The sequence below is a fragment of the Pseudomonas sp. CH235 genome (assembly GCF_004368175.1).
GTDB classification, from domain to species: domain Bacteria; phylum Pseudomonadota; class Gammaproteobacteria; order Pseudomonadales; family Pseudomonadaceae; genus Aquipseudomonas; species Aquipseudomonas paraglycinae.
This window is the reverse complement of record NZ_RRZJ01000036.1, coordinates 1-56,352: the sequence shown is the minus strand read 5'-3', so window position 1 is coordinate 56,352 and position 56,352 is coordinate 1. Positions and strand designations below refer to the sequence as shown.

Annotated in this window: 52 protein-coding genes and 2 pseudogenes (1 of these 54 only partly in view); 29 read left to right on the top strand and 25 right to left on the bottom strand. The window is 60.6% G+C overall.

Annotated features, from left to right (window positions below):
* Both EIY71_RS25610 and EIY71_RS25605 read left to right on the top strand, forming a co-directional pair.
* Positions 1–28, top strand: partial view of a glutathione peroxidase gene (locus EIY71_RS25610; protein WP_007959082.1) — the end only. 455 nt of this gene lie to the left of the window's left edge; 28 of the gene's 483 nt are visible here — the last part of the coding sequence; its start codon lies beyond the left edge, outside the window; it ends in the stop codon at positions 26–28.
* 157 nt (positions 29–185) lie between these two features.
* Positions 186–1,289: an NADH:flavin oxidoreductase gene (locus EIY71_RS25605; protein ID WP_064600676.1), complete on the top strand. Its 1,104-nt coding sequence runs from the start codon at positions 186–188 to the stop codon at positions 1,287–1,289.
* On the opposite strand, the gene EIY71_RS25600 is transcribed toward EIY71_RS25605, so the two are convergent.
* Entirely contained in the window at positions 1,258–2,478 is a 1,221-nt protein-coding gene (locus tag EIY71_RS25600; RefSeq protein ID WP_134023601.1) for a glycosyltransferase family 1 protein, read from the bottom strand. The genes EIY71_RS25605 and EIY71_RS25600 overlap by 32 nt on opposite strands.
* A 36-nt stretch (positions 2,479–2,514) precedes the next feature.
* Positions 2,515–3,267, bottom strand: coding sequence for a sulfate transporter CysZ (cysZ, locus tag EIY71_RS25595; RefSeq protein ID WP_011332493.1), 753 nt, complete (start codon positions 3,265–3,267; stop codon positions 2,515–2,517).
* Between the two features lie 310 nt (positions 3,268–3,577).
* Here cysZ and trxB point away from each other — a divergent pair, with 310 nt between their 5' ends.
* Positions 3,578–4,540, top strand: a complete 963-nt coding sequence (trxB, locus tag EIY71_RS25585) for a thioredoxin-disulfide reductase (protein WP_007957204.1) — start codon at positions 3,578–3,580, stop codon at positions 4,538–4,540.
* A 202-nt stretch (positions 4,541–4,742) separates the two neighbouring features.
* Here the strand turns inward: trxB and EIY71_RS25580 are convergent, their stop codons facing one another.
* The 6 genes from EIY71_RS25580 to EIY71_RS25555 all read right to left on the bottom strand — a co-directional run bounded on the left by EIY71_RS25580 (position 4,743) and on the right by EIY71_RS25555 (position 7,730).
* Positions 4,743–5,081: a HopJ type III effector protein gene (locus EIY71_RS25580; RefSeq protein WP_011332495.1), complete on the bottom strand. Its 339-nt coding sequence runs from the start codon at positions 5,079–5,081 to the stop codon at positions 4,743–4,745.
* Entirely contained in the window at positions 5,074–5,370 is a 297-nt protein-coding gene (locus EIY71_RS25575; RefSeq protein WP_085608092.1) for a DUF1244 domain-containing protein, read from the bottom strand. Before EIY71_RS25575 ends, EIY71_RS25580 begins: the two co-directional genes overlap by 8 nt.
* 68 nt (positions 5,371–5,438) lie before the next feature.
* Complete coding sequence (gene folX / locus EIY71_RS25570) at positions 5,439–5,810, bottom strand: dihydroneopterin triphosphate 2'-epimerase (RefSeq protein WP_007957207.1); 372 nt, start codon at positions 5,808–5,810, stop codon at positions 5,439–5,441.
* The gene (folE, locus tag EIY71_RS25565) at positions 5,811–6,371 is read right to left on the bottom strand and encodes a GTP cyclohydrolase I FolE (RefSeq protein WP_085746944.1); all 561 of its coding nucleotides are present in this window, start codon (positions 6,369–6,371) and stop codon (positions 5,811–5,813) included.
* Between the two features lie 22 nt (positions 6,372–6,393).
* Positions 6,394–7,104 (bottom strand): dihydromonapterin reductase, encoded by a 711-nt coding sequence (folM, locus tag EIY71_RS25560; RefSeq protein WP_134023599.1) that lies wholly within the window; start codon positions 7,102–7,104, stop codon positions 6,394–6,396.
* A 56-nt stretch (positions 7,105–7,160) separates the two neighbouring features.
* Complete coding sequence (locus tag EIY71_RS25555) at positions 7,161–7,730, bottom strand: antibiotic biosynthesis monooxygenase (protein ID WP_085746946.1); 570 nt, start codon at positions 7,728–7,730, stop codon at positions 7,161–7,163.
* A gap of 213 nt (positions 7,731–7,943) precedes the next feature.
* On the opposite strand from EIY71_RS25555, the gene EIY71_RS25550 reads away from it, so the two are divergent.
* Complete coding sequence (locus EIY71_RS25550; protein ID WP_134023597.1) at positions 7,944–8,903, top strand: MerR family transcriptional regulator; 960 nt, start codon at positions 7,944–7,946, stop codon at positions 8,901–8,903.
* Positions 8,904–8,906: 3 nt separating this feature from the next.
* Here the strand turns inward: EIY71_RS25550 and EIY71_RS25545 are convergent, their stop codons facing one another.
* Together EIY71_RS25545 and EIY71_RS25540 are read right to left on the bottom strand one after the other, a co-directional pair.
* Entirely contained in the window at positions 8,907–9,512 is a 606-nt protein-coding gene (locus EIY71_RS25545; protein ID WP_085608095.1) for a hypothetical protein, read from the bottom strand.
* Between the two features lie 54 nt (positions 9,513–9,566).
* Positions 9,567–10,043: a PAS domain-containing protein gene (locus EIY71_RS25540; protein ID WP_134023595.1), complete on the bottom strand. Its 477-nt coding sequence runs from the start codon at positions 10,041–10,043 to the stop codon at positions 9,567–9,569.
* Between the two features lie 153 nt (positions 10,044–10,196).
* Between EIY71_RS25540 and EIY71_RS25535 the strand changes: the two genes are divergently transcribed.
* Positions 10,197–10,652, top strand: a complete 456-nt coding sequence (locus EIY71_RS25535) for a flavodoxin (RefSeq protein WP_085608096.1) — start codon at positions 10,197–10,199, stop codon at positions 10,650–10,652.
* Here the strand turns inward: EIY71_RS25535 and EIY71_RS25530 are convergent.
* Positions 10,642–11,529, bottom strand: a complete 888-nt coding sequence (locus EIY71_RS25530; protein ID WP_085746949.1) for a LysR family transcriptional regulator — start codon at positions 11,527–11,529, stop codon at positions 10,642–10,644. The two genes, EIY71_RS25535 and EIY71_RS25530, sit on opposite strands and share 11 nt — an antisense overlap.
* Before the next feature lie 95 nt (positions 11,530–11,624).
* On the opposite strand from EIY71_RS25530, the gene EIY71_RS25525 reads away from it, so the two are divergent.
* From EIY71_RS25525 to EIY71_RS25505, 5 genes are all read left to right on the top strand, one after another.
* Entirely contained in the window at positions 11,625–12,011 is a 387-nt protein-coding gene (locus EIY71_RS25525) for a CidA/LrgA family protein (RefSeq protein WP_085746950.1), read from the top strand.
* Positions 12,001–12,687, top strand: a complete 687-nt coding sequence (locus EIY71_RS25520; protein ID WP_085746951.1) for an LrgB family protein — start codon at positions 12,001–12,003, stop codon at positions 12,685–12,687. Before EIY71_RS25525 ends, EIY71_RS25520 begins: the two co-directional genes overlap by 11 nt.
* A 132-nt stretch (positions 12,688–12,819) precedes the next feature.
* Positions 12,820–13,602 carry a class II aldolase/adducin family protein gene (locus EIY71_RS25515; protein ID WP_085746952.1) on the top strand — a complete coding sequence of 261 codons (783 nt, stop codon included), beginning with the start codon at positions 12,820–12,822 and terminating at the stop codon, positions 13,600–13,602.
* On the top strand, positions 13,602–14,504 hold the full coding sequence (locus EIY71_RS25510; protein ID WP_134023593.1) for an alpha/beta fold hydrolase: 903 nt from the start codon (positions 13,602–13,604) through the stop codon (positions 14,502–14,504). Before EIY71_RS25515 ends, EIY71_RS25510 begins: the two co-directional genes overlap by 1 nt.
* Positions 14,505–14,655: 151 nt before the next feature.
* Positions 14,656–15,567 carry an SDR family oxidoreductase gene (locus EIY71_RS25505; RefSeq protein ID WP_134023591.1) on the top strand — a complete coding sequence of 304 codons (912 nt, stop codon included), beginning with the start codon at positions 14,656–14,658 and terminating at the stop codon, positions 15,565–15,567.
* Between the two features lie 44 nt (positions 15,568–15,611).
* Here the strand turns inward: EIY71_RS25505 and EIY71_RS25500 are convergent, their stop codons facing one another.
* Together EIY71_RS25500 and EIY71_RS25495 are read right to left on the bottom strand one after the other, a co-directional pair.
* On the bottom strand, positions 15,612–15,872 hold the full coding sequence (locus tag EIY71_RS25500) for a hypothetical protein (RefSeq protein WP_007957240.1): 261 nt from the start codon (positions 15,870–15,872) through the stop codon (positions 15,612–15,614).
* Positions 15,869–18,040: an S-type pyocin domain-containing protein gene (locus EIY71_RS25495; RefSeq protein ID WP_256584329.1), complete on the bottom strand. Its 2,172-nt coding sequence runs from the start codon at positions 18,038–18,040 to the stop codon at positions 15,869–15,871. The genes EIY71_RS25500 and EIY71_RS25495 overlap by 4 nt, the downstream gene beginning before the upstream one ends.
* Positions 18,041–18,749: 709 nt before the next feature.
* Between EIY71_RS25495 and EIY71_RS25490 the strand changes: the two genes are divergently transcribed.
* The 4 genes and pseudogenes from EIY71_RS25490 (at position 18,750) to EIY71_RS25475 (ending at position 28,230) form a co-directional block, all read left to right on the top strand.
* Positions 18,750–20,543, top strand: coding sequence for a DUF1302 domain-containing protein (locus tag EIY71_RS25490; RefSeq protein ID WP_085746956.1), 1,794 nt, complete (start codon positions 18,750–18,752; stop codon positions 20,541–20,543).
* 23 nt (positions 20,544–20,566) lie between these two features.
* Positions 20,567–21,934, top strand: a complete 1,368-nt coding sequence (locus tag EIY71_RS25485) for a DUF1329 domain-containing protein (RefSeq protein WP_085746957.1) — start codon at positions 20,567–20,569, stop codon at positions 21,932–21,934.
* Between the two features lie 139 nt (positions 21,935–22,073).
* A pseudogene (locus EIY71_RS25480) lies at positions 22,074–24,619 on the top strand (LuxR C-terminal-related transcriptional regulator).
* A gap of 161 nt (positions 24,620–24,780) precedes the next feature.
* Complete coding sequence (locus EIY71_RS25475) at positions 24,781–28,230, top strand: dermonecrotic toxin domain-containing protein (RefSeq protein WP_134023589.1); 3,450 nt, start codon at positions 24,781–24,783, stop codon at positions 28,228–28,230.
* A 12-nt stretch (positions 28,231–28,242) separates the two neighbouring features.
* Here the strand turns inward: EIY71_RS25475 and EIY71_RS25470 are convergent, their stop codons facing one another.
* The gene (locus tag EIY71_RS25470) at positions 28,243–29,025 is read right to left on the bottom strand and encodes an IclR family transcriptional regulator (RefSeq protein ID WP_085746960.1); all 783 of its coding nucleotides are present in this window, start codon (positions 29,023–29,025) and stop codon (positions 28,243–28,245) included.
* Between the two features lie 163 nt (positions 29,026–29,188).
* On the opposite strand from EIY71_RS25470, the gene hmgA reads away from it, so the two are divergent.
* The 4 genes from hmgA to EIY71_RS25450 all read left to right on the top strand — a co-directional run bounded on the left by hmgA (position 29,189) and on the right by EIY71_RS25450 (position 33,922).
* On the top strand, positions 29,189–30,484 hold the full coding sequence (gene hmgA, locus EIY71_RS25465) for a homogentisate 1,2-dioxygenase (RefSeq protein ID WP_134023587.1): 1,296 nt from the start codon (positions 29,189–29,191) through the stop codon (positions 30,482–30,484).
* Between the two features lie 3 nt (positions 30,485–30,487).
* Positions 30,488–31,792, top strand: a complete 1,305-nt coding sequence (gene fahA / locus EIY71_RS25460) for a fumarylacetoacetase (RefSeq protein ID WP_102686888.1) — start codon at positions 30,488–30,490, stop codon at positions 31,790–31,792.
* A gap of 12 nt (positions 31,793–31,804) precedes the next feature.
* Positions 31,805–32,443, top strand: a complete 639-nt coding sequence (gene maiA / locus EIY71_RS25455; protein ID WP_102686889.1) for a maleylacetoacetate isomerase — start codon at positions 31,805–31,807, stop codon at positions 32,441–32,443.
* A gap of 81 nt (positions 32,444–32,524) precedes the next feature.
* The gene (locus EIY71_RS25450; RefSeq protein WP_134023585.1) at positions 32,525–33,922 is read left to right on the top strand and encodes an aromatic acid/H+ symport family MFS transporter; all 1,398 of its coding nucleotides are present in this window, start codon (positions 32,525–32,527) and stop codon (positions 33,920–33,922) included.
* On the opposite strand, the gene EIY71_RS25445 is transcribed toward EIY71_RS25450, so the two are convergent.
* Complete coding sequence (locus tag EIY71_RS25445; RefSeq protein ID WP_134023583.1) at positions 33,846–34,649, bottom strand: SirB1 family protein; 804 nt, start codon at positions 34,647–34,649, stop codon at positions 33,846–33,848. The genes EIY71_RS25450 and EIY71_RS25445 overlap by 77 nt on opposite strands.
* Positions 34,650–34,833: 184 nt before the next feature.
* On the opposite strand from EIY71_RS25445, the gene EIY71_RS25440 reads away from it, so the two are divergent.
* Complete coding sequence (locus tag EIY71_RS25440) at positions 34,834–35,853, top strand: Glu/Leu/Phe/Val dehydrogenase dimerization domain-containing protein (RefSeq protein WP_011332519.1); 1,020 nt, start codon at positions 34,834–34,836, stop codon at positions 35,851–35,853.
* Between the two features lie 155 nt (positions 35,854–36,008).
* Here the strand turns inward: EIY71_RS25440 and EIY71_RS25435 are convergent.
* Positions 36,009–36,266, bottom strand: a pseudogene (locus EIY71_RS25435) (YebG family protein); the annotation flags it as partial.
* A gap of 293 nt (positions 36,267–36,559) precedes the next feature.
* Here EIY71_RS25435 and EIY71_RS25430 point away from each other — a divergent pair.
* Positions 36,560–37,060 carry a phosphate-starvation-inducible protein PsiE gene (locus EIY71_RS25430; protein ID WP_007957255.1) on the top strand — a complete coding sequence of 167 codons (501 nt, stop codon included), beginning with the start codon at positions 36,560–36,562 and terminating at the stop codon, positions 37,058–37,060.
* On the opposite strand, the gene EIY71_RS25425 is transcribed toward EIY71_RS25430, so the two are convergent.
* The 3 genes from EIY71_RS25425 to EIY71_RS25415 all read right to left on the bottom strand — a co-directional run bounded on the left by EIY71_RS25425 (position 37,057) and on the right by EIY71_RS25415 (position 40,315).
* On the bottom strand, positions 37,057–37,374 hold the full coding sequence (locus EIY71_RS25425; protein ID WP_134023582.1) for a DUF3509 domain-containing protein: 318 nt from the start codon (positions 37,372–37,374) through the stop codon (positions 37,057–37,059). The two genes, EIY71_RS25430 and EIY71_RS25425, sit on opposite strands and share 4 nt — an antisense overlap.
* Before the next feature lie 199 nt (positions 37,375–37,573).
* Complete coding sequence (locus EIY71_RS25420) at positions 37,574–38,875, bottom strand: HAAAP family serine/threonine permease (protein WP_134023580.1); 1,302 nt, start codon at positions 38,873–38,875, stop codon at positions 37,574–37,576.
* 63 nt (positions 38,876–38,938) lie between these two features.
* Positions 38,939–40,315 (bottom strand): L-serine ammonia-lyase, encoded by a 1,377-nt coding sequence (locus EIY71_RS25415; RefSeq protein ID WP_134023578.1) that lies wholly within the window; start codon positions 40,313–40,315, stop codon positions 38,939–38,941.
* A gap of 135 nt (positions 40,316–40,450) precedes the next feature.
* On the opposite strand from EIY71_RS25415, the gene EIY71_RS25410 reads away from it, so the two are divergent.
* Positions 40,451–41,398, top strand: coding sequence for a LysR substrate-binding domain-containing protein (locus EIY71_RS25410; protein WP_011332523.1), 948 nt, complete (start codon positions 40,451–40,453; stop codon positions 41,396–41,398).
* Positions 41,399–41,598: 200 nt separating this feature from the next.
* A complete protein-coding gene (locus tag EIY71_RS25405) occupies positions 41,599–42,006 on the top strand; it encodes an HPF/RaiA family ribosome-associated protein (RefSeq protein WP_011332524.1) in 408 nt (135 codons plus the stop codon).
* A gap of 71 nt (positions 42,007–42,077) precedes the next feature.
* Here EIY71_RS25405 and fecA read toward each other — a convergent pair whose 3' ends face one another.
* The 3 genes from fecA to EIY71_RS25390 all read right to left on the bottom strand — a co-directional run bounded on the left by fecA (position 42,078) and on the right by EIY71_RS25390 (position 45,916).
* The gene (gene fecA / locus EIY71_RS25400; RefSeq protein WP_134023576.1) at positions 42,078–44,411 is read right to left on the bottom strand and encodes a TonB-dependent Fe(3+) dicitrate receptor FecA; all 2,334 of its coding nucleotides are present in this window, start codon (positions 44,409–44,411) and stop codon (positions 42,078–42,080) included.
* Positions 44,412–44,501: 90 nt separating this feature from the next.
* Positions 44,502–45,419 (bottom strand): DUF4880 domain-containing protein, encoded by a 918-nt coding sequence (locus EIY71_RS25395; protein WP_372239303.1) that lies wholly within the window; start codon positions 45,417–45,419, stop codon positions 44,502–44,504.
* Positions 45,420–45,427: 8 nt separating this feature from the next.
* Entirely contained in the window at positions 45,428–45,916 is a 489-nt protein-coding gene (locus EIY71_RS25390) for a sigma-70 family RNA polymerase sigma factor (RefSeq protein WP_064600677.1), read from the bottom strand.
* A gap of 175 nt (positions 45,917–46,091) precedes the next feature.
* Here EIY71_RS25390 and EIY71_RS25385 point away from each other — a divergent pair, with 175 nt between their 5' ends.
* From EIY71_RS25385 to EIY71_RS25360, 6 genes are all read left to right on the top strand, one after another.
* Positions 46,092–46,397, top strand: a complete 306-nt coding sequence (locus EIY71_RS25385) for a DUF3649 domain-containing protein (RefSeq protein WP_039769401.1) — start codon at positions 46,092–46,094, stop codon at positions 46,395–46,397.
* The gene (locus EIY71_RS25380) at positions 46,394–47,983 is read left to right on the top strand and encodes a PepSY domain-containing protein (protein ID WP_134023569.1); all 1,590 of its coding nucleotides are present in this window, start codon (positions 46,394–46,396) and stop codon (positions 47,981–47,983) included. Before EIY71_RS25385 ends, EIY71_RS25380 begins: the two co-directional genes overlap by 4 nt.
* Positions 47,984–48,310: a DUF3325 domain-containing protein gene (locus tag EIY71_RS25375; RefSeq protein WP_074691728.1), complete on the top strand. Its 327-nt coding sequence runs from the start codon at positions 47,984–47,986 to the stop codon at positions 48,308–48,310. It abuts the gene before it with no gap.
* A gap of 1 nt (position 48,311) precedes the next feature.
* The gene (locus tag EIY71_RS25370) at positions 48,312–48,878 is read left to right on the top strand and encodes an RNA polymerase sigma factor (RefSeq protein WP_074691725.1); all 567 of its coding nucleotides are present in this window, start codon (positions 48,312–48,314) and stop codon (positions 48,876–48,878) included.
* On the top strand, positions 48,875–49,864 hold the full coding sequence (locus EIY71_RS25365) for a FecR family protein (RefSeq protein WP_134023567.1): 990 nt from the start codon (positions 48,875–48,877) through the stop codon (positions 49,862–49,864). The genes EIY71_RS25370 and EIY71_RS25365 overlap by 4 nt, the downstream gene beginning before the upstream one ends.
* 104 nt (positions 49,865–49,968) lie before the next feature.
* Complete coding sequence (locus EIY71_RS25360; protein WP_039769406.1) at positions 49,969–52,398, top strand: TonB-dependent receptor; 2,430 nt, start codon at positions 49,969–49,971, stop codon at positions 52,396–52,398.
* Here EIY71_RS25360 and EIY71_RS25355 read toward each other — a convergent pair whose 3' ends face one another.
* Positions 52,399–53,274: a helix-turn-helix domain-containing protein gene (locus EIY71_RS25355; RefSeq protein WP_134023565.1), complete on the bottom strand. Its 876-nt coding sequence runs from the start codon at positions 53,272–53,274 to the stop codon at positions 52,399–52,401.
* Between the two features lie 139 nt (positions 53,275–53,413).
* Here EIY71_RS25355 and EIY71_RS25350 point away from each other — a divergent pair, with 139 nt between their 5' ends.
* A complete protein-coding gene (locus tag EIY71_RS25350) occupies positions 53,414–54,316 on the top strand; it encodes a DMT family transporter (RefSeq protein ID WP_039769409.1) in 903 nt (300 codons plus the stop codon).
* Positions 54,317–54,344: 28 nt separating this feature from the next.
* Here the strand turns inward: EIY71_RS25350 and EIY71_RS25345 are convergent, their stop codons facing one another.
* Complete coding sequence (locus tag EIY71_RS25345) at positions 54,345–54,854, bottom strand: DUF2165 family protein (protein ID WP_039769411.1); 510 nt, start codon at positions 54,852–54,854, stop codon at positions 54,345–54,347.
* A 151-nt stretch (positions 54,855–55,005) separates the two neighbouring features.
* Complete coding sequence (locus EIY71_RS25340) at positions 55,006–55,980, bottom strand: D-glycerate dehydrogenase (RefSeq protein ID WP_134023563.1); 975 nt, start codon at positions 55,978–55,980, stop codon at positions 55,006–55,008.
* Positions 55,981–56,352 lie beyond the last annotated feature (372 nt).

The window sequence follows — 56,352 nt, the reverse complement described above, 5'->3', positions numbered from 1 at the left end:
TACGGCGATTGAAAAAGCCCTGAGCTGAAACACAAAAATCGCAGCCCTCGCGCTGCGATTTTTTTCGCCTGCCTTTTGACCCTTAATCATTCAGATCAATAGTGCTATCGGTTGATTGGAGCTCCGCATATTATCGCCGTCATATGAATCGCATGCCCGTCGATCAATTTTTCGTGGAGCCTCCCATGCCCGTGCAAGCCCTGTTCAAACCGTTCCAGCTCGGTGCCCTCGAACTGCCGACCCGCGTGGTCATGGCGCCGATGACCCGTTCGTTTTCTCCAGGCGGTGTGCCCAATTCCAAAGTGATCGAGTACTACCGTCGTCGCGCGGCGGCCGGTGTCGGCCTGATCATCACCGAAGGCACCACCGTCGGCCACCAGGCTTCCAACGGTTACCCGAACGTGCCGCACTTCTACGGTGAAGCGGCGTTGGCCGGCTGGAAGAAAGTCGTGGATGCGGTGCACGCCGAAGGCGGCAAGATTGTTCCGCAACTGTGGCACGTCGGCAATGTGCGCCGTCTGGGCACCGAGCCGGATGCGAGCGTGCCGGGTTACGGCCCGTCGGAAAAACTCAAGGACGGTCAGGTCGTGGTGCACGGCATGACCAAACAGGACATCCAGGATGTAATCGCCGCGTTCGCTCAAGCCGCCAAAGATGCCCAAAGCATCGGCATGGACGGCGTGGAAATCCACGGCGCCCACGGTTACCTGATCGACCAGTTCTTCTGGGAAGGCAGCAACCAGCGCACCGACGAATACGGTGGCAGCCTGGCCAACCGTTCGCGTTTCGCCATCGAGCTGATTCAGGCTGTGCGTGCGGCGGTGGGCGAAGGTTTCCCGATCATCTTCCGCTTCTCGCAGTGGAAACAGCAGGACTACACCGCGCGTCTGGTGCAAACCGCCGAAGCGCTGGGTGAATTCCTCAAGCCGTTGTCCGACGCTGGCGTGGACATTTTCCATTGCTCGACGCGCCGTTTCTGGGAGCCGGAATTCGACGGTTCCGACCTGAACCTGGCCGGCTGGACACGCAAGCTGACCGGCAAACCGACCATCACCGTCGGCAGCGTCGGCCTCGATGGCGAGTTCCTGCAGTTCATGGTCAACACCGACAAGGTCGCGCAACCGGCCAGTCTGGAAAAACTGCTGGAGCGTCTGAACAACGACGAGTTCGATCTGGTGGCGGTGGGGCGTGCGCTGCTGGTTGATCCGGACTGGGCGCAGAAAGTGCGCGAAGGCCGCGAGCAGGACATTCTGCCGTTCAGCCGTGAGGCGTTGATGACGCTGGTTTGATCGCCGTGGGCGGCTTGTCGCGCAGGTCGCGGCAAGCCCCCAGCAAATGGTTTTCAAACTGTTCGACGATAGCCGCCCAACCCTGGCGGCTGGCGTGTTGGCGTGCGTTCAGGCGTACGCAGCGCAACCTTTCGTCTTCTTCCAGCAGCCACGCCGCTGCCTCGCAGAACGCCTCCTCATCCCCGGGCATCGCCAGCACGCCGTTGTAGCCATGGCGAATATGCTGGGCCGCCGCGGCCTGATCGTAAGCCACCACCCCAAGGCCTGAGGCCAGCGCTTCCAGCACGACGTTGCCGAAGGTTTCGGTCAGGCTCGGAAACAGAAACACATCCCCCGACGCATAGTGCGCTGCCAGTGCTTCGCCCCGTTGCGAGCCGCAGAAAATCGCCTCGGGCAGTTCCTTCTCCAGTGCCATTCGTTGCGGTCCGTCGCCGACCACGATCAGCTTCAGGTTGCGTTGTGGATACGTGCCGGCGAGCTTTTCGAAACTGCGCTTGAGCAGGCCGAGGTTTTTCTCCGGTGCCAGGCGTCCTACGTGAATGACAGCAATGTCCTGCTCGCCAAGACCCCATTGCTCACGCAAGGCATTCAGGCGTTTGGCCGGGTGAAACAACTGACTGTCGACACCCCGCGACAGCAGCGCCAGGCGTTCGAAGTGCCGACGCTCCAGCTCCAGGCGCTGGCTGACGCTCGGCACCAGAGTCATGGCCGAACGATTGTGAAACCAGCGCAGGTAGTGGGTGAGCAAGCGCGTCAGCAAACCGAGCCCGTACTGTTGGGTGTATTGCTGAAAGTTGGTATGAAAGCCGCTGACCACGGCAATCCCCAGACGCTGTGCCGCGCGCAAAGCCGACAGCCCGAGCGGACCTTCGGTGGCGATATAGAGCACGTCCGGGCGCTGGCGCGTCCAGCGTCGCAGCAACTTGTGCATCGACGACTGACCCCATTGCAACCCCGGATAACCCGGCAACGGCCAGCCCCGGCACAGCAGCAGCGAGTCGTCTTCACTGCGCTGCGGATCGTCCGCCTGACGCGGTCGCACCAGTTCCACCCGATGCCCGCGTGCGCGCAAACCGTCGCACAAGCGGCCAAGGGTATTGGCCACGCCGTTGATTTCCGGTGGGAAAGTTTCGCTGATGAGGGTGATATGTAGAGCTGTCGTCATGGCCTCAGTGTCGGCTGAGGCCATGTCGTGGTTGTGACGTTCGGATGATGGATTTGTGACTCAGCGTTGCGTCACCAGATTCTCGGCTCCGCGCTCGCGCACCCAGAACAACGTCGCGCCAGCCACAGCGGCCGGCATCATCAGGATGTTGACCACCGGAATCAGCAACACCAGATAAACGATCCCGCCAAAGCTCATGCTCTGCCAGCGCTTCTGCCGCAGCCAGGCGAGCATCTCGTTCCAGCCCAGCTTGTGGTTGTCCGCCGGGTAATCGATGTACTGGATCGCCATCATCCACACCCCGAACAGCAACCACAGCGGCGCGGCGACGATGTTCACCACCGGGATGAACGAGAGGATGAACAGGCCGATCGCCCGGGGCAGGAAGTAACCGAGCTTGCGCATTTCCCGGGCCAGGGTGCGCGGGATCATGGCGATCAGTTCGCCCCAGCTGAAGGCGGGGAAGTCGTCGGTGCCGCGCACTACCACTTCGACTTTTTCCGCGAGGAAACCGTTGAACGGTGCGGCGATCACGTTGGCCAGCATGGTGAAGGTGAAGAACACCATCAACGCCACCAGCACCACGAACAGCGGCCACAGGATGTAACTGAGGAAACTCAGCCACTCGGGCAGCGACGGCATCAGTGTGTCGACCCAAAGGCTGAACTGGTGGCCGGCCAGATAAATCAATCCGACGAACAGCACCAGGTTGATGGCCAGCGGCAGCAGCACGAACAGGCGCAGGCCAGGGCTCAAGACCAGTTTGAGGCCTTCGCGCAGGTATTGCGGGCCGGACAGAACAGGGGCGGGCATAAGGTGCTCCGAACAAGGGAAAACGCGCCGACCTTACCGACTTTGCAGAACCTGTGAAAGCGCGGCAGCGGGATCGACATTCACTGTAACAAAGACGTCCATCTCGTCAGTGTGTCGGCATAGAGACCACCTATGAGCTGGATTGTTAAACCGTATTTCCTTAATCTTGCCCCCCTCGATACGCTGCACCCAACTTTTTACAGGACTGTCGAGCTCACGCCTTCCCCAAGGTTATCCACAGTCCTTTTTTATTCCCGCCGGCAGTCCGGCGTCCGGCCAGGTGTCTTGGCCGGTCAACAGGAGCAGGTTCATGTCTGAAGTCCGTCATTCGCGAGTGATCATCCTCGGTTCCGGCCCTGCCGGTTACAGCGCTGCCGTCTACGCTGCCCGTGCCAACCTCAAGCCGCTGCTGATCACCGGCATGCAGGCCGGCGGTCAACTGACCACCACCACCGAAGTCGACAACTGGCCGGGCGACGTCCACGGCCTGACCGGCCCGGTGCTGATGGAGCGCATGCGCGAGCACGCCGAGCGTTTTGAAACCGAGATCGTCTTCGATCACATCAACGCCGTGGACTTCGCTTCCAAGCCATACAGCCTGACCGGCGACAGCGGCACCTACACCTGCGACGCGCTGATTATCGCCACTGGCGCCAGCGCTCGTTACCTGGGCCTGCCGTCGGAAGAAGCGTTCATGGGCAAAGGCGTTTCGGCCTGCGCGACCTGCGACGGTTTCTTCTATCGCAACAAGCCGGTAGCTGTAGTCGGTGGCGGTAACACCGCTGTCGAAGAAGCCCTGTACCTGGCCAACATCGCCAGCAAGGTCACCCTGATCCACCGTCGCGAAACCTTCCGCGCCGAGAAGATCCTGATCGACAAGCTCAACGCCCGCGTGGCCGAAGGCAAGATCGAGCTGAAACTGAACGCGACCCTGGACGAAGTGCTGGGCGACAACATGGGCGTGACCGGCGCGCGTCTGAAGAACAACGACGGCAGCTTCGACGAAATCAAGGTCGACGGCGTGTTCATCGCGATCGGCCACACCCCGAACACCTCGCTGTTCGAAGGTCAGCTGGAGCTGAAGGACGGCTACCTCGTGGTTCAGGGCGGCCGTGAAGGCAACGCCACCGCGACCAGCGTCGAAGGCATCTTCGCTGCCGGCGACGTGGCCGACCACGTTTACCGTCAGGCCATCACCTCGGCCGGTGCCGGCTGCATGGCGGCACTGGACACCGAGCGTTACCTGGACGATCTGCAGAACGTTTCGTTCTAAGAACGCAGACACAAAAAAACCGGCCAATTGGCCGGTTTTTTCATGCCCATTATTCACAGGCACCACGACAATGATCGTTCCCACGCTCTGCGTGGGAATGCCTCATCTGGACGCTCTGCGTCCTTGGGACGCGGAGCGTCCCCGGCTGCATTCCCACGCGGAGCGTGGGAACGATCTGACAGGGATAGTGTTGTGTCGGGATTCAGCGGCGGGTCAGCGGTTGCGCTTCGAACTTCACGCCCGCCAGACCGTGCTGGATCAGCGCACGGATATTGCCGTGATCGCTGCCTTCAGGGGTTGCCACGACCGAGCGGTAGTGTTCGCCGAATGCCAGCAGCGCTTCTTCATCGCTCAAGCCTTCCAGCAGCGCCAGACCCAAAGTCTTGCACGAACCTTCGTTCTGCCCGGCCGCGTTTTCCACGCCGCCGTTGTTGAACGCCTGAGGCTGGTAGTCGTAACCGGCGGCGATGAAGGACAGGGTGTCGGCAAAAACGTGTTCGCCGCTCTTGAGGCTGGCGCGCAGGGTGTTCAGATCACTCATTGGGTTTTCCTTTGGCGAACGCCGCTTGTTGTTCGGCGCTGGCTTCTTGCTGATATTGGGCTTTCCAGTCGGCGTACGGCATGCCGTAAACCACTTCACGGGCATCGTCGAGGCTGACCTCGATCTGGCGCTCGTCGGCCTCGGCCTTGTACCACTTGGACAGGCAGTTGCGGCAGAACCCGGCGAGGTTCATCAGGTCGATGTTCTGCACGTCCTTGCGGCTGTCCAGGTGGGCGACCAGCCGGCGGAAGGCGGCGGCTTCGAGTTCGAGGCGTTGTTGCTCGGTCATGATGGGCTCTGTGCAGTCGAATCGTGGCGCGGATGATAAAAGTCTGACGCCCGGAGCGCCAGACACGTTCAGCGGCTGGCGGCGAGAGTGATCGACACCGACTCGGCAAAACGCAACGCATGCGGCTTGTCGACTTCGACTTCGGCGTACAGCACCGATTCGTTGGCCATCACCAGATCCAGCAGCTCCTGGGTCAGGCGTTCGAGCAGCGCGAAACGGTTGCCTTCCACATGGGCGATGATCGCCTTGGTGATGGTGCGGTAGTTCAGCGCGTGGTCGATGTCGTTGTCTCGCACCGCTTCCTGCGCGGCGTACAGGATGGTCAGGTTGATCAGCACATCCTGCTTGTTGAGGATTTCGTCCTCGTTGATCCCGATGAAGGTGCGCAGGCGCAGATCCTTGACCCGGATGCGCGCCATTCCCGGTTGAAGTTGTGGCATTTACTTGCTCCGTCCAATCAATTGCAGGAACTCCTGGCGGGTGTTGCTCGACTCGCGGAAGGCGCCGAGCATGACCGAGGTGTTCATGGTCGAATTCTGTTTCTCGACACCGCGCATCATCATGCACATGTGCCGGGCTTCTATGACCACCGCGACACCGGCGGCATCGGTGACTTGTCGGACCGCCTCGGCGATCTGGCGGGTGAGGTTTTCCTGGATCTGCAGGCGGCGGGCGAACATGTCCACCAGCCGCGCGATCTTCGACAGCCCCAGCACCTTGCCCGTCGGAATATAAGCCACATGGGCCTTGCCGATGAAGGGCAGCAGGTGATGTTCGCACAACGAGTACAGCTCGATGTCGGCGACGATGATCATCTCGTCGGTGTCGGAGGCAAACAGCGCGCCATTGACGATCTCGTCGACGCTCTGTTCATAGCCGTGACACAGATACTGCATGGCTTTGGCCGCCCGCACCGGCGTGTCGAGCAGTCCTTCGCGGTCAGGGTTTTCACCGAGACCGATCAGGATCTCGCGGTAATTCTCGGGCAGGGAACGGGTCATGGAGCATCCTCGCGGGGGCGTATTACTTGACGTGCCGCCCGCCGTTGACGGTCAGGGTCGTGCCGGTGACATACGGGTTGTCGAGCAGATAGCGCAGGCTCTGATAAATCACTTCGCTGCCGGGTTCGATGCCCAGCGCGGACTTGGCCAGCGCCTTGGCGCGGTACGCCGCGTCGTCGTCGGGATTGAACAATAGCAGGGCTGGCGCGATGCCGTTGACCTTGATTGACGGCGCGTAGCGCGCGGCGAAGGACAGCGTGAGACTGTCGAGCCCGGCCTTGCTGGCGCAATAGCCGATGTGTTTGCTGCTGCCCTTGCGGGTGACGTCATCGCTGATGTGGATGATGTCGGCAGGACTCGAACGTTGCAGCAGTTCGGCGCAATGCAGGTTGATCAGGTACGGCGCCAGCATGTGGATGTTGAACATCCGGCTAAAGGCTTCGGCTTCGCCGTCACCGGTTTCCGCCAGCCATTCCGAGGCGTTGTGCACGATGGCGCGCAGGCTGTCGGTGTGGGTCTTCAGTTCGGTGATGAACGCGAGGATCGAGGCTTCACTGGAAAAGTCCGCGTGCAGCCCGAGGGCGCCCAGATCCCGCAATGCCTTCACACCCGGCCGTTCGCTGCGGTAGGTGAAGATCACCCGATGACCGTCTTCCAGCAGACGCTGCGCGCAATGCAGGCCGACCCGCTGGCCGGCGCCGGTGATGAGGATGGGAGCTGTGTGAGAAGTCATGTACGGCTCGCGTCGAAGTCAGAGCAAAAACTATAACAGCGACGCGAGCGACGGCTTCAGCGATTTTGCGTGGAGGGTGCGGCAGGCAGCGGGCGTGCAGGCGCCGGGTTGAGCCAGCCGGCCAGCAGGCGGGTCGACAGCGGAATGAAGAAGTAGACCATCAACGGGGTCAGGCAGAGCGTGCTGATGAAGACCCTCGTCAACAGGCTCATTTCCGCGAGCAGCGGGCCCAGCACGAAATTGAACAGCAGCGACACCGGGAAGAACGCCAGCCAGATCGCCACCGCTTGCTTCCAGCGAGGAGGACGTGCGCCAGCTGCACCGAACCAGCCTTCGATTCCGCTGACCCGATGTTCCGTCGGGTGAGCAAACAGATCGCTGCCACGAGCCAGCCAGGCGGTGCGCGATGCCGAGTGTTCCCAGGCGTGCAGGGTCTGTTCGTCGACGAAGCGGAAGATGATCTGGAATTCATCGTCGCCGGGAGGCGGGGCCAGTACGCCGGAGCCGAGGTAACCGGGGAAGTCGGTGGCCAGTTGTTCGCCTTCTCGCAACCAGGCAATCAGATCCTGATAACGACCATTGGCGACACGACGCGCGACCATCAGCGTGACGGGGGAAGTAGACATTGTGTATCTCCGTATTGCATTTGCGTCGCTCCGGGTAGGAGCTTCGCCTGACGCAGCGCCGGGGTAGAGGGCTGCGTTTTTCGACAAGCAAGGATTATTCCTGATTATCGTGACAAAACCAGAGACTTTCGTCTCATTTCGTCGGTTGAACCGGGGAGGGGCATCCGGAGTAGAATGGGATCCAACTTCGCCAACAAGGACGTGTCCGCCCAAATGCCTGTCATTACAGACGTTCGCCCTGCTTCGCAGGCATCTGTTGCGCTGGAGCGCGAAGAGCTTTTCCCGATTCGCGAAGTGTCGCGCGTGACCGGCGTGAACCCGGTCACGTTGCGCGCCTGGGAGCGTCGGTATGGTTTGATCGAGCCGACACGCACCGAAAGTGGGCATCGTTTGTATTCCATGACCGATATCGAGCGCGTTCGCAGCATCGTCGACTGGATCGATCGGGGTGTCGCCGTGAGCAAGATCGGCAAGATCCTCGCCAAGACCGAGCCGATGAAGGTGCTGGCCCACTTAATTCCCGATGACCTGGTGCAGGCTGACTACCTCCAGTGGCAGGAACAGGTCCGGCAGGCAGTCAGCTCGTTCGACGATCAGTTGCTTGACCGGGTCTACGGACAGATTTTCTCCTCCTATGCCTTGCCCGTAGCGTTTCAGGACATCCTGATGCCGCTGTGGCTGCAAATGCTCCAGCGTCAGGACGCGTTCGGGCAGACCAGCGAGTGGCTGTTCTTCGATGGTTTTCTGCGAGCGAAGGTGCTGCAGCGCATCGTCGTGCTGCGCGGCTCGCAACCGCGCAAGGTGATCGTCAGCGCGCTGGCCGGTCAATGTCGTGAGCTTGAATTGCTGGTGGCGGCGCTGTTTCTCAGCGGCAATGACGCGGGCGTTCGTGTGCTCACCACCGGTCAGCCGTTCGACGAGCTGACGCTGGTGTGCGAAAAGACCCGGCCCCAGGCGTTGGTGCTGTTTTCCAATCACGCGCCGACCGCAGAGTTGCCGCGACGTCTGAATCGTCTGGCCTTGAGTCTGGATTGTCAGTTGATGCTGGCAGGCGATGCTGCCGATCTGGCGCAGGACAGCCTGGCCGGATCATCGGTTGGCTGTCTGGGCAACGAAGGGGCGACCATGCGCCAGCGCATGAATCAGTTCCTGGCAGGGACGCTGGATACCTGAGAATCAGGTGTGCAGGGCAGGGTGGGTCAGGCGATGCTGTTGCAGGATGAACTGGCGCAGACGCTCGGTTTCGTCGGCATCGCTCTGGCTTAACTCGTAAGCATAAAAACCGTTTTCGGTTTCCCGCTCGAACGTCCCGCGCAGGGAAATCCGCTCGTAGCCTGACGGGCTGAACCACAACGCAAAGTGCTTCGGCGGTTTGGTTTTGTTGCGCACTTCCAGCAACACACCCTTGTGCGAAACCTCGTGAACCCACAACGTTCCCGGCTGGCCCTTGGCATTTTCCAGTGCCACCGGCTCTTCCAGGGTCAGGCGCCATGGACGCACCATCGGCCCGTCTTCATAAATGCTCGGTACACCCAGGCGCAGGTGCAGGGCGTGGAATTCGTCTTCCACCAGATGCAGCGGGAAAGTCATCTGCTGATTTTCGAAGTTGGCCTGGATGGTGACTTGCTCATGGGCCGCCAGGCGCGTAAGCAAATCACGGATCTGCGAACCACCATTGACCAGCAGGCTCGACGTCGCATCCCGCACATTGAGTTGCGGGTTGTGTTGCATGGTCTGGATGAAATCCAGCTCATCCTGGGTCAGGAGGGCGTCACGCTGCATGGTTAACTCGAAATGAATAATTACAAAGTCTTTGGTGATTGTAGTTAATGACAATTAGTTCGCGGTTTTGTTTGCGCCGTTCGTCGCTTTCAGTTCTGCGAGTTCGGCTTCCAGCGCCGCAACTCGGGCTTCCAGTTGCACAACCCGCTGCTGGGCCTTGACCTGAACGGTGACATCCTTTTGCACACCCACGAAATAGGTCAGTCCATCGTCGGCATTTTTTATCGTCGACAGGGACAACTCATTCCAGAACGGCGTGCCGTCCTTGCGATAGTTACGCAGGATTTCCCGGCATGAGCCACCGTTTTGCAGTGCCTCACGAATCAAGGCGAGACTGGCCTGGTCGCGATCCCCGGCCTGCAGGAAACGACAGTCCTGATAGAGAATTTCTTCGCGGGTGTAGCCGGTCATTTTTTCGAAGGCCGGGTTCACATAGATCAGGATGTTGTCCTGATCGCCTTCCTTTTCTGCCACCACGATCCCTTCGTTCGACGCGTTGATCACCATTTGCAGCAGACTGGCATTGATCATCTATGAAGCCTTACAAGGATTTCGGTGGCAGGCATTCTAGAAGATCGACCGGCGCTGTCTACTGGCCATCAGCGCTTATCGAGAGCCAATCGCAATAGGGCACCGCTGGCTGTTACTATCGCCGCTCTTTTTTTCAGTTTCAGGATCAGATTGATGAAAGTCGCCATCCTCTCCGGCTCGGTGTACGGCACGGCCGAAGAAGTCGCTCGCCACGCTCAGAGCCTGTTGAACGCCGCCGGTTTTGAAACCTTCTACAACTCCCGCGCCAGCCTCGCCGATCTCCAGGCCTTTGGCCCTGAAGCCTTGCTGGGCGTGACCTCGACCACCGGCATGGGCGAGTTGCCGGACAACCTGCAACCGTTGTATTCGGCCATTCGCGACCAATTGCCGGCGGCATGGCGTGGTTTGCCTGGCGCGGTGATCGCTTTGGGCGACGCGAGCTACGGCGACACGTTCTGCGGCGGCGGCGAGCAATTGCGCGAGTTGTTCGGCGAACTGGGTGTGCGCGAAGTGCAGGACATGCTGCGCATCGACGCCAGCGAAAGCGTCACCCCGGAAACCGACGCCGAGCCTTGGCTGGAACAGTTGATCGCCACGCTCAAGGGCTGATCCCGCGTTCACGCAGCAGCGCCAGCCAAGCCTGTGCAGCCTTTGAAAGATAGGCACCCCGGCGCCAGATGAAAGCGATATCCCAGCGCAAGTAATCCGGCGCGTTCAGGGTCAGGCGCACCACGCCTGGCCGCACCAGTCCGCGCGCCACCACGCTGGGCAGCAACACCACGCCTTGCCCGGCGGCGACCAGCGCCGCGAGAAAATCCGCCTGCCCGCTGCGCCCGCCTTCCTTCGGCGTGAAGCCCATCTGCTGGCACGCCTGAAGCAAACGATCGTTGAGCACGAAACTGCGCTGATACAGCAGGAACGGCGTATCGGCCAGTTCCTCCAGACCGATTTCACCTTTTGTAGCCAGTGGGTGATCCACCGGTAGCAGCGCATCGAGCGGTTCATCGCAGAACGGCTGAAAGTCGAACTGCGGATCTTTCGGCAGCAGGCTGCCGCCCAACTCCAGCTCCCCGCTGAGCACCGCCTGTTCGATGTTGCGACTGCCACCCTCAAGCAACTGTACGCTGATGTTCGGATAGCGCCGTCGGTATTCGGCAAACAACCCGGCGAACAACGCATCGCTGCCGAGCAATGGCAACCCGAGACGCAACTCGCCGCGTGCCAGATGGCTGAGGTCATCCAGCTCGCTGAGCAATTCATTGCGCAACCGCAGCATGCCTTCTGCCCGTTGCAGCACCACGCTGCCGGCGGCGGTCAGGCGTATTTGCGAACCCAGCCGTTCGAGCAATGGGGTGCCGAGGCTCTGTTCGAGCTGGGCGATCTGCTTGCTCACGGCGGACTGACTGATGTGCAGGGTCTTCGCGGCTTGGGTGAAGCCGCCTTGGTGCATCACTTCGACGAAGCTTTTGAGCTGTTTGAATTCCATGGCCTGATTCCATATTGGAATGGCTTTGAGTCTAACAATTCGCTTCGGAGATGGCAGTAGGGTTCGTAAAATAGGCACCTGAAAGGAGCCCACCGATGAAAGCCTCGACCGTTAAATACTTCTCCCGCCTGCTGTCCGAACTGGCCGTGCTGCTCGCTCTCTACCTGCTCGGCTGCCAGATCGCAGCGTGGCTGGCCTGGCCGATTCCCGGCGGCGTGATCGGCATGGCCCTGTTGCTGCTGGGCTTTGCGCTTGGCTGGGTCAAACCGGCGGCGCTGCAAATGGGCGCAGGGTTGTTGATGGCGGAGATGCTGCTGTTCTTCATTCCGGCGCTGATGAGCCTGCTGGATTACGGCGCATTGCTGCGTGACGACGGCTGGCGGATTCTGCTGGTGATCGCCGCCAGTACGCTGATGGTGATGCTGGTGACCGCGTTCACCGTGGAGCTGGCCGTGCGCCTGAGGCGGTCCCATGAAGCTTGAGCTGATGCCGATGTTCTGGCTGGCATTCACGTTGCTGGCTTATCTGTTCAGTCGCTGGCTGTATCGCCGGACCGGGCGCTACTTGCTGTCGCCCCTGATTTTGGTCCCTGCGTTGCTGCTGGCGCTTGCCGTGCCGCTGCACACCGCTTACGCCGAATATTCGAGTAACACCCATTGGTTGATGCTGGTGCTCGGGCCGGTCACCGTGGCGTTTGCGGTGCCGATCTGGCAGCAGCGGCGTTTGTTGGTGCGGCATTGGTCGGCGTTGCTGCTGGGCATGCTGGCCGGCAGCGCCGCGTCGATTGGCACTTCGTTCGGCCTCGCGAAAGCACTGGCGCTGGACAGTTCGGTGACGCTGTCGCTGGTGCCGCGTTCGATCACCACACCGTTCGCCATGCCGCTGGCGCAGGACCTGGGTGGCGTGCCGGAGCTGACAGCGGTGTTCGTGATGTTCACCGGAGTGTTCGGTGCCATGCTCGGCGGTGTGCTGCTCAAGTGGCTGCCGCTGCGCAGCGCCCTGGCGCGCGGGGCATTGTTCGGCGTCGGTGCGCACGGTGCCGGGGTCAGCCGGGCCCATGAAGTGGGCGGCGAGGAAGGTTCGGTGGCGGGGTTGGTGATGGTGCTGACGGGGTTGCTCAATCTGTTCGCCGCGCCTTTGTTGGCGTCGTTGCTTTGACATGGATCCAAGCTGTTTGCGTGGCTGACTCGTTCAGTCATCAAGCTGGCTGCCAATGCAACTACGCGGCCGTCCATGGCTGACTAGACTGCTGACACACGCAAAAACAATAAGAACGCAGAGGTGCATACAGTGAGCGTAGCCCCCGTCCCTTCGTCCGTGAACGTCAAAGACCAGGTCAGTGCCGCGGAATGGCAGACCCGGGTCGATCTGGCCGCCTGTTATCGTCTGGTCGCGCTGCATGGCTGGGACGATCTGATCTTCACCCACATTTCCGCCAAGGTGCCCGGCACCGAAGATTTCCTGATCAACCCGTTCGGCCTGATGTTCCATGAGATCACCGCCTCGAGTCTGGTGAAGGTCGACCAGGCCGGCAACAAACTCATGGACAGCCCTTACGAGATCAATCCCGCCGGTTACACGATCCACAGCGCCGTGCACGAAGTGCGGCACGACGTGGCCTGCGTGCTGCACACCCACACCGCTTCCGGTGTCGCGGTGTCGGCGCAGAAGCAGGGCGTGTTGCCGATCAGTCAGCAATCGCTGTTCGTGCTGTCGAGCCTGGCCTTTCATGCCTATGAAGGTGTGGCCCTGAACCATGAAGAGAAAGCGCGGTTGCAGGCGGATCTCGGTGACTGCAATTTCCTGATGCTGCACAACCATGGTCTGCTGACCTGTGGCGGCACCATCGCCGACACGTTCCTGATGATGTTCACCTTCCAGCGCGCCTGCGACATTCAGGTCATGGCGCAGACCGGCGGTGCCGAACTGATCGCCATCGAACCGCAGATTCTGGCAGGCGCCAAGGCGATGATCGCCGGCGTCACCAAAAGTGCTCAAGGCATGGGTGGCGCGCTGGCCTGGCCGGCGCTGCTGCGCAAACTCGATAAACAAGACCCGGGGTATAAACTCTAATGCCTCTCGCCGAGATCCCTCTGAGTGCCTGGCGCAAACGCAGCCAGACTTTTGTCTTCCATGGTCAGCCGATCCGCTACTGGACGGCCGGGCAGGGCGAACCGCTGCTGCTGATCCATGGCTTTCCGACGGCCAGTTGGGACTGGCATTACCTGTGGCAACCGCTGTCCCAGCGCTACCGGGTGATTGCCTGCGACATGCTCGGCTTCGGCGACTCGGCCAAACCCCTGAATCACACTTACAGCCTGCTGGAGCAGGCCGATCTGCAACAGGCTTTGCTGGCGCATCTGCAGGTCGAACAACCGGTGCACATTCTGGCCCACGACTACGGCGACAGCGTTGCCCAGGAACTGCTGGCCCGGCATTACGAAGACCGGATCGAGGTCGCCAGTTGCGTGTTCCTCAACGGCGGTCTGTTCCCGGAAACCCACCGACCGCTGCTGGCACAAAAACTGTTGCTCAGTCCGTTGGGCTGGATGATCGGCCGGGCGTTTACCCGCGATGCGCTGGTAAAAAGTTTCCGGCAGATCTTCGGCCCGGACACCCGGCCCAGCGAAAGCGAGATGGATGATTTCTGGAGCCTGATCGAATGCAATCGTGGGCCGCGAGTCATGCACAAGCTGATCCACTACATTCCCGAGCGCAGGGTCCAGCGTGATCGCTGGGTCGCAGCGATGCAGCGCGGCGAGGTGCCGTTGCGGGTGATCGATGGCGAGGTCGATCCGATTTCCGGCGCGCACATGGTCGAGCGTTATCGCCAGCTGATTCCCGACGCGGACACCGTGCTGTTGCCGGGCATCGGCCACTACCCGCAAACCGAAGCGCCGGTGCAGGTGCTCAAGCACTACCTCGAATTTCGCGATCACTTCGTGTTGCCGCCGCGCAAGGTGGCGTGCTCCTGACTTGGTGCCCGAGGCGCCTGACGCCTCGGCACGTTTCATCATCCCCCAGCCTTATCGCGCACCATTCAGCCCCTGCCGTGTTCGTTGTGACCGCACGCTCTGTGCCTGACACTCAGGGACACTGTCCCTCAGGTCTGCTGGAGTTGCCCCGATGAATGATTCTGTGCGTTTCGAAGATAAAGTCGTGATCGTCACCGGAGCCGGTGGTGGCCTCGGACGCGCTCATGCTTTGCTGTTCGCCAGACAGGGCGCCAAAGTGCTGGTCAACGACCTCGGCGGTTCGACCCAAGGCGAAGGCGCCAACGCTTCGGCTGCCGACCGCGTGGTGGCGGAAATCCGCGAGGCCGGCGGTATCGCCGAAGCCAACCATGACTCGGTCACCGACGGCGACAAACTGGTGCAGAATGCGCTCGATGTGTTCGGCCGTGTCGATGTGGTGGTCAACAACGCCGGGATCCTGCGCGACAAGACTTTCCACAAGATGGAGGACGCCGACTGGGATCTGGTCTATCGCGTCCACGTCGAAGGCGCTTACAAGGTGACCCGCGCCGCGTGGCCACACATGCGTGAGCAGAACTATGGGCGAGTGATTTTCACCGCCTCGACTTCGGGCATCTACGGCAACTTCGGCCAGTCCAACTACGGCATGGCCAAACTCGGCCTCTACGGCCTGACCCGTACCTTGGCCATCGAAGGTCGCAAGAACAACATCCTGGTCAACGCCATCGCCCCCACCGGCGGCACGCGCATGACCGAAGGCCTGATCCCGCCGCAAGTGTTCGAACAACTCAAACCGGAGCTGGTCAGCCCGCTGGTGGTGTACCTGGCCAGCGAACAATGCCAGGAAACTTCCGGCCTGTTCGAAGTCGGCGGCGGCTGGATGGGCAAGGTGCGCTGGGAGCGCAGCCTGGGTGCCGGGTTCGATCCTCGCGTCGGGTTTTCCCCGGAAGACGTCGCGGCGCACTGGCAGCAGATCTGTGATTTCGAAGGCGCGGCGCATCCGAAGGACAACATCGAAGCGCTGAAGGAAATGATGGGGAATCTGCAGAAGTATTCGTTGTAACCTGAAGTGGCCACTAGGTGAGAGCCTGGTGGCCGATTTGCCGATCAGGTGTATCTGTTTTCGATCATGAATTTTGGTGGGGACCAGTTCGGGCCTTTGATCGCCAGGCCGTGCTCTCCGAGAGCAAGTACCCCGGCGGCGAAGAGGCGGGAGTAGGCGTTTTCGAGTGCGCCATACTCTTTGAGGATGTCACGGTTATAGAGTCTGATCATCCTGTCCAGATGTGGATTTGCTTTGATCAACGCGAACACTGCAACGATGTCATCAAGGGACTCGTTTTTTACGATTTGTTCGACAGTATTCATTTCCACATCTCCTTCAACAACCTTTGGTATTCGAGTTCCACTTGTTCTGCGTCGGCGGCCAGCGCTTCAGGTGTGTACAGCAGCGAAGCATCGTCTTTGAGTTTGAAGTCTTCCAGCGTTGCTGTGTGAACATTGTTCCACACAGGAGAGTTCGGATCAGGTCGTTCGTTATCCCCATATCCCAAGGCTCTGAATCTTTCTAGCTCTCTCAACTCATGAGTGTAGAAGCGCTTGTCTGTATCCGTTATCTCAAGCTCTCCGCTGATGATTTTTTCCAGGCGATCAATCATTACCTTATTGGCGGCCGATTCAGGAAATCTTGAGATGTGTAGTCGCACAGTGCTTGCTCCTTCTGATGTTGCAGTTACAGGGGACCATTCCAAGTCAAGAATTGGTCCACCTGTTTCCTCGGGGTTAAACGCGCGGCCACTGTGCTCGCCACCTTCAACGCCTCCCTCATAGGGACTGCTGAAAACCACATACAACGGCGACAATCCGGACTCAGTTGGAAAGACCGTGATAAACCCGCCAAACCCATACCGATCCAGCTCGGGAAACGGATCGATCCGTCCCTCGTCTGGAACAACTTCAGCACCGTCGTAGACCGGAGGATCGTTATCGGCCAGCGGCAGGTGGGTCGAGGTATCTTGTGGCTGTACCAACGGCGTCCAGGTCAGCGTGGGGCCGTTGGTGTCGCTGGCGGTGGAAACGTAGACGTTTTTACTGGCGTCGAAGCGAGCGGCTCTCACGGGAACAGGGGCGGGGACTGTCACTCCGTCCGTCGTGACTACGACGAATTCGACTTTGTCGCCGATCGTCGACGAGCCCAGCCTGACCGGCAGATCGACTGTTCCCCCGACGGCCGCCACGTGATGAAGATCTTCATTCAGATCCGGTGCGAGGTCTGACAAGGGAACGCTGGCCGAATACAGGTCGCTGTTCCCTAGTTTTGAAGGGGCGAGCAACGCCGCGAACCCGACGATCACCGGTGCGGCAGCAGTGGAGATGGCAGCCAGCGCCAAAGAAACCGCCGTTTGCAGCGAAGTTCTGAGCGCCAGAGTCGTGGCCAGGTTGTTGCCAAAAACGCCGAGCGGGCCGGTAAAGGTGGGACCCAAAGCGGCCATCGAACCCGCATTGGCAAAGAGCGGAGGTTGTCCGGTTTTGGCGTTTTCGGCTTGCCGTTGCGCCTGCTCCCTGGCGATCTTGCGTGCTTTTTTTCGCTGTTTCTTTTGTGCTTTTCTCAGCGCTTTCTGCTGCTTTTCCCGACGTGTTTTTTCAGCCAGTTGCCGGCGTTCCTCTTCGCGGCGCTGAACTTCGGCTTGCGCTTGCAGGCGTGCCTGCTCGGCGGCGACTTGTCGCGCAGCGGCTGCGGCGGCGATTTGTGCCAGCTCATCCGCCAGCCTTTGCGCCTCGAGCAGCGCTGCAACGCGCGCCTGTTCACGCGCCTGAATTTCCTGCTGTTCTTTTTGCCGACGCGCAGTTTCTGCCAGTGCTGCGAGTCGTGCCTGTTCATTGATGCGCGCCAGTTCGGCCGCCGCTCTTTGCGCTTGCTGTTCAGCCGCTATTCGCTCTTGATCATTGGCCTGCACGGCGGCCAGCCATTTTTGTACTCCGACCTGTTGCTGGTTAAGTATGGCGATGGATTGCGTCAGCAAGATCGCTTCGTGGGCGGCTCTGTACGAGGTCGCCCAAGCCTGCATGGCAAGACCACGAGGCCTGACGTTGCTATCCATGTTCTGCGCTTGTCGATAAAAAACATGGAAGTCCTTATTGAGTGGCGTCTCCCCAAAAAAATGGTTAACAAGAATATTTTTTTGATGAAGTTGAGCGGTCTTTCTAGCAATAAGTGTGTGGCGTACTCCTAGCTCTCGAGTGATTGCTTGCGCGGGAGGAAGCGGATGGGTATTGCCTTCCAGACGTGTTGCGGCGAGTTCCTGCTCAATCGATTGCACCAGTTGTTGGTTCTGAGATTGAAAGTCCTGTTCAATCTTTAGTTTCGCAGCAGTGAACTCCCGCGAACTGGCTACAACGTTATGTGGGATGCCAAACGTGCCGCTATGGGGCAGAACAGGGGATGTCCCGCGAATGATGGGAGTGTTTGGCGGTGCAATTGCTGTCGTATGGACAGCCTCTGTTAATACAAAGGGTGGAGGTTTCTGCATATTCATATCCTTTTGAATGTGCGTGTTGGCTCACTGGCAAAATGGTGCTGTTGAAAGCGGCGCCTGTGTCGCCAGCGAATGTTTGAGGTGCTTCAAGTTACAACAAAACTCTGGTTACAAAATCCGAGAGCTCCGTAAGTAATGGTGTTTCGTTTTGAAAGAGGGTTCCTGGGTTTTCAACGTTCAGGTCATATTTCTTTGGTGCAAGAGGAAATGTCCGACATTGTTTTCGAAGTTGTTCGAAAGATAGGGCGTTCGGCTTTTCAGCAGGCATAAAAAAGGCCGCTGCAAACGCAGCGGCCAAGGTAAGACGTTGGATCAAGGAGCTACAAATCAACGTCAGTGAACACCGGGGCGATGGATCGAAAAACGCTTCGATCGATCAGAAATCATTGCCAACGACTCGGTCGTGGACTTCGTGCTTACTGGCGGTCTGCCGTGAAAGCCCGCTCAGAATAAGGGCTGGCGCCTCAGGGAAAAATAGCGATTCCGGACATGCACTGTTACGGGGCATGTAACAGTGGCGCGCACCGGGGTCGTCATTATCCGTTGCGTTGATAGTGATCCATCCAGCCTGTTCATGGCGGGCGCAAAGCCTTGCTGCAGGCGGGGATTCATCCTTTTGAGCGACAGTGTGAATACCTCCTTGGTGCGCTTATCGTCCCTGCGTGGCGGCAGTAGGGTGGGGTCTTCTGTCACTCACCGGGGAAGACGCATGACAAAAACAACAATGCGCGCCATCTTCACACCGCACGCGCTTGCCGCTGCGGTGGCCTTGGGTTGCTGTGCCCAGGCGCACGCGGTCGCTTTCAATATCGGGGAAATCGAAGGCACCTTCGATTCGTCGCTGTCGGTCGGTGCGAGCTGGGGCATGCGCGATGCCGACAAGTCGCTGGTGGGGACTGTCAACGGCGGGACCGGCCAGTCTTCCACCGGTGATGACGGGCGTTTGAACTTCAAGAAGGGCGAGACCTTTTCCAAGATCTTCAAAGGCATCCACGACCTCGAACTGAAGTACGGCGACACCGGTGTGTTCGTGCGCGGCAAGTACTGGTACGACTTCGAACTCAAGGACGAAGACCGCGAGTTCAAACAGATCAGTGACAAGGGTCGCAAAGAAGGCGCGAAGTCTTCCGGCGCGCAGATTCTTGATGCGTTCGTCTATCACAACTACTCCATCGCCGACCTGCCGGGCACCGTGCGTGCCGGTAAGCAAGTAGTGAGCTGGGGCGAAAGTACCTTCATCGGCAACTCGATCAACAGCATCAACCCGATCGACGTCTCGGCGTTTCGCCGGCCAGGTGCGGAGATCAAGGAAGGGCTGATTCCGGTGAACATGCTGTTCGCCTCTCAGGGGCTCACCGACCAACTGACGGTCGAAGGCTTCTATCAACTGGAATGGGATCAGACCGTCCTCGACAACTGCGGCACCTTCTTCGGTGTCGACGTGGCGGCGGACGGTTGCAACAACGGTTACACCGTCGGCAGCCCGGCGATCGCCCCGTTGGCGCCGCTGGCGGCAGCCTTTGGCCAGCCGATCCAGGTGACCCGCGAAGGCGTGATCGTGCCCCGTGGCGGCGACCGCGATGCGCGGGATTCCGGGCAATGGGGCACGGCGTTGCGCTGGCTCGGCGATGACACCGAGTACGGCCTCTACTTCATGAACTATCACAGCCGCACGCCGACGGTTGGCACCAGCACCGCCGGCCTGTCGACCCTCGCGGCCTTGCCGGGCATGGTCGGGATCGCCAACCGGCTGGCGCCCGGCAGTGGATCGGGACTGGCGCAAAGCGTGATGCTCGGGCGTGGTCAGTACTACCTCGAATACCCGGAAGACATCCGCTTGTATGGCGCGAGTTTCTCTACCACGCTGCCGACCGGCACCGCCTGGACCGGCGAGATCAGCTACCGCCCCAACGCGCCGGTGCAGGTCAACACCAATGACCTGACCCTTGCGCTGCTCAATCCGATTGCCGGCGGTGCCGCGTCGCCGCTGGTTACCTCGCCGGGTGCTGACAACAAGGGCTACCGACGCAAGGAAGTGACCCAGATCCAGAGCACGCTGACGCACTTTTTCGATCAGGTCTGGGGCGCTCAGCGTCTGACCCTGGTCGGCGAAGCGGCGGTGGTGCGGGTCGGTGGCCTGGAGTCGCGCAGCAAACTGCGTTACGGCCGTGACTCGGTCTACGGCCAGTACGGTTTCGGCGGTGACACCGACGGTTTCGTCACCTCCACCTCCTGGGGGTATCGCGCCCGGGCGATCCTCGATTACGCCAACGTGATCGGCGGGATCAACCTCAAGCCCAACCTGTCCTGGTCCCACGACGTCGCCGGTTATGGCCCCAACGGTCTGTTCAACGAAGGCGCCAAGGCCGTCAGCGTCGGGGTCGATGCCGACTACCGCAACACCTATACCGCGAGCCTGAGTTACACCGATTTTTTCGGCGGTGACTACAACACCCTCGAAGACCGTGACTTCGTGGCCCTGAGCTTCGGTGTGAACTTCTGATCTGCCCGAGAAGGATGAATGCAATGCGCAAGATGATTCTGCAATGCGGTGTCCTGGCCCTGAGCCTCCTGGCCGCCAATGTGATCGCGGCGGTGTCGCCGGACGAAGCCAACAAGCTTGGCACCAGCCTCACGCCGCTGGGCGCTGAGAAGGCCGGCAACGCCGACGGCTCGATTCCGGCCTGGACCGGCGGTATCCCGAAAAACGCCGGTGCGGTCGACGGCAAGGGCTTTCTGGCTGACCCGTTCGCCAGTGAAAAACCGCTGTTCACCATCACCGCCGCCAACGTCGACAAGTACAAGGACAAACTGTCCGACGGCCAGGTGGCGATGTTCAAGCGCTACCCCGAGACGTACAAGATCCCGGTCTACCCGACCCATCGCACCGTGGCCGTGCCGCCGGAAATCTACGAATCGGCCAAACGCAGCGCGCTGAACGTCACCAGCATCAACGACGGCAACGGACTGGCCAATTTCACCGGTAACCGCTACTACGCGTTCCCCATTCCCAAAAATGGCGTCGAGGTGTTGTGGAACCACATCACCCGTTATCACGGCGGCAACCTGCGGCGGATCATCACGCAGGTGACCCCGCAAACCAATGGCAGCTACACGCCGATCCGCTTTGAAGAAGAGATCGCCGTGCCGCAACTGATGAAGGATCTCGATCCGGAAAAAGCCGCCAACGTTCTGACTTTCTTCAAACAGTCGGTGACAGCGCCGGCGCGTCTGGCCGGTAACGTGCTGCTGGTGCACGAGACCCTCGATCAGGTGAAGGAACCTCGCCTGGCATGGATCTACAACGCCGGGCAGCGCCGGGTGCGGCGTGCGCCGCAGGTCGCCTATGACGGGCCGGGCACCGCTGCCGACGGCCTGCGCACCTCGGACAACTTCGACATGTTTTCCGGCGCGCCGGACCGCTACGACTGGAAACTGATCGGCAAGAAAGAAATGTACATTCCGTACAACAGCTACAAGCTCGACTCGCCGAGTCTCAAGTACGACGACATCGTCAAGGCGGGGCACATCAACCAGGACCTGACCCGCTATGAACTGCACCGGGTCTGGGAAGTGGTCGGCACGGTGAAACCGAACGAGCGGCACATCTACGCCAAGCGCCACATGTACATCGACGAGGACAGCTGGCAAGTGGCGCTGGCCGATCACTACGACGGTCGCGGGCAGCTGTGGCGAGTGGCCGAGGGACACGCGCAGTACTACTACGATCACCAGGCCCAGGCCTACACCCTCGAAGCGCTCTACGACATCATCGCCGGCCGCTACATTGCCCTGGGGATGAAGAACGAAGAGAAGCACAGCTTCGAATTCGGCTTCGAAGCCAAGGCCGCCGACTACACCCCGTCGGCCCTGCGCGCCGAGGGCGTGAGGTAAGGGTTTCGATACATTGGCAAGGCAAAAGGCGACCATACGGTCGCCTTTTTTATGGGCGCCAATCAGCGTACTGAATACTCGTCAACAAGCACCGGGGAGAGGACTAGGGTGAGCGTACAACGATAAAAAGGCGTACCCGATGACCGCCATGACCCACGCTCCGGATCGTCCGGGATTCTTGCCCAGACTCTCGGCTCATCATCTTCCACGTCCACGTCTGACTGCATCATTGCTGGAGTCCTCGGCACGGGTCCGGCTGATCTGCGCACCGGCCGGCAGTGGCAAGAGCACGCTGTTCACCGAATGCCTGTTGCAGGCGCCCCTCGAATGCACGGTGTGCTGGCTGCCGCTGGCGGGCATGTCGATAAGTGTCGCGGCATTTTGCGAGCGACTGGCGCAGGCATTCGGGCTGGCAGCGGCGGATGAGTCGTCGTTGCTAAATGAACTGGCGCGCCGGTCCTCGCCGGTCTGGGTGTTTCTCGACGATTACTGCCGTGTTGAAGACCCGGCGCTGGATGCGCTCCTCGACCGCCTGCTGGCGCTTGCCAGCCCTGCCGTCACCTGGTGGATCGGCCCCGTCGGCGCCCGCAATGCAACTGGCCGCGCCTGCTGCTCGATGATGCCTTGTACGAGTGCGAACGCGCGGCGCTGGCGTTGAGTCGTGGCGAGATCGCGCAATTGTTGCGGCACCTTCCGCCAGCCCAGGCCGACGACGTAGCCGGGCGAATCCTCCAGCGCAGCGGTGGGTGGTGCGCCGGGGTGCGGATCCTGTTGATGCAAAAATGCGACTGGTCGCAAAAGACCTTGCCGCAGCAACGCATGGACACCTTGCTGGACTATCTGCAACACGAACTGTTCAGTGGTTTGAGCCCGGAGCTGGCAGAGGCCTGGCGGGTGTTGGCACATTTGCCGCGGTTCAACGCCAGTCTGTGCGATCACCTGTTCGGTGCCGGCGAAGGGGCGCAGTGGATGCGCACGCTGCAAACGCTCGGGTGTTTTATCGAACCCTGGCAAGGATCGCCGGACTGGTTGCAGGTGTGCGCTCCGCTATCGCGTCTGATGCGCGACGAACCCTGGTCGGCCGGACGTTCCTGGCATCGCAGGGCCTGCCAATGGTTTGCTGCCGGGCAGCATTGGAAATGCGCCTTCGAACAGGCGTTGCTGGCCGAAGAGTACGAGGTCGCGGTGAGCCTGCTGCAGCACTTCAGCTTCGAGCACCTGTTCGAGGAGCAGACTGTTGTGTTGCTACTGCGTCTCTACGAGCAGCGCGGCGAGGAATTGCTGCTGGGTTCGGCGCAACTGGTCGGGCTGATCACGGCAGCGCTGCTGTTCGCCGGACGATTTACTCAAGCGGCGGATTGCATCGGGCAACTGTCGCGTTTTTTACCGCCACCGTCAGCTGGACAGCAAAGGCAATTGATCGCCCGCTGGCAGGCTCAGCAAGGCTGGCTGTTGCATTTGCAGGGGCACATGGACGAGGCGCGCGAGCATTTCGAACAGGCCTTGAACGATCTTTCGCCGCAGGCCTGGGCGGCGCGTCTTTTGTGCCTGTCGGGCCGCACTCAGCAGGCGTTGCTGTGCGGTGATCTGGAGCTGGCTCATTCGATCAATCGTGAAGCGCTGTGCCTGGCCCGGGCTGAGGGTTCATTGCTGTTCGAAGCGTTGCTGGAACTGGATCACGCCCAACTGCTGGAGCAACGGGGCGCGTCGGCTCGTGCCGAAGATTTGCTGGCCAATCTTTGCGACATGCTCGGCTTGTCTGTCGAGCGGCCGACGCCGTTGCTGGGCCGTATTGCCCTGCGTCGCGGGCGGTTGGCGCTGAGCATGGGACAGCAGGATCGGGCCGCCGGATTCTTTCAACAAGGGCTCGACGATTGCCTGTGCAGCTTTGACAAGCGGGTGCTTTATGGCTTTTTGGGGCAGGCGCAACTGGCCGCCGATCAGGGCGATTACCCGCAGGCGTTCATGCGTCTGCGTGATGCCGAGCGGCTCATGCAGCAGCGGCAGATTCCGGACACGGTCTATCGCGGCGTTCTGCTGCAGCTCAGCAGTGAATTCTGGCTGCAACAAGGGCGGCCAGAACTGGCTCGCGAAGCGTTGAGTCGAGTGCTCAGGCATTATCGTGGCCCGCGGGCACGGCAGGCGCCGCCGGCAACGCTGGAACTGATTCCGCGTATCGAGTGTTTGCTGATTCTGGCCGAGACCCGTTTGGGGCAGACGCAGCAGCCCGTGCTGCGATTGCAGTCTCTGCTCGAGCAGGCTCGGTCTTGCCGGATGATTGTTCTGGAAACCGAGTTGCTGCTGGCAATGAGCGAGGTGGCATCAATTCTCAATGATCGGGAATCTGCCCGGCAGTATTTCGACAAGGGCCGCATGCTGGCCTGCCAGTTCAACTTGCAGTGCCTGGTCATGAAGTTCGATGATGCCGCGACGGTTATTCGATCTGAATCATTATCCGGACATCAGTTTTCTGAAAGTGGCGAGAGTGAAAATTCATTAAGTTTGAGAGAGTCGCAAGTGTTGGGGTTGATTGCGGCGGGAAGTTCCAATAAACAAATAGCGGACAAGTTGTTCATCTCGTTGCATACCGTTAAAACTCATGTCCGGCGGATTCATGCAAAGTTGGGCGTCGAACGCCGTACGCATGCCGTGGCGCGCGCGAGAATGCTGGGTTTGTGTTGTTAATCGTCATTTAATCAGTGTGTTGGTTTTTTTTAAGTTTGATCCTTTAAATGTCTTGCAAAGGATAGTGGGTGTTTTTGTTGGTTTTACTCCGGTTAAGTTGTTTGCACAGGTTGGGCGATGTTTTGTCGTCCTGTTAATACGTGTAATAACGGAGTTTTATCATGAGCGCAGTGGAAAGTTTCTCGGCGGAAAAGCATCTGAATAAAATCAATCAGAACAGGGACGACCTGGAAGGTTTACTGGGGGCGCTACCGTCGTTCAAATCGCTTTTACAGGATCTGGTGTTAAAGGAACTTCAACAGTTATCGCCGGATATCTATATCAGCAAAACGTACATTACCGCCCAGCGTCCAGGGATTGTGAATCCGCAACCGACCGGGTTGTTGATGGACGTGTTCATGCAGTGCCTGATGTCCGGTAATGCGCCCGTCTATGACGCCAGTCTGTACGGCGTCTTCGATTGGCCTGACTCCACGGATGAAGAGGACCGGATTCACGGGCTGGATGTGGTCGCCGTCGGTTCCTTGATCGGTAATGTGCTGGGGGCGCTGGCGCAGAAATACACACCTTTGCTGGCGCAATACTGGGCTGCTTCTTCGGGGAAGGACGACAAGGGGCGTGAGCTGGCTTCGCGCCGGCGTCAGTTGCAGGATGTCCTTGCAGCGCTGTTCTGGCAGGAATTGGGTGCGACGGTGCAGATGCAAGGCGTTCGGCCGGAGGTAGAGGAAAGCTATGCCGTTTTTATCAAGGGCACATCTTTGACTCCGGCCTACAGTCTTTCACTGCAACTGGAAAATGGTCGATTCGCAACGCTGGCCGGCTGCTTTGTCACCTACCTCACGGGGCGCTCTATCCCCGAACTGGTTCTGGACGATGACGAATGGGTAGTGCTCTACACCTCCGTGAACGGCCTGGAAACGTTCCGCACCGCCGCCTTGATGCATCAAGCGTTGCAGCAACGCCTGGGCAATGCAGAAACCCGGGCACAACTGCTCAGGAGCGTTTCACAGGAAGATGCCGAGCAGGTCGGCAGCGTTCCGGATATCCGTTACCTGAACATTCAAGGCGAAATCTTCCAGACCCTCACCGCCCAGCTTCTTGAAAAACAACAACGCGACGTTGCTTACCATCTTCGCCGGTTACAGGCGCCGGGCGGGGATCGGCCTGCTCTCGTGCGTTCGGTCGAGAGCGCCCTTCAGCAGCAGGCGGTCATCGACGCTGCCCGGGGGCGGGTCGCCAGACTACTGGCCCTGATGAACCGAAACGCCCGGCCGCAATGGTTGAAGGATGCCACCGCCAACCATCAGGAAATGTTCGCCTCTCTGGAAAAGGAACTGCTCAGGGGGCAGGTGTGCCTGCATGAGGCCATGGAAGGGGTATCTTCTTTTCAGGACTACGTGCGCGGTGTTGTCGAAACCCACATCAGCGCGGGCGATACCCGGCGAGTGGACCCTGATACTGTCTGGGTGACAGTGCAACATTCGTTGCGCATGGGCACTCGGCGTATCGAACATGTCGAGCGTAAAACCCTGACGCAGTTGTTCATGTACGGCGTGCATGACACGGCGGCTCCCTACACGATCAAGCTCGAAGCCTTTCACAACAATCCGCGACTGACGGCTTCCAGTATCGAACTCGCCATCCGCCAGTTTGATCTGCGTGTGCAATATGCCAGTGAGCGCAATCAGCGATTCGCACAGGCGCGGATCCGCGAAGCCATGCGCGAAGTCCTGGGGAAGGAAATTGCGCTCAGCCACTTCGCCGCCGTCCTGCAAAAACACATCGGCCCGCAAGCACAGAACATGGTGCAGCGGTATCTGTATGGCGACCCGGGAGTCGAAGCGTTTGGCGTTGCGTTTCGTCAGCGCTACAGGCCGTTCAGGGACATGATTGCGTTTCGTGCAAGGGGAGCTGCGCCAGACCGTCAATTACATGTGCTGTATGCGCCGGGTGCCCAGACCGGGCAACAGTGGTACGAATTCTCCGATCTGACGGGGTTGAAGCGCCAGTTCATCTCTTGGGGATTCGAGCCACGTGATCGTGAATTCCTGACCGGTCAGGCTTTCAGCAAGGACCGCGCAGCTTTCGTGAAAGACGAGCTCTCTTATGACGAACCGGGCCCTGTGTTTCAGCCATGGTGGTGGGGCGGTGTCACCCTGGTGGAGTGGAACCGGGGGCACGAAGACGGGCCGCTGATGGGGGCCATTCATGAAATCATCGATTGGGAAATTGCCGAGGAACAGGTGGCTACTCCTGCCTGGTACAGGAGTGCGGCGGCGCGCGATCGCGAGATGCTTACCCGATTGAACACGGATTTCAGGGCGCTCTACGAACTCTCGAAAGAGGAGCTTAATATCCCCACGTTGGTTTCTTTTTCACGAGACCAGGTGATGGAACGGTTGAACAGCCATCTGCGTCGTTCTGACCCGAACCATCCGTTGATCGATCCTGATCGCGTTGATGTCAAGGTGAAAGGGCAGGACTGGATGACGCTCACCCATCTCTTCATTCAATGGCAGCTTTGGCCAGACGATGATCAGGTGGCATTCGTCTCCAGGGAAGGTTCTTCACTGGGCGGTCTGAATGCGACGGTCGTCAAATCGTTGATCGGTTTGCGGCCGGGCATGATGTATGAGTGGCATCTGGTCGACCGTTTCGCCAACGGCGCGTCGCTGGATCTCAAGGCGAAACTGTTCTGCAAGCTCAAGCAGAACGAAATGCTCAGGGCGGCATTGACCCAGAAGATGCAGGGCTCTTTGTCCGCCGAACAGTTCAACTGGCTGGCGGGACTGGTCGACGGGCTCGATCATGACCGTCCTCATGAACTGGATCCGTTCAAGCCGGGCACTACCCCGCAGGACGGTATCTACACGCTGGTTCTTGAAGGGCGACGCATCGAGGGCGCTTATACGTTTGGACGCCGGGTGGCAGGGAAACTGCAGCTGCTGGTCTATGTTCCGAAGGCTCCGGATGGCATGAGTTTCCGTCCGCTGGAGTCCTTGACACTGGGGCTCAAGGACGCCGACCTGGGAAATCACGTTATTGCACTGACCAGGCTCGAACACAGGAGTGTCGTACAGAACTTTGTCATTCGCTGCCAGAACGCGTCAGGCGCTCTCCCAACCCCGGCGTTGAACAACAGTTCTGTCGTGACCCATTTCAAGTTCGAATTCGACAGCATGATTTCCCGTGTGCTCAGCGACGTTGACTATCAAACCACCACACCTGCCGAGCGTTTCTGGAACACGGTCATGGTGATCACCGAGCTTGCGGTGGATATCGTCTCGCTGTTTGTCCCGCCGGTGGGATTGGTGAACAGCATCGTGCGCATCACACGGTCGATCGTCCAGGGCATCGTTGCCTACAGCCTGGGGGATGACGAAGCCGGCAAGAACCATCTCGCCTCGGCCTGGAGAAGCTCCATTCTCCTGTATGTGGGGATTGTGGCTGGCGTTGGCGGATCTGTTTCGGCGGTGGGGCTGCTGTCGCGAGTCAAGGATATTTCCGAGATCGTATCGACCGCGACCGGGGTGCCAGTGGGCATTGGTTATGTCACCGCCGTGGCTTCTCCCTATGTGATCGCGGACAGTAAAACCCGAATCATCGGCTGACCCCTTGCCTCATCAATCTGGCTGATAACCCATCCGCCAGCTCACGGCCCGCGTCGCAGCCAATAACCGCTGCGCCGCCGGGCCGTTTTCGTCGGCGTGGAAAAGCGAGGTCGGGCCGACGATGGTCAACACCGCCGCGACCTGCCCGAGGGCGTTGAACACCGGTGCCGACAGGGCATCGACGCCGGGCATCAGCAAGCCGTGGACATGATGCAGACCGCGTTCGCGGATCTGCTCGCACAACGCCGCATAGGCTTTTTCGTCTGCCAGCGGATGGCCGCCGCTGGCGATTTCCTGTTCGCGCAATTCGTCGGTTTCCCGGTGCGGCAGATAAGCGCCGAACACCAGACCGGTGGAGGAACTGAGCAGCGGCAACACCGAGCCCAATTGCGTCACCACCGTCACCGCGCGCACCGCCGGTTCGATGTGCACCACGGTCGCGCCCTGATTGCCCCACACCGCCAGGAAACAGGTTTCGTTGAGTTCGTCGCGCAACTCGGCCAGTGGCAGAGCGGCGACTTTCAGCACGTCCATACTGTTCAGAGCAGCGAGGCCCACGCGCAGCGCTTCACGGCCGAGACCGTAGTGGTTGGTGGCAGTGTTCTGTTCTGCGAAACCGCTGGCAATCAAGGCCTGCAGATAACGGTGAACCTTGCTCGCGGGCATCTGCACATGTTCGGCCAGACGCGACAGCGAAGTGGACGGCGACAACTCGGCCAGGGCCTTGAGGATGTCGGTGCCGACTTCGGCGGAGCGGACTTTCTGTTTGCCGTTGCTGTCGCTGGTTTTTTCCATGGTGCTGCCGTGTCCCGGAACGAATGGGCGTCTTTATAGCTTGACGCTGGATAGCGAGCAAATTACGTTATGCGTAATTGAATTACGATAAAAATAACCCCGGCGTGCCAAGACCTCCGATCCAGAGCGTCCGGCCATGCCGACTCCCTGTTCAGGAGGCTCCATGAACCTCGATTCAGCCCTGGCTTACCAGTCCGGTTTCGGCAATGAATTCAGCTCCGAAGCGTTGCCCGGCGCACTGCCCGTCGGCCAGAACTCCCCGCAGAAAGCCCCTTACGGTCTGTACACCGAACTGTTCTCCGGCACCGCGTTCACCATGACCCGTAGTGAAGCGCGGCGCACGTGGATGTACCGGATCCAGCCGTCGGCCAATCACCCGGCATTCGTCAAACTGGAGCGGCAACTGGCGGGCGGACCATTGGGTGAAGTGACCCCCAATCGCCTGCGCTGGAACCCGCTGGAGATCCCGGCCGAACCGACAGATTTCATCGACGGTCTGGTGAGCATGGCGGCCAACTCCGCCGCCGAAAAACCGGCCGGCATCAGCATCTATCACTACTGCGCCAACCGTTCGATGGAGCGCGTTTTCTTCAACGCCGACGGCGAGCTGCTGCTGGTGCCGCAACTCGGGCGCCTGCGCATCGCCACCGAACTGGGTGTACTGGAAGTGGCGCCGCTGGAAATCGCCGTGTTGCCACGGGGCCTGAAATTCCGCGTCGAACTGCTAGATCCGCAAGCGCGCGGCTACGTCGCCGAGAACCATGGCGCGCCATTGCGTCTGCCGGATCTGGGGCCGATCGGCAGTAACGGCCTGGCCAATCCGCGGGACTTCCTGACCCCGGTGGCCGCCTACGAAAACCTGCAACAACCGACCACCCTGGTGCAGAAGTTCCTCGGCCAGTTGTGGGGCACCGAACTCAATCACTCGCCGCTGAACGTGGTCGCCTGGCACGGCAACAACGTGCCGTACAAATATGACCTGCGCCGCTTCAACACCATCGGCACCGTCAGTTTCGATCACCCGGATCCGTCGATCTTCACCGTGCTGACCTCGCCGACCAGCGTCCACGGCCTGGCCAACCTCGACTTCGTGATCTTCCCGCCGCGCTGGATGGTGGCCGAGAACACCTTCCGTCCGCCGTGGTTCCACCGCAACCTGATGAACGAATTCATGGGCCTGATCCAGGGCGAGTACGACGCCAAAGCCGAAGGCTTCCTGCCCGGCGGCGCGTCCCTGCACAGCTGCATGAGCGCCCACGGCCCGGACGGCGAGACCTGCACCAAAGCCATCAACGCGGACCTCAAGCCGGCCAAGATCGACAACACCATGGCCTTCATGTTCGAGACCAGCCAGGTGCTGCGCCCAAGCCGCTTCGCCCTCGACTGCCCGCAACTGCAATCCACTTACGACGCCTGCTGGGCCACGCTGCCCGCCACGTTCGACCTGACCCGGAGATAACCCATGACTCAGAATTCCATCACCCGCAGTTGGGTCGCTTCGGCCAACGACCACACCGAATTCCCGCTGCAGAACCTGCCGCTGGGCGTGTTCAGCATCGACGGCTCGGCACCGCGCGCGGGCGTGGCGATTGGCGAACACATCTTCGATCTGCAAGTGGCGCTGGAGGCCGGTCTGTTCGACGGCGTCGCGCGCAGTGCCGTCGAAGCCATGCGCGGCGGTCAGTTGAACGCGTTCTTCGAACTCGGCCGCGACGCCCGCGTTGCCTTGCGCGAACGTCTGCTGGAACTGCTCAGCGAGGGCAGCACTCATCGCGGCAACATTGAAGCCCAGGGCGTGAAACTGCTGCCGCTGGCTGCCGATTGCCAGCTGCACCTGCCGGCGCGCATCAGCGACTACACCGACTTCTACGTCGGCATCGAACACGCGCAGAACGTCGGCAAACTGTTCCGTCCGGACAACCCGCTGCTGCCGAACTACAAACACGTGCCGATCGGCTACCACGGTCGTGCGTCTACCGTGCGCGCCTCCGGTGCCGACGTGCGCCGCCCGAAAGGCCAGACCCTGCCGGCCGGCGCTACCGAGCCGACCTTCGGCCCGTGCGCACGGCTGGACTATGAGCTGGAACTGGGGATCTGGATCGGTCAGGGCAACGAGATGGGCGAGCCGATCGCCATCGGTGACGCTGCTGAACACATTGCCGGTTTCTGCCTGCTCAACGATTGGTCCGCCCGTGACATCCAGGCCTGGGAATACCAGCCGCTCGGCCCGTTCCTGTCCAAGAGCTTCATCACCAGTGTCTCGCCATGGGTGGTGACCGCCGAAGCGCTGGCGCCATTCCGTACCGCGCAGCCGGCGCGTCCGCAAGGTGACCCGCAGCCGCTGCCGTACCTGCTCGACAAGCGCGATCAGGAGGGTGGTGGTTTCGACATCGAGCTGGAAGTGCTGCTGCTCACCGAGAAAATGCGCGAGCAGAATCTGCCGGCCCATCGCCTGACCCTGAGCAACACCCGCTACATGTACTGGACTGTCGCGCAAATGGTTGCGCACCACAGTGTCAACGGTTGCCAGTTGCAGGCCGGTGACCTGTTCGGTTCGGGCACCTTGTCCGGCCCTGAAAACGGTCAGTTCGGCAGCCTGCTGGAAATCACCGAGGGCGGTAAAAAGCCGATCGAACTGGCCTCCGGTGAGGTGCGCAAATTCCTTGAAGACGGTGACGAAATCATCCTGCGCGCCCGCTGCGCCCGCGAAGGTTTTGCTTCGATCGGCTTCGGCGAATGCCGTGGCACCGTGCTGGCGGCACGCTGACAGGAGCGGCTCATGGATCTCTACACCTATTACCGTTCCACCTCGTCGTACCGGGTGCGGATCGCGCTGGCCCTCAAGGGCCTCGACTATCAGGCGTTGCCGGTCAACCTGATCGCACCGCCGGGTGGCGAGCATCGGCAACCGGTGTACCTGGCGATCAATCCCCAGGGCCGGGTGCCGGCGCTGCGTACTGACGAAGGCAAGTTGCTGATTCAGTCACCGGCGATCATCGAGTATCTGGAAGAACGTTATCCACAGGTGCCGTTGCTGCCCGAAGACCTTGTTGCCCGCGCCCAGGTGCGCGGCGTCGCGGCGGTGATCGGCTGCGATGTGCATCCGTTGCACAACGTCAGCGTGCTCAATCGCCTGCGCGGTCTGGGGCATGACGAGCCGCAGGTGAACGAGTGGATCGGCCACTGGATCAGTCAGGGGCTGGCGACGGTGGAGCAGTTGATCGGCGACAGCGGCTTCTGTTTCGGCGAGTGGCCGTGCGTGGCGGACGTGTACCTGATTCCACAGCTGTACGCGGCCGAGCGGTTCAACGTTTCGCTGGAGGCGTTTCCACGGATTCGTCGGGTGGCCGCGTTGGCCGCTGAGCATCCGGCGTTCATTGCGGCGCATCCGGCGAATCAGCCGGACACCCCGAAGTAGCGTTTGATGGCTCCCGTGCAGCACACGGGAGCCATTCCGGTTACCCGCAAAAAATCATAAAAACAAAACAGGTACCTTGCGATGCACAACCAGATTGCCAGCTTCCGGGCGGCACTCGACGCCCGTCCTGTGTCCCGCTTTCAGTGGTTACTCCTGATTCTTCTTGCCTTGCTGCTGGTCACCGACGGCTATGACGCCCAGGTGCTCGGTTACGTGGTGCCGGCGCTGGCGCAGGACTGGGGTCTGGAAAAATCCGCGTTCGGCCCGGTGTTCAGCGCCAACTTGCTGGGTCTGACCCTCGGCTCTCTCGCCGTGACGCCGCTGGCCGACCGCTTCGGCGTTCGACGGATTCTGCTCGCCTGCGTGCTGATCTACGCCAGTCTCACCGTCCTGATGGTGTTCGCCGATTCCCTGAATACCCTGATGATCGCGCGCTTCATCTGCGGCATCGGCATGGGCGGCGCGATGCCCAGCGCCATGGCGTTGATGTCGGAATATTCACCGCCTCGCCTGCGCACGTTGATGGTCACGCTGGCGGCGTGCGGCTTTTCATTCGGCGGTGCGGCGGGTGGTTTTGTCGCGGCCGGTTTCATCGATCGTTTCGGTTGGCAGGCAGTGTTCCTCGCCGGCGGTGTCACGCCGTTGCTGCTGTTTCCGTTTCTCTGGTGGATGCTGCCGGAATCCTTGCCACGACTGCTGCGTGACGCGCCGCCCTACGCACGCCTGCGCAAGGTCACCGCGCGGATGCTGCCGGACTGGCAGCCACCGGCCGCATCGGTCGAGCAGAACGAACGCGAGCAGGGCAGCAAACTGACCGTGGTGGAGTTGTTCCGCAACGGTTACGCACGCCCGACCTTGCTGATCTGGGCGACGTTTTTCGTCAGCCTGATCCTGCTGTATTTCATGATCAGCTGGCTGCCGTCACTGCTGCTGGAAAGTGGCTTGAAACTCAATGAAGCGAACCTGGTGACGTCGATGTTCCTGTTCGCCGGCACGCTCGGCGCAATTTGCATGGCGTGGTTCGCCGACCGTTTGAAAAGCAAAGTACGACTGTTGTCCGGCGTATTGGCTGGCGCGGCGGTGTGCACGATCCTGCTGGGCCTTAATCACGACAATCCGCGCTATCTGGTGGCCTGTGTGTTTGCGGCGGGCTTCTGCATCATCGGCGGGCAACTGACGCTCAATGCGTTCGCCAGCAATTTCTATCCGGCCCACGTGCGCGCCACCGGCACCGGTTGGGCGCTGGGGGTAGGGCGCTTCGGCTCGATTCTCGGGCCGCTGTTCGGCAGCCTGTTGCTGGCAATGCACATTCCGGTGGAGCAGATTTTCTTCTTCTGCGCGATTCCGGCGGTGATTGCGGCGTTGCTGATTATTCAGGTGCGTTCGCCAGCCACTGCGCTGTTCAGTGGACAACCGCGTTCGGTGGCAGATGCCCCAGCCGTTCCGTCAGGCGAAGTCGCTGAATCGGGTCGTCACTGAGCAATAGCGCGTGCTCCAGATCGAAACGCTCGGCGTTTGGGCAATCGAGGCGCTGGTACAGACTGGCCCGGGCCAGATAGTCGGCGGCGCTGGCATTGCCCAGTTCGAGCACGCGCTCGGCATCGATCAACGCGGCGATGAAGTCGTCGTGGGTCAGGTGCAACTGGCGCAGGTTGCGTGACAGGCGCTGAAGCATCTGCACCGGTTCGGCAGTCAGCAGGTGATCGGCGCTGAGTTTCATCTGGTGGCCGTACTGGCGGTGCAGCAGTTCGCGGCAATCGTTCGGATACAGACGCCGTCCGCCGCAGGGATCGAGCAGGTGATCGGCCCCGGGAACCTTAAGCAGGAAATGTCCGGGGAAGTTCACCCCGACCAGCGGAATCTCCAGGCCACGGGCCAGTTCCAGAGCGATCAATGCCAGCGCCAGCGGCTGGCCGCGTTTGGTCTGCATGACTTTGTGCACCATTGCGGCCTGTGGACGCAGCGGTATGAAATCATCTTGCGCGAAGCCCAGATCGGTCATCCGCCGCAACAAAGGTTGCGCCAGTTCGCTGACCGGCAGCAACGGCAAGCCATAGCTGACCCGCTGTTGCAGTTCCTTGAATTCCTGCAACAGCGCTTCGGGATCGACTTGTTTGTCGTGTTCGGCGGCCATCCACAACGCGGCTTCGAACAGCGCGGGCGGTGAACGGTGCAGACATTCGAAAAAACGTTGGCGCGGACTCATCTCAATCTCCGGGGCATGCCTCGTTTTAGCCCCGTCTTTGCCATTCGTCCAGTGCCGGGCCGCTCTGCCATCGGGTTATGCCACAAGCCTCCGATCAGTGGCGGCGCTTATTCCGGCGCGCTTCAGCAATTTTCAGGCGCAAGCCTATACTGGCGTCTACCAGAAGTGATTCGGGAGCCTGCCGATGTTCGCTCTCATGCAAAGCACTCGCCTGGAATCGCTGCACCTTAGCGTTGATCCGGTGTCCGGATTGAAGGCGGTCATTGCCATTCATAACAGTCGCCTCGGGCCTGCCCTGGGCGGGTGTCGTTATCTTGCCTACCCGAACGACGAATCCGCAGTCGAGGACGCCATACGCCTGGCCCAGGGCATGAGCTACAAGGCTGCATTGGCCGGACTCGCCCAGGGTGGCGGGGTGGCCGTGATCGTGCGGCCGGCCCATGTGGAAAACCGCGCCGCACTGTTCGAGGCGTTCGGTCGTTGCATCGATCAGCTCGACGGGCGCTACATCACCGCCATCGACAGCGGCACTTCGGTGGCGGACATGGACTGCATTGCCCAGCAGACCCAGCATGTCACCAGCACCACCTCCGCCGGCGACCCGGCGCCGCATGCGGCGATGGGCGTGTTCACCGGAATTCGCGCCACGGCCATGGCGCGGCTGGGCAGCGACAACCTAGAAGGCTTGCGCGTGGCGATCCAGGGGCTGGGCAATGTTGGTTATGCCCTCGCTGAACAGCTGCACGCTGCCGGTGCCGAACTGCTGGTCAGTGACATCGACCACGGCAAGGTGCAACTGGCGATGGAACAGCTCAACGCACACCCGATTGCCAACGACGCATTGCTCAGTACGCCGTGCGACATCCTCGCGCCGTGCGGCCTCGGCGGTGTGCTCAACAGCCACACGGTCACCCAGTTGCGCTGCTCTGCGGTGGCGGGCTCGGCCAACAATCAGCTGACGCACCTGGATGTCGCTGATCAACTGGAACGACGCGGCATCCTGTATGCGCCGGATTACGTGATCAATGCCGGCGGGCTGATCTACGTTTCCCTCAAGCATCGCGGCGAAGAACTGACGACCATCACCGCGCACCTGTCGAAGATCAGTTCGCGCCTGACCGAAGTCTTCGCCCACGCCCAGGCGGAAAAACGTTCACCCGCGCGGGTGGCGGACGAACTGGCGGAAAAGGTGTTGTACCGCTGAGGTTTGTCCGGACATGAAAAAGCCCCTGAGTCTTTCAACTCAGGGGCTATTCAATTCAGAGGCTTCAATTACTTCGCAGCCTTTGCCGCTTTGGCAGGTTTGGCTGGCGCTTCTACCGGTTCAGCCACGTCTGCTGGCTCGGTTGCCACAACCGGTGCCGCCGGTGCGTTGATCAGCTCCGACAGGGCATCAGGCTGGCTCTTGAACGCCCGGGCGAACACATCGCGGTTCTTCGCCATGAAGATCCCGACTTCTTCCACTTGCTGCTCGCTCAACGAAGGAACGGCTTTTTCCAGCACTTCGGCCAACAGTTCGGCCAGTTCGAGCATTTTGTCATGACGGTCAGCTTCGGCTTTATCCATGAACAAGCGCTCCAGATCTCGGCTGCTGCGGTATACCACTTCGACGGCCATTCACCACCTCACATGCCTTCACATTAAGTTGTCTTTGCGACTACTGTATCTATATACAGCGAAAAGGATAAGCGAATCCCTGCGCTTTGGGTAGTGGCTTTTTAATGTAGACCGGATTCGGATTTTGTCAGCCCGACGCCTGCGCACAGGTGCGACCAAACGCCACGGCGCAGGTTTCGCGGCGGCTCGCCATGATGGCGTGGCCTCTTTTCTGCATGCATCTGCGTACGTGCGCAATAACCGTCACGTCCAGCAAGCAACATCCGCTCGAACCGGGCTAAGGAACCTTCATCGTGAAAATCAACTGGGCCGAGAAACTGCGGCAAAACGTGCATCAACTGGCCGAGTCCCTGGGCAACCTGTTCGTCGAGACCTTCCACTACCTGGCGCTGTTCGCCATTGGTGCGGTAACCGCATGGGCGGCGGTGATGGAGTTTCTCGGGATGCTCGAGGAAGGGCACATCAAGATCGATGACATTCTGTTGCTGTTCATCTATCTGGAACTGGGGGCGATGGTCGGGATTTACTTCAAGACCAACCACATGCCGGTGCGCTTCCTGATCTACGTGGCGATCACGGCACTGACGCGCCTGCTGATCTCCAACGTCTCGCACCACAATCCGCCGGACATGGGGATCATTTACCTGTGCGGCGGGATTCTGCTGCTCGCATTCTCGATTCTGGTGGTGCGTTACGCCTCCTCGCAATTCCCTTCGGTGAAAATCGAGAACCCGCACCGCAAGATCGGCACGGGTTCCAGTGAACATCCGGAAGTGGAGAAGGGCGAACTCTAAAGACCGGCGGTCGGCCGGGGTTGGTGCTTGACCCCGCGTGGTGGCGGGGTGATTGCGTCGCCGCGGGTCATGGCATCGAGTACCGCCATGGCGCTATGGCCCTGTTCGATGGCAATGCCGAACTGAATGCTTTGCACCAGGCGTTTGAGGCGCTTGGGGTCATTGCGCTGTTCGGCGCTGATCATCCGTTTGGCGACGATCCGCCCGCTTTTGGAGAGGGTCAGCATGATGCTGCCGTCGAGCCCCTGAATGCTCAGGTTGATCTGATAGTCCGGCGCGAAGGCATCGGTAATGATCTGAAAAGGATTGTCCATGATGCGTCACCGCCTGATTGAACGTGCAGTTGTTGACCGGCCTTGATCGGGTTGGTTCGCCAAACCTGACCATCGGCCTTTCCGTGGTCCTGTCTCCTTCAGCGATGTAGCAAGGGACATGCCGGGAATATTGTCGAACAATGAAACCGGCCAAAAAGAAGGCGAGCCCCTGGCTCGCCTTCTTCGTTTGCGGCCCGTTTCAGGGCAGAACCGAGTAGATGATCGCAGACAGTGCAATCAGGCCGATCAACACCACGAACACGTTGGACGCCTGGCCCGAATACTGGCGCAAGGCCGGCACACGGCGGATGGCGTACATCGGCATCAGGAACAGCAGGCAGGCAATCACCGGCCCGCCGAGGGTTTCGATCATGCCGAGGATGCTCGGGTTGAAGGTCGCCACGGCCCAGCAGCTGAGGATCATGAACAGTGCGGTCGCACGGTTCAGCCAGCTCGCCGACATCACCCGGCCACGGCTGCGCAGGCTTTTGACGATCATGCCCTGGAAGCCTTCGCTGGCGCCGATGTAGTGGCCGAGGAAGGATTTGGTGATCGCCACCAGCGCAATCAGCGGCGCGGCGTAAGCGATGACCGGGGTCTGGAAGTGGTTGGCCAGGTACGACAGGATCGAAATGTTCTGCGCCTTGGCCGCTGCCAGGTCCGCCGGCGACAGCGCCAGCACGCAACTGAAGCAGAAGAACATCACCGTCACCACCATCATGCCGTGAGCCATGGCGAGAATGCCGCTGCTCTTGCGTTCGGCCTGTTCGCCATAGCGCTGTTTCTGCTCAACCGCGAACGCGGAAATGATCGGCGAATGGTTGAACGAGAACACCATCACCGGGATCGCCAGCCACAGGGTCTTGAGGAACACCGACATTTCCATCGGTTGTTGAGCACTGGCGAAGAATGCGCCGTTCCAGTTCGGTATCAGGCTGATGCCGAGCAACAGCAGCGCGGCGACGAACGGATAGACCAGCACGCTCATGGCTTTGACGATCACGCTCTGACCGCAACGGACGATGGCCATCAGACCGAGGATCAGCGCCAGCGACAGCACCGCGCGCGGCGGCGGGGCGATGTGCAATTGATGTTCGAGGAAGCTGCTGAGGGTGTTGGTCAGCGCCACGCTGTACACCAGCAGGATCGGGAAGATCGCGAAGAAATACAGCAGCGTGATCAGCTTGCCGGCGCCGATGCCGAAGTGTTCTTCCACCACTTCGGTGATGTCACCGGAGCGGCCCGACAGCACGAAGCGGGTCAGGCCCCGGTGCGCGAAGAAGGTCATCGGGAACGCCAGCAACGCCAGGATCAGCAACGGCCAGAAGCCGCCAACACCGGCGTTGATCGGCAGAAACAAAGTGCCGGCGCCGATGGCGGTGCCATACAGACCGAGCATCCAGGTGGTGTCGAATTTGCTCCAGCCCTTGTGGGTGGTTTCGTTATTGCGTGTGCGGTCTACAGCGGGATTTTCGGCAGCAGGTGTGCGTACATCGGTCATCGTTTTTGCCTCGTTATTATTCTTGCTCGGGCTCACGTGTTACGGGCGGTCAGGGAGCGCTCCTCAGCACTCCACCCAGCTCACGGCCAGGCCGCCCCGTGAAGTCTCTTTGTATTTGTCATGCATGTCGGCGCCGGTATCGCGCATGGTGCGGATCACCCGGTCGAGAGAAATGAAGTGTTTGCCGTCGCCGCGCAGGGCCATTTGCGTGGCGTTGATCGCCTTCACCGCAGCGATGGCGTTGCGCTCGATGCACGGCACCTGTACGAGCCCGCCAACCGGGTCGCAGGTCAGACCGAGGTTGTGTTCCAGGCCGATTTCGGCGGCGTTTTCCAGTTGCTCCGGGGTGGCGCCGAGCACATCGGCCAGACCTGCAGCGGCCATCGCACAGGCGGAGCCGACTTCACCCTGGCAGCCGACTTCGGCACCGGAAATCGAAGCGTTTTTCTTGCACAGGATGCCGACCGCTGCCGCGCCCAGAAAGAACGCAACCACGTCGTCGTCCGACGCATCCGGATTGAATTTCATGTAGTAGTGCAGGACGGCCGGGATGATCCCGGCGGCACCGTTGGTCGGCGCGGTCACCATGCGCCCGCCGGCGGCGTTCTCTTCGTTGACGGCGAGGGCGAACAGGTTGACCCACTCCATCGCCGACAGGGTCGAACTGATGACGTTCGGCTTGCCGATTTCCAGCAGGCTGCGGTGCAATTTCGCCGCACGACGCGGCACATTCAGACCGCCGGGCAGGATGCCCTCGTGGCGCAAGCCTTGCTCGACGCATTCGCGCATCACCGACCAGATGTGCAGCAGGCCCTGGCGGATCTCGGCGTCGCTGCGCCAGGCCCGTTCGTTGGCCATCATCAGTTCGGACACCCGCAGGTTGTGCTGCTTGCACAGCGCCAGCAGTTCGACGGCGCTGGAGAATTCGTAAGGCAACTCGACGTCGCCGGCCGGCGCCACACCGGATTCGGCTTCGGCCGCTTCGATGATGAAACCGCCGCCGACCGAGTAGTACGTTTGCTCGAACAGTTCGCCGGATGCACCGGAGGCTGTCAGCGACATGGCGTTGGGGTGGTAGGGCAGGCTCTCGTCCAGCAGCAGGAGATCGTGCTGCCAGTTGAAGGGAACCGAGCGTTTACCGGCGAGGGACAGTTGGCCGGTTTCGCGCAGTTGCTGGATGCGTGGCTCGATGGTCGACGGATCGATGCTGTCCGGCCATTCGCCCATCAAACCCATGACCGTTGCGCGGTCAGTGGCATGGCCGACGCCGGTGGCCGAAAGCGAGCCGTACAAACGGATTTCCACCCGCTGCACATCGTTCAGCAAATGCTGGTCGATCAGGGCTTGGGCGAAGGTCGCGGCGGCGCGCATCGGGCCGACGGTGTGGGAGCTGGACGGGCCGATGCCGACTTTGAATAGATCGAAAACACTGATAGCCATGCTAAACCCTTACAAGCAATGGAGTAGGAATCGCTGCCATTTTTTGTAGGACAAGCGCAATGTCGGCGATACTGCCTACCTCGCTTCGACGTGACTAACGAAACTTCCTAAGTAAGCCTTTAGCAGGACTAAACCATGAGTCGTCAATTGCATGCCCAGACTTACGTCTGGCTGCAGGTGTTTTCCTGTGCCGCGCGGCACCTGTCATTCACCCGTTGTGCCGAAGAACTGCACATCACGCCGGGGGCGGTGAGTCAGCAAATCCGACAGCTGGAAGAGCGGCTGGGATTTCGCCTGTTTCATCGCCGTGCGCGGGGCGTGGAGTTGAGCGCGGAAGGACAGCGACTGGCGATCACGGTCAACGAGGCTTACGGCAGCATCGACGCGGAATTGCGTCGCCTCGATGCGGGGATGATCAGCGGGATTCTGCGGGTGCGCTCGATTCCGTCGTTCCTCAGCAAATGGCTGACCCCGCGCCTGCCACGCCTGCAACAGCGTTATCCGGACATCCAGTTGCGGCTGGTGGCCGAGGACAGCAGCGTGCCGTTGCATGAAGGAGATTTCGACCTGGCCATCGACCTGAACGACGGCAGTTATCCGGGACTGTTATCCACAGCCTTGCTCGATGAGCAGATTTTCCCGGTGTGCGCACCGGGCCTGCTGCGCGGACGGCCGCCGCTGCACGGGCCGGCGGATCTGGTGCATTTCCCGCTGCTGCACGACATCACCGCCTGGCGCGGCAGTTATGAATACGCGGAGTGGGAGTTTTATCTGAATGCCATCGGTTTCGAGGGCGCCGATGTGCGGCGCGGGCACACGTTCAATCGCAACCACCTGACCATCGAAGCGGCGATTGCCGGCATGGGCGTGGCGATTGCCCGGCGTACGCTGCTCAACGATGAGCTGGAGCGAGGGACATTGATCGTGCCGTTCGGGATTTCGGTGCCCAATCACAAGCGCTACGTATTGCTTTATGCGCCGGGGGCGTTGAGCCATCCGGGTGTGCGGGCGGTGCATGACTGGCTGGTGGAAGAGGCGGGGATTTTTCGCAGCCTGCACCCGTTGGGTGATGGCCAATTGTGAGCAGATTTTTCGGAGGGGCGGGGCGACCCAACTCCCGACCTTACCAGCGCTTTACTCGGTTGTCCGGCTTTTTTTGCGAATGAATATTTATCTTTTTTAAGGGGTTGAAATGTTCGTCCGGCGGGCCGATTGTTGTAATCAAGAGGTCACGAAATCCTGTTCCAGGCCTCTTGCGAGCTAGCTGAAATAAGGGATGAACTATGCAAATCCAAGTCAACAGCGACAACCATATTCAAAGCAGCAAACGACTGGAGGAGTGGGTACGAACCACAATTGAGAGCACGCTCGACCGTTATGAGGAAGACCTGACCCGTGTCGAAGTCCATCTGAGCGACGAGAACGGTGACAAACCAGGTCCTCATGATTTGCGCTGCCAACTGGAAGCGCGGCCAAAAGGCCATCAACCGATTTCCGTCACCCACAAAGCCGATTCGCTGGAACAGGCGATCGATGGTGCAGCCGAAAAACTGGAGCACGCGCTGGAGCACCTGTTTGGCAAACTGCGCGGCAAACCGCGAGCCGCTGTGGTGCCATTCACAAGCAAAGCCAATGACAAGCTGTTGGCGGAAGAGTTTGACGAGAACGAACAGGCAGCGATCAACAGTTGATGCGCTGATTTTCCAAGCCACCCAATGAGAAAGGGCCTGCAATTGCAGGCCCTTTCTGTTTTCAGCAGGGGTCAGAACGCAACGGAAGTCTGCACGTATACCGTGCGTGGCTCACCGACATACTTTCCTTTGTTGTTGTCATCGAACGAGCGGGTGAAGTACTGGGTGTTGAAGATGTTCTTCACCCCCACCGCGACGTTCAGGTCCGACAGTTGCGGGCCGAAGTCATAACCGGCGCGGCTGCTGAATAGCATGTAACCGGGGATCTTGCCGGTGCTGCCGTCGGCGCTTTCTTTGGAGGTGTTGGCGTTGTCGGCGAACTGGTCGCTCTGGAAGCTGCTGTCCAGGTTGAGCTTCCACGGGCCTTCGGTGTAACCGACGCCGATCGTGCCTTTGTGTTTCGACGAGAACGGCACACGATTGCCCTTGTTCGGCCCGTCTTCGCGGATGGTCGCGTCGACATAGGCGTAAGTGGCGTACACGTCGAAACCAGCCAGTGCCGGGCTCAAGTCATCCAGCGCGTAATTGACGCTGGTCTCGATGCCCTGATGGCGGGTTTCGCCACGGGCGATCACCGAATCATTGGTCTGGTTGCTTTCGTACTGGTTGTCGAAGTTGATCAGGAACGCGCCGATCTCCGCTCGCAGCGCGCCGTTGTCGTAACGGGTGCCGACTTCCCAGGTGCGGGCCTTCTCCGGTTTCACTTCGCCGCTGCTCACGCGGTTGGGCATCTGGCTGTATTGCACGCTGCCGAATGAACCCTCGGTGTTGGCGTACAGGTTCCAGCTGTCGGTCAGGTGATACAGCACGTTCAACGCCGGCAGTGCGGTGTTGTAGTCGCCCTTGTATTTGACGTTGGTCAGATTGTTGGTCTGTTGCGACTCGATCATCTCGTAGCGCACGCCCGGGGTGATCGTCCACTTGCCGATGTCGATCCGGTCATCGACGAAGAACGCATTGGCTTCGGTGCCGCCGCGAGTGTCGCGGTCATTGCGGCTGTTGGTGGTCGGGTATTCGTTGCTGCTGATCGGCGTGCGATAGCGCAGTTCGTGGCCGGCTTCGTTGATGTAGCGATAGCCGACGCCGACTTCATGGCTGGTGGCGCCGAGGTCGAAGCCTTGGGCGAAGCGGGTTTCCAGACCGCGCACCCAATACTCGCGCGGCGACAGCGACAGGAACGTGCCCTGATCCAGGTAACCGCTGCGCAGGGTCTTGGTGAAGAAGGTATTGGCGGTGAATTCGCGGCGGTCTTCCTGAGAGCGATAGCCGACATTGAACATCGTGCGACGGCCCCAGAACTGGTCTTTTGGCCGGGTCGACTGATACGGATCGGCATCGTAATCGGCGACATTCAGGCCGCCGGGCATGTCGGCCTTGCCTTCGTAATACTGGGCCATGGCGTTGAAACTGTTGGCCTCGTCGAGTTGGTATTTGCCCTTGAGGATCAGGTCGTCGATTTCTGTATCGCTGTGCTCACGCCAGTCGCCTCCGCGAGTGCCGGAGTACAGCAACGCGCCGCCCAGACCGTTGGCATTGGTGCCGCCGGCCAGCAGGTTGGCGCTGGTCTTGAAGCCGTCATGGCTGGACGATGGACTGGTTTCAGTCTGGAAACCGCCCTTGACGGTCGGCTCGTCCGGAATCGCCCGGGTCACGAAGTTGACCACGCCGCCGACGTTCTGCGGGCCGTAACGCACGGCGCCGCCGCCCCGCACCACGTCCACGGCGTCCATGTTGCCCATGCTGATCGGCGCGAACGACAACTGCGGCTGGCCATAAGGGGCGAAGGGCACCGGAATGCCGTCCATCAACACGGTCGAACGTGCGGCCAGGCGCGGGTTGAGACCGCGAATGCCGAAGTTCAGCGCCATGTCGTGGCTGCCGGTGCCGTTGTTTTCCGGGGCGTTGACGCCGGGAATGCGGTTGAGCACATCGCGGGCCTGGGTCGCGCCCTGGCGTTCGAACTCTTCGCGGCGGATCACGTCACGGGCACCGGGATGTTCGAACACGTTGACCTGCGCCGCCTCGCCCAGCCAGTCGCCGACCACTTTCGAGGTGTCCAGCTCCAGGGCGTTGTCGTTCGACGGCTGCAGGCTGAAGGCATTGCCACCCTCGGCGCGGGCTTGCAGGCCGGTGCCTTCGAGCAGCGCGTTCAGACCTTGTTCCGCTGTGTAGTTGCCTTCCAGACCACGGCTTTGCACACCGCTGGTGACTTGCGAGCCGAACGAGATCAGCACGCCGGCTTCACGGCCGAACTGGTTGAGGGCATTCTCCAGCGACGACGGGGCGATGTGGTAAGCCTTGGTGTCGGCAGCCAGCGCATGGGGAAGGGCGCTGAAGCTCAGGCTGGCGCCGAGGACGAGGTTGCGCAGGGTTCGGGCCAGCGGCGTGAGACGGGTGGGGTGCATGGAGGACGGTCCTGAGAAGGTTGAATCAAGGGGGCTTTCCTTCTCTGTCACGCCAGATCTGAAAAACGGCTCATTTATTTTTACGCTTGATCAAACCTTGGCTTCGACCGTCACCCAATAGCGAGTAAAACGCTTCACTTTCACGGGCAGGCTTATTTCCAGCAGGTCGAGAATCCGCTCGCTGTCGTCCAGTGGATAAGTCCCGGAAATCAGCAGGTCAGCCACTTTCGCATCGCAATGGAGCTGCCCGCGACGGTAGCGACCGAGTTCATCGAGGAAGTCGCCCAGACGCATGTGCGCGGCCACCAGCATGCCGTCGGCCCAGGCGCCGCTGTTGGCGTCCAGCGGTTTTGCCACGCTGACGCCGGTGGTGCTGAAACTCAGTTGTCGGGCGACCGGCAGCAGCATCGGCGCGCGACCTTGTGCGTTCAATTCGACCCGACCTTCAAACAGTGCAATCTGCGTGCGGTCGGCAAACTGCCGTACGTTTATTCGCGCGCCCTGGGTTTTCAGCACGCCTTGGGCGGTTTGCACGTCGAAGGATTGCGTGGCGGTCAGCAGCATCTCGCCTTCGAGCAGACGGATCAAACCATCGCCCCGGACATCCGCCGCGCTGGCGGTGTTGAGTTGCAACTGGCCGTCGGCGCCGAGCGAGATCTTGCGCCGCTGACCAATCGGGCTGCGGTAATCGGCCAGCAGCGATGGCAACGGATTGTGCTCGCGCATGCCCCAGGTGACCGCCGAACCGGCGCCGAGAATCAGCAACAACTTCAGCGCCTGACGACGGCTGCCGGACTTCGGCGCATTCAGTGCGGCGTGGGCCAGTGGCGACGACAACCCGCGCAACCGCGAATTGACCCGCTGAATGTGCTCCCACGCGCGGCGGTGTTCGCTGTGGGCATCGATCCATTGCTGCCAGGCTTGTTGCTGGCGCGGGTTCAACGGGCCTTGCTGCATTTCCAGCAACCAGTGCACCGCCTGTTCGGCGACCTGCGCGGAAAAATCCATCGACGGGTTCACAGGGCGAAGTAGCAGCGCATCGCTGCCTTGTTCAGATGACGTTTGACCGTGGCCACGGAAATGCCCAGTTCGGCGGCGATCTGCGGATAAGTCAGGCCATCGACCTGCGCCAGCAGAAATGCGCGTTTGACGACGCGCGGCAGGCCATCAAGCAACTGATCCAGCTCCATCAGGGTTTGCAGGATGATGGCTTTCTCTTCTTCCGAAGGCGCAACCATTTCCGGTATCTGCGCGAGCGTGTCGAGGTAGGCGCGCTCCAGGTCCTGGCGGCGGTAATGGTTGAACAGCACGCGCTTGGCCAGGGTGGTGAGGAATGCGCGCGGTTCGATAATCACTGGCGGCTCGCGGGCGGTCAGCACCCGGATGAAGGTGTCCTGAGCGAGGTCGGCGGCGCTGTCCGGGCAGCCGAGTTTGCGCCGCAGCCAGCCGGTGAGCCAACTGTGGTGGGCCTGATAGAGCGATTCGACAGGATGGGCGGACGGCAACGGCATCACTCCGGGCGCATGCAGGATGCGTTAGAGAACAAGAATGGTTCGCATTGTAGGGCTGCGGAGGGTGCCCGGCAATCAGACTCTTTTGCGTATGAGAATATTTATCATTAATATTGCTCGCCTGTCGTTCGGCGTCTTGGTCGGACGTTAATCGTTTCAGGGTCGAAACATGAAAGCCAAACTCGCCACACTTCCCCTGTCCTATCGTCTGGCCGTCACTTCGCGGGTGCTCGCGGCGGTGTTCGGCGGCTATCTGGTCGCGGCATTGGCCAGCGTGACGCTGACGTTGTGGCTGCCGCTGAATCGCGCCGAGGCGGTGGTGACCGGCATGACCGTTTCGTTCCTGGTCTATCTGGTGGCGGTGCTCTGGTGTTTCGCCTGTCGCACGGCGTGGTCGGCGTGGGTCGGTCTGCTGGTGCCGAGCGTGATCCTGGCCACCGTTTCCGGCGCTGCGCGCGGTCTGGGTCTGGCATGAAAGAGGGTTTTCGACAAGCGATGGCCTGGCTGCACACCTGGACCGGGCTGATTTTCGGCTGGCTGTTGTTTGCGATTTTCCTCACCGGAACCCTGGCCTATTTCAAGGACGAAACCACTCACTGGATGCAGCCGGAAATCACCGCCCATCCATTGGATGCCGAGAAAAGCCTGACGCTGGCCCAGCACTATCTGCAACAAAACGCCCCCGACGCTTCGCGCTGGATCATTGGCCTGCCCGACGCCCGCGATCCCGGTCTGAGCGTGGGCTGGCAGCAGACGCCAGCCAAGCCCGGCGAACGCGGCGCATTCACCCGCAAGACGCTCGACGCGCAGACCGGTGTCGAAGTGCAGGCCCGGGAAAGCATGGGCGGCGAGTTTTTCTACCGCTTCCACTTCCAGCTGCAAATGCCTTATCCGTGGGGCCGCTGGCTCTCGACCATCGCCGCGATGGTGATGTTTGTCGCGCTGATCACCGGGATCATCACCCACAAGAAAATCTTCAAGGACTTCTTCACCTTCCGCCCGCGCAAGGGCCAGCGTTCGTGGCTCGACGGGCACAACGCGGTGGGTGTGCTGGTGTTGCCGTTTCATCTGATGATCACCTACAGCAGTCTGGTGATCTTCATGTCGATGGTGATGCCGGCGAGCATTCTGGCTTCGTACGGCAACAACGTTCGAGCGTTTTACGACGAGGTTTTTCCCGAATCCAGCATTCCCGAACGGGCCAATCAACCGGCGACACTGGCACCGCTGGCGCCCCTGTTGCTGGCGGCCAGCGAGCAATGGTCGGGTGGACATGTCGGGCGTATCAGCGTGAACAATCCGGGCGATGCCAATGCCTCGGTGGTGATATCCCGCGCGGGCTCCGACCGTGTGGTAAATGTTTCCGGCAGCGCCGTGACCTTCAGCGGGGTCAGCGGAGAAGTCATTGGCACAACGCCCGATCAGCCAATGGCGATGGCGGTTGCCGGCAGTTTCTACGGTTTGCACATGGGCCACTTTGCCGGGCCGGTGCTGCGTTGGCTGTATTTCATCTGCGGTCTGGCGGGCACGGCGATGATTGGCACCGGGCTGGTGATCTGGCTCGGCAAGCGTCAGCTCAAACACGCCAGGACCGGTGTGATGCCCTTCGAGTTGCGGCTGGTGCAAGTGCTGAACATTGCCAGCATGGCCGGACTGGTGGTGGCGGTCGCCGTGTTCTTCTGGGCCAATCGTGTGCTGCCGGTGAGTCTGGCCGGGCGTGCCGATTGGGAAGTGAACGCGTTTTTCATCGCCTGGGGCTTGAGCGTGGTGCACGCGATGTTGCGGCCGGGGCGCAAGGCCTGGGTCGAACAGCTGTCGCTGGGGGCTGCACTGTTTATCGCGGTTCCGCTTCTTAACGGTTTGACCTCCCCGTATCACCTCGGCGTGACAGTGCCTGAAGGCGACTGGGTTTTGGCCGGTTTCGACCTGACGTGTCTGGGCGGCGGCCTCTTTCTCGCCTGGGCCGCCCGGAAAATGCAGCGCGCCGGACACACCGTCAGCGTGCAAAAGCCAGCCCGCCAAAACGCCCGGTCGCTCACCGTTGAGCAGGGGGCGAACTGAATGCTGCTGGCGCTGTTGCTCTGTTATTGCGCATTCACGGCGCTGTGCCTGGCGATGCCTCGGCATCATGAAGAACTGCTGGGCCACAAACCTTCGACTCGCCGTCGGCAAGGTTTGAAACTCGCAGGCTGGCTGTTGCTGGGGCTGTCGCTGTGGGCGGCGGTTGCCATGAAGGGCTGGAGTTTTGGTCTGGTCGACTGGTGCGCGGTGTTGATGCTCAGTGCGCTGACGTTGGTGCTGTTGTTGCCCTATCGCCCACGCCTGGCCTTGACCATGGCCGGACTGAGCCTGCTCGCCAGCCCGGTCGCTGCATGGGCCTTGAACTGACATGCTGATCGGCCATCCTCCCGAGCACCGCGACGACGAACCCCACGGCGCCCGTGCGCATTTTCTTCAGGTGTTCCTGTCCCAGCGTTCGCAGATGGAAGCGCTGGTGAGCCGGCGCGTCGGTTGCCGGGCGACGGCGGCGGATCTGGTGCAGGATCTGTTTCTGCGTTTCTGGCGTCGGCCGCTGGTGCAGGTCGAAGAACTCAGCACTTATCTGTTGCGTTGCGCCGGCAATATCGCCATCGATCATTTGCGCAGCGAAGGCGCGCGGGTGCGGGTCAACGAAGGCTGGCAACCGGACGAGCCGGACAGCAGCGCCAGCGAACCGCAGGCGGCGCTCGAAGCGGGCAACGATTTGCGCCACGTCGAAGCGGCGTTGCGCGCGCTGCCCGAGCGCACGCGGCAGATCTTTTTGCTCAATCGCATCCACGGGCGCAAGTACGCCGAGATCGCCAAAGCCATGGGCCTGTCCCAAAGCGCCGTGGAAAAACATATGATGCGCGCCCTCGAGGCCTGCAAGGCCAGCCTGCGCGAACCCGCGCCACGCCTGCCAGGGAAAGCACCGTGAATCACACCGACCGCGTCATCCCGACGCCCGCTCAGGAGCAGGCCGCTTTCGCCTGGCTGAGCCTGCTGCATGACCGCCCGAGCACCGGTGATCAACTGACGTTCAGTCAATGGCTGCACGCTGACCCGGCCCACGCCGAGGCCTATGCCCAGGCGCAAGTGGTGTGGGAATTGAGCGAAGGGCCGGCGCGCACTCTGGCCGATGAAGACGCGCTGGCGTTGCAGGGGTTGCTCGATGCGATGGACCGGCCGCGTCGTCCGCAGGTCCGGCGTTGGGCCGGCGCGCTGGCGATGGCGGCCTGTCTGCTGCTGATGATCAGCCTCGGCAGCGGTTGGCAGCCGCAGCGCTGGATCGAAGATCTGGGCGCTGATTACGTGTCGGCACCGGGCGAGATCCGCACCGTGACCCTGGCCGATCAATCACAGGTGACGCTGGACGCCGACAGCGCCATCGCCGTGGATTTCAGTCACGGCGAGCGGCATGTGCAATTGCGCCGAGGGGCCGGATTCTTCAGCGTGACTCACACGGGTGATCCCTTTGTGGTCGAGGCCGAGAAAGGCCAGGCGCGAGTGTTGGGCACGCAGTTCGAAGTGCGCCTGCAACCCCATGGCGCACAAGTCACGGTGCTGTCAGGGCGCGTTGGCGTGACGGCGGCGCGTGATGCCGAGCAGCAGATTCTCACCGCCGGCCAGCAAGTGGCCTACGGCGCAGGTACTGCGGAAAAACTGCATGCAGTGGACAGCGAAGCGCAACTGGCCTGGCGCCAGGGCTGGCTGACTTACTACAAGTCGACACTGGCCGATGTGGTGCAGGATCTGCGGCGTTATTACTCCGGACGGATCGTGTTGCTCAACGACGAACTGGGTGCGCGCAAGGTCAGCGGCAGCTTTCCGAGCAAGGATCCGCAAGCGGTGCTGAACTCGCTGCAAGGGGTGTTGGGATTCGAGCAGCATCAGGTGTTGGGCAAGCTGATCATCCTGCGCTGAAAATATTTTCAACTTTGTGGTGAGGTAAACCCGGACGCCATCCGTGTAGTGACTGAAACTGCGAGTCATTCGCATCCGTTGCGGTTCTACACAGGTCATGAGCAATGAAGTCCAGGGCAAAATCGGGTTCGGTCAAACAGTGGTTGGGCGTTTCGGCCTTGAGTTTTTCGGCATTGGCCCTGTTGCCGGTGAGCGTGGCGCTGGCCGCTGAATCCGTCAGCAGTCAGCCACAAAAGCAATTCAGTTTTTCCCTGGCCGCCAAGCCGTTGCCTCAGGCCCTGAGCGACTTCAGCCGCGTCACCGGGCAGAGCGTGGTTTACACCGATGAAGCCCCGTATGGCCTCACCGCTCCAGCGATCAACGGCCAGATGAGTGCCGAACAGGCGCTGCAACGTCTGCTCACCGGCTCCGGCCTGACCTTCCGCCGCACCGACAGCCATACCCTGGCGCTCGAACCGCAACCGACCGCAGGCGCGTTGAACCTCGGCGCGACGAACATCACCTCGGTCATCGATCAACCGATGAGTTACCAGCCACCGGAAACCAGTTCGGTGATGCGCTCTTCCGCTTCGCTTCAGGAAATCCCCCAGACGGTCAACGTGATTGCGGCCCAGGTCATTCGTGATCAGGCACCGCGCAATCTCGATGATGCACTGGCCAACGTCAGCGGCATCACCCAGGGCAACACCTTGGGCAGCACCCAGGATTCGGTGATGACCCGCGGTTTCGGCGACAACCGCAACGGCTCGATCATGCGCGACGGCATGCCGCTGGTGCAGGGCCGTGGCATGAACGCCACCGTGGATCGCGTCGAAGTGCTCAAGGGCCCGGCCTCGCTGCTCTACGGGATTCAGGACCCGGGCGGCGTGGTCAACATGGTCAGCAAGAAGCCTGAACTGACCCAGTACAACGCGCTGACCCTGCGCGGCTCGACCTACGGCGACGGCAAGAATGGCAGCGGCGGTTCCTTCGACAGCACCGGTGCGCTGGGGGATTCCGGCCTCGCGTATCGCATGGTGCTGGACCACGAAGACGAGGATTACTGGCGCAATTTCGGCACCCACCGTGAAACCCTGATCGCGCCGTCGCTGGCCTGGTACGGTGAGCGCACCAAGCTGTTGTTCGCTTACGAGCACCGTGAATTCCTGACCCCATTCGATCGTGGAACCCTGATCGATCCGCGCACCAACCATCCGCTGGACATCTCGCGCAACGAGCGTCTCGACGAGAAATTCAACGACATGGAAGGCCGCTCGGACCTCTATCACTTCGAGGCCGACCACGAACTCAACGACGACTGGAAAGCCCATTTCGGCTACAGCTGGAACCGCGAAACCTACGACGCCAGCCAGGTCCGCGTAACCGCGATCGACACCAAAAAAGGCACCCTGACCCGCAGCATGGACGGCACGCACGGCGCGATCAGCACCGACCGCTTCACCACCGCCAGCCTCGAAGGCAAGGTCAACGTGCTGGGCATGCAGCATGACCTGGTGTTCGGCGTCGACGACGAGTACCGCAAGATCTACCGCGCCGACCTGATCCGCCAGAAAAGCCTGAGCACCTTCAGTTACGTCAACCCGGTCTACGGCCGCGAAGTTGAAGGCACCACCGTCAGCCCGGCGGACAGTGCGCAGACCGACGAACTGCGCAGCGATTCGGTGTTCCTGCAGGACTCGATCCACCTCAACGACCAGTGGATTCTGGTGGCCGGCGGGCGTTTCCAGGAATACGACCAGTACGCCGGCAAAGGCGTGCCGTTCAAGGCCAACACCGACAGCAACGGCCAGAAGTGGGTGCCGCGCGCAGGTCTGGTGTATCGCTACACCGACGCATTGTCGTTCTACGGCAGCTACACCGAATCGTTCAAACCCAACTCGACCATCGCGCCGCTCAGTGGCAGCAGCACCGTGCTCGACGGCAGCATCGCGCCGGAAGAAGCCAAGTCCTGGGAGTTGGGCGCACGTCTCGACATACCGGGTCGCATCACCGGCAACATCGCCCTGTTCGACATCAAGAAACGCAACGTGCTGGTGGCCAATTCCGAAGGGCCGACGACGATTTACAGCGCCGCCGGCGAAGTGCGTTCCCGGGGCCTGGAAGTAGACCTGACCGGTCAGCTCAGCGACCGCTGGAGCATGATCGGCAGCTACGCCTATACCGACGCCGAGGTTACGGAAGATCCGGACTACAAAGGCAACAGGCTGCAGAACGTGGCGAAAAATACCGGCTCGCTGTCGGCGGTCTACGACTTCGGCAGTGTGATCGGTGGTGATCAACTTCGGGTCGGCGCCGGCGCGCGCTATGTCGGTGAACGAGCGGGTAACGCGGTCAACGATTTCGATCTGCCGAGCTACACCGTGGCCGATGCGTTCGCCACTTACGACACCAAAGTCGAAGGGCAGAAGGTCAAGTTTCAACTCAACGTGAAGAACCTGTTCGATCGTACCTACTACACCTCGGCGGCGAGCCGTTTCTTCGTGTCGATGGGCGATTCGCGGCAGATTTCGTTGTCGAGCACGCTGGAGTTCTGATCAGCGCAAAAACGCCTGGCGATAATCGCCGGGCGTTCCACCCAGCACCTGGCGAAAGCGGTTGGTGAAGTGGCTGGCACTGGCAAATCCGCACGCCAGGGCAATCTCCCCCAGCGGCAACGCCGTGCCCCGCAACAACTCCCGCGCCCGACTCAAACGCCGCGCCAGCACATACTGATGTGGCGGCAGTCCGAAGCTCACCCGGAACATCCGCGCGAAGTGGTATTCCGACAACGCACACAACCCCGCCAGTTGCCCGAGGCTGATCGGCTCGGCCAGTTGGCTGTCGATGAACTCCACCAGTTGCCGACGTTGATGCGACGCCAGCCCGCCCTTGAGACGCAAGCCGTGGCGTACGCCGACCTGGCTCAACAAGGTTTGGCTGATCAGTTCGTGGGCCAGGCTGCTGGTCAGCAGACGCTCGCCAGGCTCGTTCCAATTGAGAGTGAGTAACTGGCGAAACCGTCGGGCCTGTTGCGGATCTTCCAGAAAAGTCTGTTCGCGCAGCTGCATTTCCCGGGGCTCGCGATCCAGCAGCGTGACGCAACCCAAGGCAAATTGTTCGGCGCTGAAATACAGGTGGGCCAGGCGAATGTCGCCATTGATCACCCACCCCGACTCGTGGTCGGCTGGCAGGATGCACAACTTGTCCGGACTGCCTTTGTTTCCGGGGGCGCCACGGCGGAACGTGCCGGTGCCGCCAGCGATGTAGCAGGAGAGCGTGTGATGGCTCGGCGCGTCATAGTCGCGGGCGTCGTGGTGGTTGGTCCACAAGGCTGCGGACAGGCCGTCCCCCAGCTCGGCGCTGCGCACAAGGCATGCGTTGGGCGAGCTGTTCAAGGCTTGAAAGACTTGCAGGGTATCGATGGCGGCCATGGTCGGTTCTCTTCAACGCCTTGCATCCTACTCCGTAGATGTTGCGCTGCCAGCCTGCACGCCGACAAAAGCGCAAGTTTATGCAAGCGAGGGGTGAAGGCGCAGGCGGACACTGAAACCCAATCGAGGAGTGTCTGCCATGAACCTGTCGTTGTATTTGTTAACTGTGCTGATCTGGGGCACCACCTGGATTGCCCTTAAATGGCAACTGGGCGTGGTGGCGATTCCGGTGTCGATCGTCTATCGCTTCGGTCTCGCGGCGCTGGTGTTGTTCGCGCTGTTGCTGCTCAGCCGTCGCCTGCAACCGATGAATCGGCGCGGGCATCTGATCTGTGTCGCGCAGGGCTTGTGCCTGTTCTGTGTCAATTTCATGTGCTTCCTGACCGCCAGCCAATGGATTCCCAGCGGTCTGGTGGCGGTGGTGTTTTCTACCGCAACGTTGTGGAACGCGCTGAATGCACGGGTGTTCTTCGGCCAGCGGATCGCGCGCAATGTATTGATGGGCGGGGCGCTGGGGCTAACTGGCCTGGGCCTGTTGTTCTGGCCGGAGCTGGCCGGGCATCACGCCAGTCCGCAAACCTTGCTCGGTCTTGGCCTGGCGCTCTGCGGCACGCTGTGTTTCTCGGCGGGCAACATGCTCTCGAGCCTGCAACAGAAGGCCGGCCTCAAGCCGCTGACGACCAATGCCTGGGGCATGGCCTACGGCGCGGCGATGCTCTCGGTGTGGTGTCTGGTCAAAGGCATTCCGTTCGAGATGGAATGGACGTCGCGCTACATCGGCGCGCTGCTGTACCTGGTGATACCGGGTTCGGTGATCGGTTTCACGGCGTACCTGACGCTGGTCGGTCGCATGGGGCCGGAGCGCGCCGCCTATTGCACGGTGCTGTTCCCGGTGGTGGCTTTGAACGTTTCGGCCTTTGCCGAAGGCTATCAATGGACGGCACCCGCATTGGCGGGGCTGGTATTGGTGATGCTGGGGAATGTGCTGGTGTTTCGTAAACCCGCAGTTGCAGTTGTTTCCACGCATGGAAAGTTGGCCTGAGATCGATTTGGCTTTGAGCGCTGTCTATTCAGCGCTCGTTTTTCAATGTTATGAAAATCAGTACAGGCAATATGAAGTCGACAATATGTCGTGCCCAGTCTTTCGCATTCCATACTTGTGAAGTGTCCATGTCGAACCATTCAACACCGATGGTTTGCAGGCAAACGTAATAGGTGAAGATTGCGATCAGCAAGCCAATGATCGAGAACCTTTTTGCCTCGTGAAATACAGCCGCAGATTCATTGACTTTGCGATAGAGATAATAAGTGCCGAGCAGGCAATAGGCGGTGTAGATCGCTTCCGTCGTGATGATGAACCAATAGATCCGATGGTGCATCATGGGCGATTCAATCGCCCTGTAACGTATGTTCTCGTTGATTTGAGTGGTATCCATACTCAGGATGTGTCCGACGTACACATAGTTTGCCGAATAGTCGGTCAGGTTTCCGTACATCACCAATAGTCCAAAAAAACTGATGTAGGCCATCAGGCAGACTTTGCTGTAACGGATTAATTGATCGGTATTGGAAATTCTCAAGGTGGCTATTCTCTGGAGTGTTTATCGTTATATTTGATAAGTCCGGAAATTTTATAGCGCGATAGTTTATTTTGTTGGTGTGTTGATTTTCAAAGTATGTATTGGCTGTAAGTTGTGCGGGCAAGTACTTTGCAATACTTGCCCGATTTATTTATCCGCGCCAGACCTGCGGGTTCACCAGATCCTGCGGACGCTCGCCGAGCAGGGCACTGCGCAGGTTGGCCAGGGCACGATTGGCCATGGCTTCGCGGGTTTCGTGGGTGGCCGAACCGATGTGCGGCAAGGTCACGGCGTTTTTCATCTGGAACAGCGGTGACTCGGCCAGCGGTTCCTTCTCGTAGACGTCCAGACCGGCACCGCGAATCCGGTTGTTCTGCAATGCCTCGATCAATGCCGGCTCGTTGACCACCGGGCCGCGGGAGATGTTCACCAGAATCGCATCCGGCTTCATCAGCGCCAGTTCGCGATGGCTGATCAGGTGGCGGGTCTTGTCGCTTAGCGGCATCACCAGGCAAACGAAGTCGGCCTCGGCCAGCAGTTGGTCAAGACTGCGGAACTGTGCGCCGAGTTGCTGTTCGAGTTCGGTCTTGCGGCTGTTGCCGCTGTAGAGGATCGGCATGTTGAAGCCGAAGCGGCCGCGACGGGCGACGGCAGCGCCGATGTTGCCCATGCCGACGATGCCCAGGGTCTTGCCGTGCACGTCGCAACCGAACAGCGGTGCGCCGACGCTGGCCTGCCATTGGCCGGCCTTGGTCCAGGCGTCGAGTTCGGCGACGCGGCGGGCGCTGCTCATGATCAGGGCGAAGGCCAGGTCGGCGGTGCTTTCGGTGAGCACGTCCGGGGTGTTGGTAAGCATGATCCCGCGTTCGTTGAAATAGGCGAGGTCGTAGTTGTCGTAGCCGACGGAGACGCTGGAGACCACTTCGAGTCTGGCGGCGGTTTCCAGTTGGGCCTTGCCGAGTTTGCGACCGACGCCGATCAGGCCGTGGGCGTGGGGCAGGGCTTCGTTGAACTGGGCGTTGATGTCGCCGTTTTTCGGGTTGGGGACGATGACGTCGAACTCCTGTTGCAGGCGTTCGATCATGGGGGGGGTGATGCGGCTGAAGGCCAGGACTGTTTTTTTCATTGGCATTGGGCTCGGGCTTGGCGGCTGGTGTGATGCCAAGCAAGCTAACATTTCTGTTTTGGGTTGTCTTGGCGGCCTTTGGGCCGACCAGGTTCTTGGGGTTTTGGGTGAATATCCGTTGCTGCGGTAACGGCTTCTTAGGGTTTCGCCCTTACGGCGAGTCACTTTTTTCAAACGCCAAAAAAGTAACCAAAAACGCTGGGCCCCGGCGTTCGGCACCTCGCTTTGGCTCGGTGTTCCTTCGTTCCGGGATTCATCCGGGGGCATCGCCTACGGTTTGCTTCGCTGCACCTCCTCTCGATGCATGCGGCTTCGCCGCACGGTCGCTGCGCTCCCACCCCCGGATAAATCCCTCCACTCAGCCTTCCGATG

Excerpts from the sequence above, each read along its gene's own strand:
- EIY71_RS25505 (WP_134023591.1), top strand. The coding sequence starts at position 14,656 with ATGAATGATTCTGTGCGTTTCGAAGATAAAGTCGTGATCGTCACCGGA.
- EIY71_RS25535 (WP_085608096.1), top strand. The coding sequence starts at position 10,197 with ATGAAAGTCGCCATCCTCTCCGGCTCGGTGTACGGCACGGCCGAAGAA.
- cysZ (WP_011332493.1), bottom strand. The coding sequence starts at position 3,267 with ATGCCCGCCCCTGTTCTGTCCGGCCCGCAATACCTGCGCGAAGGCCTC.
- EIY71_RS25370 (WP_074691725.1), top strand. The coding sequence starts at position 48,312 with ATGCTGATCGGCCATCCTCCCGAGCACCGCGACGACGAACCCCACGGC.
- folX (WP_007957207.1), bottom strand. The coding sequence starts at position 5,810 with ATGCCACAACTTCAACCGGGAATGGCGCGCATCCGGGTCAAGGATCTG.
- EIY71_RS25510 (WP_134023593.1), top strand. The coding sequence starts at position 13,602 with ATGCCTCTCGCCGAGATCCCTCTGAGTGCCTGGCGCAAACGCAGCCAG.
- trxB (WP_007957204.1), top strand. The coding sequence starts at position 3,578 with ATGTCTGAAGTCCGTCATTCGCGAGTGATCATCCTCGGTTCCGGCCCT.
- EIY71_RS25470 (WP_085746960.1), bottom strand. The coding sequence starts at position 29,025 with ATGGAAAAAACCAGCGACAGCAACGGCAAACAGAAAGTCCGCTCCGCC.
- EIY71_RS25530 (WP_085746949.1), bottom strand. The coding sequence starts at position 11,529 with ATGGAATTCAAACAGCTCAAAAGCTTCGTCGAAGTGATGCACCAAGGC.
- hmgA (WP_134023587.1), top strand. The coding sequence starts at position 29,189 with ATGAACCTCGATTCAGCCCTGGCTTACCAGTCCGGTTTCGGCAATGAA.
- EIY71_RS25490 (WP_085746956.1), top strand. The coding sequence starts at position 18,750 with ATGACAAAAACAACAATGCGCGCCATCTTCACACCGCACGCGCTTGCC.
- EIY71_RS25355 (WP_134023565.1), bottom strand. The coding sequence starts at position 53,274 with ATGGCCGCCATCGATACCCTGCAAGTCTTTCAAGCCTTGAACAGCTCG.
- EIY71_RS25340 (WP_134023563.1), bottom strand. The coding sequence starts at position 55,980 with ATGAAAAAAACAGTCCTGGCCTTCAGCCGCATCACCCCCCCCATGATC.
- EIY71_RS25495 (WP_256584329.1), bottom strand. The coding sequence starts at position 18,040 with ATGAATATGCAGAAACCTCCACCCTTTGTATTAACAGAGGCTGTCCAT.
- folM (WP_134023599.1), bottom strand. The coding sequence starts at position 7,104 with ATGACTTCTCACACAGCTCCCATCCTCATCACCGGCGCCGGCCAGCGG.
- EIY71_RS25545 (WP_085608095.1), bottom strand. The coding sequence starts at position 9,512 with ATGCAGCGTGACGCCCTCCTGACCCAGGATGAGCTGGATTTCATCCAG.
- EIY71_RS25500 (WP_007957240.1), bottom strand. The coding sequence starts at position 15,872 with ATGAATACTGTCGAACAAATCGTAAAAAACGAGTCCCTTGATGACATC.
- EIY71_RS25575 (WP_085608092.1), bottom strand. The coding sequence starts at position 5,370 with ATGACCGAGCAACAACGCCTCGAACTCGAAGCCGCCGCCTTCCGCCGG.
- EIY71_RS25580 (WP_011332495.1), bottom strand. The coding sequence starts at position 5,081 with ATGAGTGATCTGAACACCCTGCGCGCCAGCCTCAAGAGCGGCGAACAC.
- EIY71_RS25450 (WP_134023585.1), top strand. The coding sequence starts at position 32,525 with ATGCACAACCAGATTGCCAGCTTCCGGGCGGCACTCGACGCCCGTCCT.
- EIY71_RS25385 (WP_039769401.1), top strand. The coding sequence starts at position 46,092 with ATGAAAGCCAAACTCGCCACACTTCCCCTGTCCTATCGTCTGGCCGTC.
- EIY71_RS25410 (WP_011332523.1), top strand. The coding sequence starts at position 40,451 with ATGAGTCGTCAATTGCATGCCCAGACTTACGTCTGGCTGCAGGTGTTT.
- fecA (WP_134023576.1), bottom strand. The coding sequence starts at position 44,411 with ATGCACCCCACCCGTCTCACGCCGCTGGCCCGAACCCTGCGCAACCTC.
- EIY71_RS25550 (WP_134023597.1), top strand. The coding sequence starts at position 7,944 with ATGCCTGTCATTACAGACGTTCGCCCTGCTTCGCAGGCATCTGTTGCG.
- EIY71_RS25540 (WP_134023595.1), bottom strand. The coding sequence starts at position 10,043 with ATGATCAATGCCAGTCTGCTGCAAATGGTGATCAACGCGTCGAACGAA.
- EIY71_RS25420 (WP_134023580.1), bottom strand. The coding sequence starts at position 38,875 with ATGACCGATGTACGCACACCTGCTGCCGAAAATCCCGCTGTAGACCGC.
- EIY71_RS25415 (WP_134023578.1), bottom strand. The coding sequence starts at position 40,315 with ATGGCTATCAGTGTTTTCGATCTATTCAAAGTCGGCATCGGCCCGTCC.
- EIY71_RS25380 (WP_134023569.1), top strand. The coding sequence starts at position 46,394 with ATGAAAGAGGGTTTTCGACAAGCGATGGCCTGGCTGCACACCTGGACC.
- EIY71_RS25520 (WP_085746951.1), top strand. The coding sequence starts at position 12,001 with ATGAAGCTTGAGCTGATGCCGATGTTCTGGCTGGCATTCACGTTGCTG.
- fahA (WP_102686888.1), top strand. The coding sequence starts at position 30,488 with ATGACTCAGAATTCCATCACCCGCAGTTGGGTCGCTTCGGCCAACGAC.
- EIY71_RS25405 (WP_011332524.1), top strand. The coding sequence starts at position 41,599 with ATGCAAATCCAAGTCAACAGCGACAACCATATTCAAAGCAGCAAACGA.
- EIY71_RS25600 (WP_134023601.1), bottom strand. The coding sequence starts at position 2,478 with ATGGCCTCAGCCGACACTGAGGCCATGACGACAGCTCTACATATCACC.
- EIY71_RS25445 (WP_134023583.1), bottom strand. The coding sequence starts at position 34,649 with ATGAGTCCGCGCCAACGTTTTTTCGAATGTCTGCACCGTTCACCGCCC.
- EIY71_RS25440 (WP_011332519.1), top strand. The coding sequence starts at position 34,834 with ATGTTCGCTCTCATGCAAAGCACTCGCCTGGAATCGCTGCACCTTAGC.
- EIY71_RS25525 (WP_085746950.1), top strand. The coding sequence starts at position 11,625 with ATGAAAGCCTCGACCGTTAAATACTTCTCCCGCCTGCTGTCCGAACTG.
- EIY71_RS25475 (WP_134023589.1), top strand. The coding sequence starts at position 24,781 with ATGAGCGCAGTGGAAAGTTTCTCGGCGGAAAAGCATCTGAATAAAATC.
- EIY71_RS25375 (WP_074691728.1), top strand. The coding sequence starts at position 47,984 with ATGCTGCTGGCGCTGTTGCTCTGTTATTGCGCATTCACGGCGCTGTGC.
- EIY71_RS25360 (WP_039769406.1), top strand. The coding sequence starts at position 49,969 with ATGAAGTCCAGGGCAAAATCGGGTTCGGTCAAACAGTGGTTGGGCGTT.
- EIY71_RS25350 (WP_039769409.1), top strand. The coding sequence starts at position 53,414 with ATGAACCTGTCGTTGTATTTGTTAACTGTGCTGATCTGGGGCACCACC.
- EIY71_RS25425 (WP_134023582.1), bottom strand. The coding sequence starts at position 37,374 with ATGGACAATCCTTTTCAGATCATTACCGATGCCTTCGCGCCGGACTAT.
- maiA (WP_102686889.1), top strand. The coding sequence starts at position 31,805 with ATGGATCTCTACACCTATTACCGTTCCACCTCGTCGTACCGGGTGCGG.
- folE (WP_085746944.1), bottom strand. The coding sequence starts at position 6,371 with ATGACCCGTTCCCTGCCCGAGAATTACCGCGAGATCCTGATCGGTCTC.
- EIY71_RS25395 (WP_372239303.1), bottom strand. The coding sequence starts at position 45,419 with ATGGATTTTTCCGCGCAGGTCGCCGAACAGGCGGTGCACTGGTTGCTG.
- EIY71_RS25555 (WP_085746946.1), bottom strand. The coding sequence starts at position 7,730 with ATGTCTACTTCCCCCGTCACGCTGATGGTCGCGCGTCGTGTCGCCAAT.
- EIY71_RS25485 (WP_085746957.1), top strand. The coding sequence starts at position 20,567 with ATGCGCAAGATGATTCTGCAATGCGGTGTCCTGGCCCTGAGCCTCCTG.
- EIY71_RS25605 (WP_064600676.1), top strand. The coding sequence starts at position 186 with ATGCCCGTGCAAGCCCTGTTCAAACCGTTCCAGCTCGGTGCCCTCGAA.